Origin of the sequence: Enterobacter sp. V87_3 (assembly GCF_029967835.1) — a bacterium.
In the GTDB taxonomy this organism is placed as follows: Bacteria; Pseudomonadota; Gammaproteobacteria; order Enterobacterales; family Enterobacteriaceae; genus Enterobacter; species Enterobacter cancerogenus.
In genome coordinates this window covers 56,074-113,744 of sequence record NZ_JASCAM010000014.1, presented here as the reverse complement: position 1 = coordinate 113,744, position 57,671 = coordinate 56,074, and the positions used below count along the sequence as shown (strand labels likewise).

At 57.7% G+C, this 57,671-nt stretch carries 48 protein-coding genes (1 of these 48 running past the window's edge); 21 read left to right on the top strand and 27 right to left on the bottom strand.

What is annotated here, in order from left to right; genetic code table 11:
• Positions 1-131: 131 nt before the first annotated feature.
• Positions 132-1,583 carry an N-acetylglucosamine-binding protein GbpA gene (gbpA, locus tag QLG21_RS06640; RefSeq protein ID WP_282484100.1) on the top strand — a complete coding sequence of 484 codons (1,452 nt, stop codon included), beginning with the start codon at positions 132-134 and terminating at the stop codon, positions 1,581-1,583.
• Between the two features lie 99 nt (positions 1,584-1,682).
• Here gbpA and QLG21_RS06635 read toward each other — a convergent pair whose 3' ends face one another.
• Together QLG21_RS06635 and mgtA are read right to left on the bottom strand one after the other, a co-directional pair.
• Complete coding sequence (locus tag QLG21_RS06635) at positions 1,683-4,067, bottom strand: family 20 glycosylhydrolase (protein WP_282484099.1); 2,385 nt, start codon at positions 4,065-4,067, stop codon at positions 1,683-1,685.
• A 200-nt stretch (positions 4,068-4,267) separates the two neighbouring features.
• Complete coding sequence (mgtA, locus tag QLG21_RS06630; protein ID WP_282484098.1) at positions 4,268-6,976, bottom strand: magnesium-translocating P-type ATPase; 2,709 nt, start codon at positions 6,974-6,976, stop codon at positions 4,268-4,270.
• Positions 6,977-7,365: 389 nt separating this feature from the next.
• Here mgtA and treR point away from each other — a divergent pair, with 389 nt between their 5' ends.
• The 4 genes from treR to QLG21_RS06610 all read left to right on the top strand — a co-directional run bounded on the left by treR (position 7,366) and on the right by QLG21_RS06610 (position 12,441).
• Entirely contained in the window at positions 7,366-8,313 is a 948-nt protein-coding gene (gene treR / locus QLG21_RS06625; RefSeq protein ID WP_137849703.1) for a trehalose operon repressor TreR, read from the top strand.
• Between the two features lie 126 nt (positions 8,314-8,439).
• Entirely contained in the window at positions 8,440-9,858 is a 1,419-nt protein-coding gene (gene treB, locus QLG21_RS06620) for a PTS trehalose transporter subunit IIBC (RefSeq protein ID WP_282484146.1), read from the top strand.
• 52 nt (positions 9,859-9,910) lie between these two features.
• Positions 9,911-11,554, top strand: coding sequence for an alpha,alpha-phosphotrehalase (gene treC / locus QLG21_RS06615; RefSeq protein WP_282484097.1), 1,644 nt, complete (start codon positions 9,911-9,913; stop codon positions 11,552-11,554).
• 140 nt (positions 11,555-11,694) lie between these two features.
• Positions 11,695-12,441 (top strand): oligogalacturonate-specific porin KdgM family protein, encoded by a 747-nt coding sequence (locus QLG21_RS06610; protein ID WP_282484096.1) that lies wholly within the window; start codon positions 11,695-11,697, stop codon positions 12,439-12,441.
• Positions 12,442-12,449: 8 nt separating this feature from the next.
• Here QLG21_RS06610 and QLG21_RS06605 read toward each other — a convergent pair whose 3' ends face one another.
• Positions 12,450-13,109: a MurR/RpiR family transcriptional regulator gene (locus QLG21_RS06605; RefSeq protein WP_058609562.1), complete on the bottom strand. Its 660-nt coding sequence runs from the start codon at positions 13,107-13,109 to the stop codon at positions 12,450-12,452.
• Between the two features lie 179 nt (positions 13,110-13,288).
• Here QLG21_RS06605 and QLG21_RS06600 point away from each other — a divergent pair, with 179 nt between their 5' ends.
• The 5 genes from QLG21_RS06600 (at position 13,289) to nrdG (ending at position 20,978) form a co-directional block, all read left to right on the top strand.
• Entirely contained in the window at positions 13,289-14,686 is a 1,398-nt protein-coding gene (locus tag QLG21_RS06600; protein ID WP_282484095.1) for a fructose-specific PTS transporter subunit EIIC, read from the top strand.
• A gap of 10 nt (positions 14,687-14,696) precedes the next feature.
• Entirely contained in the window at positions 14,697-17,294 is a 2,598-nt protein-coding gene (locus tag QLG21_RS06595) for a glycoside hydrolase family 38 C-terminal domain-containing protein (protein ID WP_282484094.1), read from the top strand.
• Between the two features lies 1 nt (position 17,295).
• Positions 17,296-17,868, top strand: coding sequence for a PTS sugar transporter subunit IIA (locus QLG21_RS06590; RefSeq protein WP_006179075.1), 573 nt, complete (start codon positions 17,296-17,298; stop codon positions 17,866-17,868).
• Between the two features lie 367 nt (positions 17,869-18,235).
• The gene (gene nrdD / locus QLG21_RS06585; RefSeq protein WP_088208738.1) at positions 18,236-20,374 is read left to right on the top strand and encodes an anaerobic ribonucleoside-triphosphate reductase; all 2,139 of its coding nucleotides are present in this window, start codon (positions 18,236-18,238) and stop codon (positions 20,372-20,374) included.
• 139 nt (positions 20,375-20,513) lie between these two features.
• Entirely contained in the window at positions 20,514-20,978 is a 465-nt protein-coding gene (nrdG, locus tag QLG21_RS06580) for an anaerobic ribonucleoside-triphosphate reductase-activating protein (RefSeq protein ID WP_058609557.1), read from the top strand.
• Between the two features lie 3 nt (positions 20,979-20,981).
• On the opposite strand, the gene QLG21_RS06575 is transcribed toward nrdG, so the two are convergent.
• The 12 genes from QLG21_RS06575 to QLG21_RS06520 form a co-directional block, all read right to left on the bottom strand.
• Positions 20,982-21,266 (bottom strand): type II toxin-antitoxin system RelE/ParE family toxin, encoded by a 285-nt coding sequence (locus QLG21_RS06575; RefSeq protein ID WP_006179066.1) that lies wholly within the window; start codon positions 21,264-21,266, stop codon positions 20,982-20,984.
• Entirely contained in the window at positions 21,256-21,498 is a 243-nt protein-coding gene (locus tag QLG21_RS06570) for a type II toxin-antitoxin system RelB/DinJ family antitoxin (protein WP_006179065.1), read from the bottom strand. Before QLG21_RS06570 ends, QLG21_RS06575 begins: the two co-directional genes overlap by 11 nt.
• Before the next feature lie 77 nt (positions 21,499-21,575).
• Positions 21,576-23,486 carry a PRD domain-containing protein gene (locus tag QLG21_RS06565; RefSeq protein WP_282484093.1) on the bottom strand — a complete coding sequence of 637 codons (1,911 nt, stop codon included), beginning with the start codon at positions 23,484-23,486 and terminating at the stop codon, positions 21,576-21,578.
• A 19-nt stretch (positions 23,487-23,505) separates the two neighbouring features.
• Entirely contained in the window at positions 23,506-24,642 is a 1,137-nt protein-coding gene (locus QLG21_RS06560) for a lactonase family protein (protein ID WP_282484092.1), read from the bottom strand.
• Positions 24,643-24,756: 114 nt separating this feature from the next.
• Positions 24,757-25,497, bottom strand: a complete 741-nt coding sequence (locus QLG21_RS06555) for a KDGP aldolase family protein (protein ID WP_006179061.1) — start codon at positions 25,495-25,497, stop codon at positions 24,757-24,759.
• Complete coding sequence (locus QLG21_RS06550; protein ID WP_282484091.1) at positions 25,494-26,612, bottom strand: DgaE family pyridoxal phosphate-dependent ammonia lyase; 1,119 nt, start codon at positions 26,610-26,612, stop codon at positions 25,494-25,496. The genes QLG21_RS06555 and QLG21_RS06550 overlap by 4 nt, the downstream gene beginning before the upstream one ends.
• The gene (locus QLG21_RS06545) at positions 26,596-27,729 is read right to left on the bottom strand and encodes an amidohydrolase/deacetylase family metallohydrolase (RefSeq protein WP_042322571.1); all 1,134 of its coding nucleotides are present in this window, start codon (positions 27,727-27,729) and stop codon (positions 26,596-26,598) included. Before QLG21_RS06545 ends, QLG21_RS06550 begins: the two co-directional genes overlap by 17 nt.
• 42 nt (positions 27,730-27,771) lie before the next feature.
• Complete coding sequence (locus QLG21_RS06540) at positions 27,772-28,413, bottom strand: DUF4310 family protein (RefSeq protein ID WP_006179056.1); 642 nt, start codon at positions 28,411-28,413, stop codon at positions 27,772-27,774.
• 13 nt (positions 28,414-28,426) lie between these two features.
• Positions 28,427-29,203 carry a DUF4311 domain-containing protein gene (locus QLG21_RS06535; protein ID WP_006179055.1) on the bottom strand — a complete coding sequence of 259 codons (777 nt, stop codon included), beginning with the start codon at positions 29,201-29,203 and terminating at the stop codon, positions 28,427-28,429.
• Positions 29,204-29,225: 22 nt separating this feature from the next.
• Positions 29,226-29,525 carry a DUF4312 family protein gene (locus tag QLG21_RS06530; RefSeq protein WP_282484090.1) on the bottom strand — a complete coding sequence of 100 codons (300 nt, stop codon included), beginning with the start codon at positions 29,523-29,525 and terminating at the stop codon, positions 29,226-29,228.
• Between the two features lie 2 nt (positions 29,526-29,527).
• Positions 29,528-29,890: an SFCGS family glycine-rich protein gene (locus tag QLG21_RS06525; protein WP_006179053.1), complete on the bottom strand. Its 363-nt coding sequence runs from the start codon at positions 29,888-29,890 to the stop codon at positions 29,528-29,530.
• 11 nt (positions 29,891-29,901) lie between these two features.
• Positions 29,902-30,240, bottom strand: a complete 339-nt coding sequence (locus QLG21_RS06520; protein ID WP_088208733.1) for a glycine dehydrogenase — start codon at positions 30,238-30,240, stop codon at positions 29,902-29,904.
• 418 nt (positions 30,241-30,658) lie between these two features.
• Here QLG21_RS06520 and QLG21_RS06515 point away from each other — a divergent pair, with 418 nt between their 5' ends.
• Positions 30,659-30,814 (top strand): Hok/Gef family protein, encoded by a 156-nt coding sequence (locus tag QLG21_RS06515; protein ID WP_282484089.1) that lies wholly within the window; start codon positions 30,659-30,661, stop codon positions 30,812-30,814.
• Positions 30,815-30,884: 70 nt separating this feature from the next.
• Here the strand turns inward: QLG21_RS06515 and cybC are convergent, their stop codons facing one another.
• Both cybC and pmbA read right to left on the bottom strand, forming a co-directional pair.
• Complete coding sequence (gene cybC / locus QLG21_RS06510; RefSeq protein ID WP_006179050.1) at positions 30,885-31,271, bottom strand: cytochrome b562; 387 nt, start codon at positions 31,269-31,271, stop codon at positions 30,885-30,887.
• A gap of 37 nt (positions 31,272-31,308) precedes the next feature.
• The gene (pmbA, locus tag QLG21_RS06505; protein ID WP_006179049.1) at positions 31,309-32,661 is read right to left on the bottom strand and encodes a metalloprotease PmbA; all 1,353 of its coding nucleotides are present in this window, start codon (positions 32,659-32,661) and stop codon (positions 31,309-31,311) included.
• Between the two features lie 95 nt (positions 32,662-32,756).
• On the opposite strand from pmbA, the gene yjgA reads away from it, so the two are divergent.
• Positions 32,757-33,308 (top strand): ribosome biogenesis factor YjgA, encoded by a 552-nt coding sequence (yjgA, locus tag QLG21_RS06500; protein ID WP_006179048.1) that lies wholly within the window; start codon positions 32,757-32,759, stop codon positions 33,306-33,308.
• An 89-nt stretch (positions 33,309-33,397) separates the two neighbouring features.
• Here the strand turns inward: yjgA and mpl are convergent, their stop codons facing one another.
• The gene (gene mpl, locus QLG21_RS06495; protein ID WP_006179047.1) at positions 33,398-34,777 is read right to left on the bottom strand and encodes a UDP-N-acetylmuramate:L-alanyl-gamma-D-glutamyl-meso-diaminopimelate ligase; all 1,380 of its coding nucleotides are present in this window, start codon (positions 34,775-34,777) and stop codon (positions 33,398-33,400) included.
• Positions 34,778-34,975: 198 nt separating this feature from the next.
• On the opposite strand from mpl, the gene fbp reads away from it, so the two are divergent.
• Complete coding sequence (fbp, locus tag QLG21_RS06490) at positions 34,976-35,974, top strand: class 1 fructose-bisphosphatase (RefSeq protein WP_006179046.1); 999 nt, start codon at positions 34,976-34,978, stop codon at positions 35,972-35,974.
• Positions 35,975-36,124: 150 nt separating this feature from the next.
• A complete protein-coding gene (locus QLG21_RS06485; protein ID WP_153681985.1) occupies positions 36,125-36,418 on the top strand; it encodes a LysR family transcriptional regulator in 294 nt (97 codons plus the stop codon).
• Between the two features lie 34 nt (positions 36,419-36,452).
• Here QLG21_RS06485 and QLG21_RS06480 read toward each other — a convergent pair whose 3' ends face one another.
• From QLG21_RS06480 to ytfQ, 5 genes are all read right to left on the bottom strand, one after another.
• Positions 36,453-38,021: a methyl-accepting chemotaxis protein gene (locus tag QLG21_RS06480; protein WP_282484088.1), complete on the bottom strand. Its 1,569-nt coding sequence runs from the start codon at positions 38,019-38,021 to the stop codon at positions 36,453-36,455.
• Positions 38,022-38,117: 96 nt separating this feature from the next.
• Complete coding sequence (gene yjfF / locus QLG21_RS06475; RefSeq protein ID WP_042322562.1) at positions 38,118-39,116, bottom strand: galactofuranose ABC transporter, permease protein YjfF; 999 nt, start codon at positions 39,114-39,116, stop codon at positions 38,118-38,120.
• Positions 39,103-40,128 (bottom strand): galactofuranose ABC transporter, ATP-binding protein YtfT, encoded by a 1,026-nt coding sequence (gene ytfT, locus QLG21_RS06470; RefSeq protein WP_161975916.1) that lies wholly within the window; start codon positions 40,126-40,128, stop codon positions 39,103-39,105. Before ytfT ends, yjfF begins: the two co-directional genes overlap by 14 nt.
• Before the next feature lie 10 nt (positions 40,129-40,138).
• Positions 40,139-41,641, bottom strand: a complete 1,503-nt coding sequence (ytfR, locus tag QLG21_RS06465) for a galactofuranose ABC transporter, ATP-binding protein YtfR (RefSeq protein WP_006179041.1) — start codon at positions 41,639-41,641, stop codon at positions 40,139-40,141.
• A gap of 102 nt (positions 41,642-41,743) precedes the next feature.
• Positions 41,744-42,700, bottom strand: a complete 957-nt coding sequence (ytfQ, locus tag QLG21_RS06460; RefSeq protein WP_006179039.1) for a galactofuranose ABC transporter substrate-binding protein YtfQ — start codon at positions 42,698-42,700, stop codon at positions 41,744-41,746.
• A gap of 308 nt (positions 42,701-43,008) precedes the next feature.
• Here ytfQ and ppa point away from each other — a divergent pair, with 308 nt between their 5' ends.
• A complete protein-coding gene (gene ppa / locus QLG21_RS06455; RefSeq protein WP_042322557.1) occupies positions 43,009-43,539 on the top strand; it encodes an inorganic diphosphatase in 531 nt (176 codons plus the stop codon).
• A gap of 165 nt (positions 43,540-43,704) precedes the next feature.
• On the opposite strand, the gene QLG21_RS06450 is transcribed toward ppa, so the two are convergent.
• From QLG21_RS06450 to tamA, 3 genes are read right to left on the bottom strand one after another with little or no spacing between them, the layout of a single operon-like run.
• Positions 43,705-44,049, bottom strand: a complete 345-nt coding sequence (locus tag QLG21_RS06450) for a gamma-glutamylcyclotransferase (protein ID WP_006179035.1) — start codon at positions 44,047-44,049, stop codon at positions 43,705-43,707.
• A gap of 2 nt (positions 44,050-44,051) precedes the next feature.
• On the bottom strand, positions 44,052-47,828 hold the full coding sequence (gene tamB, locus QLG21_RS06445; RefSeq protein ID WP_137849719.1) for an autotransporter assembly complex protein TamB: 3,777 nt from the start codon (positions 47,826-47,828) through the stop codon (positions 44,052-44,054).
• On the bottom strand, positions 47,825-49,558 hold the full coding sequence (tamA, locus tag QLG21_RS06440) for an autotransporter assembly complex protein TamA (RefSeq protein ID WP_282484087.1): 1,734 nt from the start codon (positions 49,556-49,558) through the stop codon (positions 47,825-47,827). Before tamA ends, tamB begins: the two co-directional genes overlap by 4 nt.
• Before the next feature lie 226 nt (positions 49,559-49,784).
• Here tamA and msrA point away from each other — a divergent pair, with 226 nt between their 5' ends.
• Positions 49,785-50,426: a peptide-methionine (S)-S-oxide reductase MsrA gene (msrA, locus tag QLG21_RS06435; protein WP_042322554.1), complete on the top strand. Its 642-nt coding sequence runs from the start codon at positions 49,785-49,787 to the stop codon at positions 50,424-50,426.
• Here the strand turns inward: msrA and QLG21_RS06430 are convergent, their stop codons facing one another.
• The gene (locus QLG21_RS06430) at positions 50,427-51,485 is read right to left on the bottom strand and encodes a LacI family DNA-binding transcriptional regulator (RefSeq protein WP_282484086.1); all 1,059 of its coding nucleotides are present in this window, start codon (positions 51,483-51,485) and stop codon (positions 50,427-50,429) included. It abuts the gene before it with no gap.
• Positions 51,486-51,677: 192 nt separating this feature from the next.
• Here QLG21_RS06430 and QLG21_RS06425 point away from each other — a divergent pair, with 192 nt between their 5' ends.
• The 5 genes from QLG21_RS06425 to QLG21_RS06405 all read left to right on the top strand — a co-directional run.
• Entirely contained in the window at positions 51,678-52,829 is a 1,152-nt protein-coding gene (locus tag QLG21_RS06425) for a Gfo/Idh/MocA family oxidoreductase (protein ID WP_282484085.1), read from the top strand.
• 16 nt (positions 52,830-52,845) lie between these two features.
• Positions 52,846-54,024 carry a Gfo/Idh/MocA family oxidoreductase gene (locus QLG21_RS06420; RefSeq protein WP_137849722.1) on the top strand — a complete coding sequence of 393 codons (1,179 nt, stop codon included), beginning with the start codon at positions 52,846-52,848 and terminating at the stop codon, positions 54,022-54,024.
• Positions 54,025-54,026: 2 nt separating this feature from the next.
• Positions 54,027-55,094 (top strand): Gfo/Idh/MocA family oxidoreductase, encoded by a 1,068-nt coding sequence (locus tag QLG21_RS06415; protein WP_282484084.1) that lies wholly within the window; start codon positions 54,027-54,029, stop codon positions 55,092-55,094.
• An 11-nt stretch (positions 55,095-55,105) separates the two neighbouring features.
• Entirely contained in the window at positions 55,106-56,128 is a 1,023-nt protein-coding gene (locus QLG21_RS06410; RefSeq protein WP_102891530.1) for a Gfo/Idh/MocA family oxidoreductase, read from the top strand.
• Positions 56,129-56,206: 78 nt separating this feature from the next.
• Positions 56,207-57,671: the 5' portion of an MFS transporter gene (locus QLG21_RS06405; RefSeq protein WP_088208725.1), read on the top strand. 83 nt of this gene lie beyond the right edge of the window; the window shows 1,465 of its 1,548 coding nt (coding positions 1-1,465); the start codon lies at positions 56,207-56,209; its stop codon lies off the right edge, out of view.

Sequence of the window (57,671 nt, the reverse complement as noted above, 5' to 3'; positions counted from 1 at the left end):
CAATGAATTCAAGGCAGCTACGGCTGCCTTTTTTATTTCGACCATTTTTACTCTCTGTATAAAATGACATATAACCTTGTCCATTATTAGACTTTATTCGCCAAGTAATACTTTCTTTTAATGGACGAGTAATGAAACTTTCAAAAATCGCATTTGCAATCGCAACATTGACCGTTGCCTCTTCTGCATTTGCTCATGGATATATTGAGTCTCCAGCCAGCCGTGCTTATATGTGTAAGCTCGGTCAAAATATTGATTGCGGTACCGTTCAGTACGAACCGCAGAGCGTGGAAAAATCCTCCGGTTTCCCTACTGGCGCGATGCCGCCTGATGGTCAACTCGCCAGCGCCGGTATTTCTCAGTATTCCCAGCTCGATAAACAGAGCCTGAATGCGTGGACGAAAAGCCCTATGACGGCCGGTCCACACCAGTTCGTCTGGTATCATACTGCGCCACATAAAACGACTAACTGGCGTTATTATATTACCAAACAAAACTGGAACCCGAATAAACCGCTGACCCGCGATCAATTCGAATTAACGCCATTCTGTACCGTTAACGGTAATGGTCAGGCACCTGCCCAGCGTCAGACAATGAATTGTAATGTGCCTGAGCGTACCGGTTACCAGGTTATTTATGGCGTTTGGGAAATTGCCGATACCTCTAACAGCTTCTACCAGGCTATCGACGTTGATTTCGGTAACGGCGGCAACGTGACGCCAGACGAAACGCCACTTGTCGTGTCCGAGTGGACTAAGACGCTGAACGGCCAGATCGCAGGTAATAACCTGAACGCAGGCGACAAAGTGATCGCACGCTTCTTCGACGCAAACGGCGAAGTGGCCTCTATGCGCACTGAACTGACCATCGCCTCTGCTGAACAGGGTGATGCGAACCAGTGGTCTTACGACCTGGCGCAGCAGATCAACAACGCACACGGCGACGTTCGCGTTGGTGTTAAAGATGAAAGCGGTGAAATTAACCCGGTTCACGGCGCAAACAGCGTGTTCGTGAAAGATGGCAGCCAGCTGAAGTCCGTTGCTATCTCCTATGAAGAGCAGCAGGCTGACGTGAGCGAAACCATCGCCGTATCTAACCTGCAGTACAGCAAAATTGAAAACGGCAACGCAACCGTCACCTTCCACGTGAATACCCACGGTGACGTGAACCTGGAAGCGCACGTCATGAACCACATGGGTGCGGAAAAAGGTTATGTGAAGCAGGACATGAATAACGCCAACCAGGACGTGACCATGAACCTGACCGACGTGACCGCGGGCCACCACATGCTGAAGTACTACGCGACCAACAAAGACGGCACGATGTTCGCTCAGGACGTGCTGAACCTGATGCTGGAAGAAGATTCTGCAAGCGGTAACACCGGCAGCTACGACTTCACCTTCCCGCAGAACATCGGGTCGTACAAAGCAGGTACCGTGGTATTGCAGCCAAAAAATGGCAAGACTTACCAGTGTAAGCCTTTCCCTTACAGCGGCTACTGCGTGCAGTACAGCCCAACGGCAAACCAGTATGAGCCAGGCGTTGGCGCTCACTGGAAAGAAGCGTGGGTTCTGAAGAACTAATCTGAAGCATTCCGTTGCTTTTGCGCCCGGCGGCACTGCGTTTGCCGGGCCTACACGTTACGTAGGCCCGATAAGCGAAGCGCTACCGGGCTTCTCTTTTTACTGATTCCGCGTGGCGCGCAGCAGCGTCTCCAGCGGATACACCGCCGCAATCACCACCTCATCCTGAATCTTCGCCGCGTTATCCAGCTCGTTCTGAATCGAGGCAATCTCTTTATCGTCCAGCGTCCCCTGGCGCGCCACCAGATCGGTCAGCCGCAGACCTATCGACGCCAGTTTATCCACTTCCTGAATCACCGGCTTGATGGCCTTCAGCTGGTAACTGTTCTCGCTTAAGGCCAGCGCATCGCTGGTATTGTTCTGCCAGCGGTTGAAGACGTGACGCAGCGCATCGGCGCTTTCCGTGTCCTCGGCGTCGCTGACCAGCCTGTCGACCCATTTATTCATCTGACGCACGGTCAGGCTTTCTGCATTCAGGGCATCCGCCAGGCGGTTAAGCGGCTCAAACTGATGATAATTTCCGGCCTGGAACTTAAGGTGCTGGCGGGTGTAATACTGCGCCGGTTCAATTGCCTGGGCGAGGATCTGCAGCGGTAAGGTATCGGCGCTGTTTGCCAGACGGGTAAACTGCACCTGCTGCTGGGTGTGCTGCTGGAGGCCCACCGACACCGTCGTCCAGCTGTCCATCGCCTGCAGGCGGGTGTACATGTTATCGACGTCGTTGACATCCTGCGCCGACCACAGCCGCTCCGCCACGGCAAAGGCGCGCGGCCACAGGCGAATGTCCAGCACCGGGGCGACCACGTTTTCCGCCCACAGCGCGGCTTCACCGCCGAGCAGATTGGCCTGGTTGCCGGGCGACGGAACGACCGGGGTGACGCCTTTCGGTATCTCATCCAGCCGTTTGCCGACGATCGGATACCGGGCGTTACCCACCAGGAAATAGCCGCCGAGGGTGTCGTTATTAACAGAAACCACCGGTCGCGTTTCCCCCATCCAGGTATCCACGGTGAAGGTCACCTGATTGTCGTCGCGCCACTGGATTTCCTGCACCGCACGGCGAGATTTGCCGGCAAAATCAATGAACCCGCGCCAGCCCGCATTGCCTTTCACCAGCGTAAAACTCCCCTCTACCGGCTTGCCTTTCAGGCGCGGCATGGAGAAGGACCAGCTCTGCGCGCTGTCGTCATCGGCAATAACATCCACCCCGTTCAGCCCCTGGGGGAGGATTTCGTTGCGATAGTGGTAGGCGGTGGACTGCGGCTGGTCGAGGTAAAAGCCCGTCGAAAGGATCCCTTTATAGCCCTTCTGCGCCACCTGCCCAAGCGCGTCCTGCCCCTGCCAGGACTGGATCAGAATGCTTTTCGGCAGATCGGGATGGAAGATCTCGTCCCAGCCAACCATCTGGCGGTGATGTTTTTCGAGGATCGTCTCCAGCCGACGGTTGAAGTGCGCCTGCAGCGCGTGGCTGTCCGCCAGCTTGTTATCGCGCATGAATGTCTGAATGGCGGCGTTTTCTTTCCACTGGGTGTCGTCCACCTCATCACCGCCAATGTGGAGATACGGATCGGGGAAGATCGCTGCCAGTTCGCTGACCATCGCGTCGGCAAAGGTATAGGTCGCCTCTTTTGTCGGATCGAGAACCGGCTTCAGCACGCCCCAGTGGCGCTCCATCTGATACGGGCCCGGGGCGCTCATCAGCTCAGGATAAGCCACGGCAATTGCCGAAGCGTGGCCCGGCATGTCGATTTCCGGCACCACGCGGATGCCGCGTTCGGTGGCGTAACGCACGATCTCGCGCATCTGCTCAGGGGTATAAAACAGCCCGTCGCTGGCAAGCTGGGTCAGTTTAGGGTAGCGCGTCGAGGTAAAGCGCCAGCCCTGATCGTCGGTCAAATGCCAGTGCAGCACGTTGAGCTTTGCCGCCGCCATACCGTCAATTTGACGTTTGATATCCGGCAGGGGAATGAAATGCCGCGCCGAATCCAGCAGCAGGCCGCGCCACGGGAAGCGGGGGGAATCCTCTATCGTCACCCAGGGCAGCGAGGTGTTTTCCGCGCCGTTTTGAACAAGCTGGAGCAGCGTTTCCATCCCGCGCAGTGCGCCAAAACGCGTGTTGGCCGAGATCGTCACGCCGCTGGCATCCACGACGAGCCTGTAGCTCTCATCGCTGTCGGGCAGCGGCTGCGGTTTGACCTTTTTGGCTATCGCAATGCGGATGGTGGGTTTTTCAGGTTTCCCGGCCTGCGGCTGGAGCGTCCAGCCGGTTTGCAGGGCAATACGCTGACGCAGACGGTTGACCGCCTCACCGAGATCGTCGCCGCTGACGCTGACGGAGAGGTTATCGGTGAGTACCAGCGCTCCCTGCGTGGTGGGGCGTTCGACCTTTGCAGGCCAGGGCATCAACGGGAGATCGCCTGCCGGAGCGGCAAATGCGGAAGCGCCGAGCATAAGCCCGGCGGTTAAGAGACTGTACCGTAACATGAATGTTCCTTATCTGACGGGCCAAATAAAGGCAAAACATTTTGTTAACATGCGTACAAATTGTCGTCAAGCGCAAGGGCCGACGCAGATCACAGGTTGTTGAATTTAGGAGGAAAGCTATCTGCCGGGTGGCGGCTTCGCCTTACCGGGCCTACGTCTGGATCGTAGGCCCGGTAAGCGCAGCGGAACCGGGCGTGGTTTTACTGCCACCCATACCGGCGCGCATAGAACCCTTTCACCATCTGCGTCAGCACCATGTAACCCGCGAGGATCGCCACCAGCCATGGGAAGTAGCTCAGCGGCAGCGCCTGCAGCTGCAGGTAGCTCGCCAGCGGCGAGAACGGCAGCGCGATACCGAGCGCCATCACGATGCCGGTCATGACGATCAGCGGCCATGCGGCACGGCTCTGGATGAACGGAATGCGGCGCGTGCGGATCATATGCACCACCAGCGTTTGCGACAGCAGCCCCACCACGAACCAGCCGGACTGGAACAGCGTCTGGTGTTCAGGCGTGTTGGCGTGGAACACAAACCACATCAGGCAGAAGGTCAGGATGTCGAAGATCGAGCTGATCGGGCCGAAGAACAGCATAAAGCGGCCAAGATCGGACGGGTTCCAGCGCTGCGGCTTCTGGATCTGCTCATCATCAACGTTATCAAACGGGATCGCCACCTGAGAGACATCGTACATCAGGTTCTGGATCAGCAGGTGCAGCGGCAGCATTGGCAGGAACGGCAGGAACGCGCTCGCCACCAGCACGCTGAAGACGTTACCAAAGTTGGAGCTGGCGGTCATCTTGATGTACTTAAGCATGTTGGCAAAGGTCCGACGCCCTTCGATCACCCCCTCCTCCAGCACCATCAGGCTCTTTTCCAGCAGGATGATATCCGCCGCTTCACGGGCAATATCTACCGCGCCGTCGACGGAAATACCAATGTCCGCCGCGCGCAGTGCCGGGGCATCGTTAATGCCGTCGCCCATAAAGCCGACCACGTGGCCTTCGCGACGTAGCAGGGTGACAATGCGCTCTTTGTGCATCGGCGTCAGGCGGGCAAACAGCGTGGTGCGCTGGGCAAGGGCCGCCAGTTCATCGTCGGACAGGGGCTCAATGTCGCTGCCCACCACCACATCGCCCGCGTCCAGCCCCACTTCGTGGCACACTTTCGCCGCCACCAGCTCGCTGTCGCCGGTCAGGATTTTCACGGTAATACCGCTGGCCTTCAGCGCCTTCAGCGCCGGCGCGGTGGTCTCTTTCGGCGGATCGAGGAATGCGATGTAACCTTCGAGGATCAAATCGGATTCATCGATACGCTGATAGTCCCCTTCCCGCGCGGGCAGGAACTTGCTGGCGACCGCCACCACGCGCAGTCCCTGTCGGTTCAGGTTGTCGGTGACGCGTTTGATGCGGCGCAGCATGGTGTCGTCCAGCGGCACAATCTCGCCGTTATGGCGCACCTGGGTTGAAACGTTGAGGATCTCCTGCAGCGCCCCTTTGCAAATCAGCTGATGCACATCCTCTTGCTCGCTCACCACAACCGACATGCGGCGGCGCTCGAAGTCGAACGGGATCTCATCCACCTTCTGCCAGCGGCCAGAGAGCGTACGGGCAGACTCTTCATCGACGCCTTCCAGCACGGCGACGTCGAGCAGGTTTTTCAGCCCGGTCTGGTAATGGCTGTTGAGCCAGGCGCTGTGCAGCACGCGATCGCTGGTTTTACCGGCGATATCGGTGTGGTTCTCCAGCACAATTTTGTCCTGGGTCAGCGTGCCGGTTTTATCGGTGCAGAGAATGTCCATCGCGCCGAAGTTTTGAATGGCGTCGAGGTGCTTAACGATAACTTTTTGCTTAGAGAGTTTGACTGCCCCGCGTGCCAGGGTGGAGGTCACAATCATCGGCAGCATTTCCGGCGTCAGGCCGACGGCCACGGAGAGCGCGAACAGCGCCGCTTCCCACCAGTCGCCCTTGGTGTAGCCGTTGATCAGCAGCACAATTGGCGTCATCACCATCATAAAGCGGATCAGCAGCATGCTGACGCGGCCAATGCCCTTCTGGAACGCATTCGGCTCGCTCTCCTGCTCGGTGACGCGCCCGGCCAGCTGCCCGAACCAGGTGTTGCCCCCGGTCGCGGTGACAATCGCCTGCGCCGTGCCGCTCACCACCGTGGTGCCCATAAAGCACAGGGTATCGCACTCCAGCGGATTCACCTGCTGCGGCTCGCGAGTGCGCGCCACTTTCTCAACCGGCAGGGATTCACCGGTTAGCGAGGCCTGCGCCACAAACAGATCGCGAGCCTGAATGATGCGTAAATCCGCGGGGATCATATCCCCGGCGGCGAGTTTCACCAGATCGCCCGGCACCAGCTGGTCGATAGGCAGCTCAACCCAGGCGTTTTCCCCCAGATCGTTAATCACGCGGGAGACGGTCGCCGTGTTGCTGACCATCGCTTTCAGGGCGTCCGCCGCTTTGGTGGAGCGGGCTTCCTGAATGAAATTGAGCAGCGTGGAGATGCCCACCATCAGCGCAATCACCCCGGCGGCAAACAGATCTTCGGTCGCGTAGGAGATAATGCCCAGCACGGTCAGCAGCAGGTTGAACGGGTTACGGTAGCAGTGCCACAGGTGCACCCACCACGGAGACGGCTTTTGCGCCGGAATCTGGTTGTCGCCGTGCACGGCGCGGATTTTTTCCACTTCAAGCGCGTTCAGCCCTTCCGGATGTCCGCCAAAGGCGCGCCAGACTTCGTTTTCATCCATTGCCGCCACGTTCAGGCAGCGTTCGGTCAGGGATGCCGGGATCGCCGCACCGGCCAGATGTTTGGCGTTCGGCAGCGGGTCGCGCTCGGTCAGGCGACGTGGCAGATGACGGCTCAGCTGGGCAAGCAGCTGGCGAGTAATATTTTTAAGCATAGTAAGCTCCCCGCATCCGCCGGGCGGATGCAGTCTTTCCTGCAGGCGCGACAAAGCCGGGCCTGAGGGGCACTTAAGATTTCAAGCAGGAGCGTCTAAAACGCGCTGCCTCACGTAACCGGTGAGCAGCGCGGAGGCTGGCTTACCGGAAAGAAATTGCTCTCCCGTTCAGGAGAGGGGCGGGATCGGGATCCATATAGCCTCCGGTAAGTAAAAAGTGGGATGTCGCCGCGCAGTATAAGGATTTATCCATACCGTTTGTGACGATTCGGGCGGTATTATAACCCCAGGCAAATAAACCTAACGTAAACCAGACTTTGCCCATAGCCAATTCGCGCTATAGCATTAGGCTCAATTGACCATTTTGTCGTTGTTACAGGGAAAACAGCATGCAGAACCGCCTTACGATTAAAGACATTGCGCGTTTAAGCGGCGTGGGGAAATCTACCGTCTCGCGCGTGCTCAACAACGAAAGCGGTGTCAGCGAACGCACCCGTGAACGCGTCGAGGCGGTGATGAATCAGCACGGTTTTTCCCCTTCCCGCTCCGCGCGCGCCATGCGTGGTCAGAGCGACAAAGTCGTCGCCATTATCGTCTCGCGTCTGGATTCTCTCTCAGAAAACCTCGCCGTACAGACCATGCTTCCCGCCTTTTATGAACAGGGTTACGATCCCATCATGATGGAGAGCAAGTTCTCGCCGCAGATGGTGGAAGAACACCTGGGCATGCTCCAGCGCCGCAACATTGATGGCGTGGTGCTGTTTGGCTTTTCCGGTATTCAGGACGAGATACTCAAGCCGTGGCAGCGGTCGCTGGTGCTGCTGGCGCGCGATGCCAGCGGGTTCGCCTCCGTTTGTTACGATGACGAGGGGGCGATTATCACCCTGATGCAGCGCCTGTTCGAGCAGGGCCATCGCTATATAAGCTACCTAGGCGTCCCGCATACCGACGTGACCACCGGCAAACGTCGCCACGAGGCTTACCTGACGTTCTGTAAAAAACATAACCTCCCCGCCGTCGCGTCCCTGCCGGGCCTGGGCATGAAGCAAGGGTATGAGCAGGCCGCAAGCGTCCTGACGCCCCAAACCACCGCGCTGGTCTGCGCCACGGATACTCTGGCGCTTGGCGTAAGTAAGTATTTACATGAACAGCGTATTACCGATTTGCAGGTCGCAAGCGTGGGCAGCACGCCGCTGATGAAGTTCCTGCACCCGGAGATCATCACCGTCGACCCCGGCTACGCGGAGTCTGGCCGACAGGCAGCCGCGCAGTTGATAGAGCAGATTAATGGCCGCGCGGAGCCGCGCCAGATCGTTATTCCCTCACATCTGGCTTAACCCTCCAACATCAGATTATTGTGATCCTCCCCCAATTTCGGGAACGTTCCCGTTTCCGCCGTCACGCTTAAAGAGTAGGCTTGCGCTCAGGTCATAACCCCTATCAATAGATCATGAGGTTTCATGATGAGTAAAGTCAGACAAGCAGATATCGACCAGCTGATCGTCCTGGTCGGCGGACGCGAGAACATTGCGACCGTCAGCCACTGTATTACCCGCCTGCGCTTCGTGCTGAACGATCCGGCCAAAGCCAACCCTAAAGCCATTGAAGAGCTGTCGATGGTCAAAGGCTGCTTCACCAACGCCGGTCAGTTCCAGGTCGTTATTGGTACCGAAGTGGGCGATTACTATCAGGCTCTGCTGGCGACAACCGGGCATTCCTCCGCCGATAAAGAGCAGGCGAAGAAAGCCGCGCGCCAGAATATGAAGTGGCACGAACAGCTTATCTCCCATTTCGCAGAGATTTTCTTCCCGCTGCTGCCGGCGCTGATCAGCGGGGGCTTAATCTTAGGGTTCCGCAACGTCATCGGGGACGTGCCGATGAGCGACGGCAAAACGCTGGCGCAGATGTACCCGGCCCTGCAAAGCATCTATGATTTCCTGTGGCTGATTGGCGAAGCGATCTTCTTCTATCTGCCGGTGGGGATCTGCTGGTCCGCGGTGCGCAAGATGGGCGGTACGCCGATTCTCGGCATCGTACTGGGCGTCACGCTGGTCTCTCCACAGTTAATGAACGCTTACTTACTTGGTCAGCAGGTGCCGGAGGTATGGAACTTCGGCCTGTTTACCATCGCGAAAGTCGGTTATCAGGCACAGGTGATTCCCGCCCTGCTCGCAGGCCTGACGCTGGGCTTTATCGAGACGCGCATCAAGCGCATGGTGCCGGATTATCTCTATCTGGTGGTGGTGCCGGTCAGCTCGTTGATTATTGCGGTGTTCCTCGCGCATGCCTTTATCGGTCCTTTTGGCCGCCTGATTGGCGACGGTGTGGCCTTCGCGGTGCGTCACCTGATGACCGGCAGCTTCGCGCCGATTGGTGCCGCGCTGTTTGGCTTCCTGTATGCCCCGCTGGTGATCACCGGCGTGCATCAGACCACGCTGGCGATTGATATGCAGATGATCCAGAGCCTTGGCGGCACGCCGGTCTGGCCAATCATTGCGCTCTCTAACATCGCACAGGCTTCTGCGGTCACCGGCATTATCATCGTCAGCCGCAAGCATAAAGAACGTGAAATCTCCGTTCCGGCGGCGATCTCCGCCTACCTCGGCGTGACCGAACCGGCAATGTACGGCATCAACCTGAAGTACCGCTTCCCGATGCTCTGCGCAATGATCGGCTCCGGCCTGGCGGGCCTGCTGTGTGGCCTGAACGGCGTGATAGCGAACGGGATCGGCGTCGGCGGCCTGCCGGGCATCCTCTCCATTCAGCCCGCGTTCTGGCAGGTGTTTGCCCTGGCAATGGCCATCGCAATTATCGTCCCGATGGCGCTCACTACCGTGATATACCAGCGTAAATTCCGTCAGGGCACGCTCCAGATCGTCTAACGTTATCTTTCGGGGCGCAGTTGCGCCCCCTTCGCATTTGCAGGAACGCATTATGAATACCCTTCCTCACTGGTGGCAGAACGGCGTCATCTATCAGATCTACCCGAAGAGCTTCCAGGACACGACCGGGCGCGGCACCGGCGATTTACGCGGCGTAACGCAGCGTCTTGATTACCTCAACACGCTCGGGATCGACGCCATCTGGCTGACGCCGTTTTACATCTCTCCGCAGGTGGATAACGGTTACGATGTGGCGAATTACACCGCCATCGATCCGGCCTACGGTACGCTGGACGATTTTGATGAGTTGGTCGCCGAGGCGCACCAGCGCGGCATTCGCATTGTTCTGGATATGGTGCTGAACCACACCTCAACGCAGCACGCCTGGTTCCGCGAATCGCTGAATAAAGCCAGCCCGTATCGTCAGTTCTACATCTGGCGCGACGGCACGCCGGACCAGTTGCCTAACAACTGGCGTTCGAAATTCGGCGGCAACGCCTGGCGCTGGCATGCCGAGAGCGAGCAGTATTATCTGCACCTTTTCGCCCCGGAGCAGGCGGACCTCAACTGGGAGAATCCTGACGTGCGCGCCGAGCTAAAAAGCGTGTGCGAATTCTGGGCCGATCGCGGCGTGGACGGCCTGCGTCTCGACGTGATCAACCTGATTTCAAAAGACCAGAATTTCCCGAACGACGACGTGGGCGATGGCCGCCGCTTCTATACCGACGGGCCGCGCATTCACGAGTATCTGCAGGAGCTGAGCCGCGACGTCTTTACGCCGCGAAACCTGATGACCGTGGGCGAAATGTCATCCACCTCGCTGGAGAACTGCCAGCAGTACGCATCGCTCGATGGCCGGGAGCTGTCGATGACCTTTAATTTCCATCACCTCAAGGTCGATTATCCCGGCGGCGAAAAGTGGACGAAGGCAAAACCAAACTTCGTGGCGCTGAAAACCCTGTTCAGCCACTGGCAGCAAGGGATGCATAACAAAGCCTGGAACGCGCTGTTCTGGTGTAACCACGATCAGCCGCGCATTGTGTCGCGCTTTGGTGACGAGGGGGTATACCGCGTCGTCGCCGCGAAGATGCTTGGCATGGTGTTGCACGGCATGCAGGGCACGCCTTATATCTATCAGGGCGAAGAGATTGGCATGACCAACCCGCACTTCACGCGCATCACCGACTATCGCGACGTGGAAAGTCTGAACATGTTCGCCGAACTGCGGGCAACCGGTCGCGATCCGGATGAACTGCTGGCGATCCTGGCGAGTAAATCCCGCGATAATGGCCGCACGCCAATGCAGTGGGATGCCTCGCACAACGCGGGCTTTACCGCAGGCGAACCCTGGATTAGCGTCTGCGATAACTACGAAACCGTGAACGCCCGCGCGGCGCTGGATGACCCGGATTCGGTGTTTTATACCTATCAAGCGCTGATTCGTCTGCGTAAAACCCTGCCAGTGCTGACGTGGGGGGATTATGAGGATCTTCTGCCTGACCACCCTTATCTGTGGTGCTACCGCCGCCAGTGGCAGGGGCAAACTCTGATCGTGGCCGCAAACCTCAGCCCTGCGCCTCAGGAGTGGCGTCCCGACGCCCTGCACGGCGAGTGGAACGTGGTAATGAGCAACTATGCCGGTCCAGACGCGGCAGTGCTCCGGCCGTTTGAAGCCGTCTGGTGGTTACAGGCGTAAACCTCAGGAGATACGGCGCGGGTCGTATCTCCGCTATTTCCGCGTTTAGCGATACGCTAAATGTATGACAATAACTTTTACATATTGCAACGGCAAAAATAAAAATAGCCCTGCCAATTAAATAACCCCGGCAGGATATGATGAACAAGACAATTATTAAAGCAAGCTGTATTAGCGCATTATTGATCAGCACTCAGGGATGGTGCGGAAATACCGCCGTCGATCTGCGTTTTGGTCATAATACGCGATCTGACGTAAACGACTCCCGTATTAAGGTTATGCATCAGGCGGATAACGGTTTTTACTTTTCCGTTGAGGCTGCACAAAATCATAACGATACCTTTTTTGGCGATACCGACCGATATAACGCCGATGATAAAGGCTTAACCGAAGCCGCGCAGGAAATTGAGACGCGCTGGCGCTTCGATCTCGGCAATGGTTTCGCCGTTGCGCCCGGTATGGTGACCGTTTTCACCGCCAGCAACACGCACTACCGTCCCTTTCTTCAGGGATGGAAAGCCTTCGACAATGGCCTCAATCTCTCCACACGCTATCGCTACAACACCGTAAACGACGCGCACAGCGATAAACAGCTGGACGGCAGCGGCTATACCCGCCGTGAATCCCATCAGTTCGATATCTGGTTTGCCTATAACATCGGTAAATTCGGTATGTCCTATAACCCGCGTTTCCGCTGGCAGGATAATGTCGATCAGGGGACCGGGGATGATACCTACTGGGAGCATACCGTGGCGTTCAACTATAAGCTCGACGACGGCTGGACGCCGTATGTCGAACTGGTCTCGCTGGATAAAACCTACATCGATGACGACGGCAATCATAAAAATGATTACGCCGTTCGCCTGGGCATTGTTAAACAGCTTTAACAGCGACCTTATGCCGCATCGTGCTGCAAAAGCCTGCAGCCGATGCGGTCCACGGCGCTTAGCAGCTCAAGCTGCCCTTCCCGCTGATAGAGCGAAACCGCGCTGATATCAATTGTTAACGGCCAGCACAGCGTCGCTAAAGCAGCCAGCGACGATCCCTGACGGGTGATCGCCACAATCTTCAGCCCTTTTCGCAGCGCGTTACGCGCCATTTCGATAAGCGATTGGGTCTCGCCTGATTTACTGATCAGCACCAGCGTCCCTTTCGACACGCGCGTGAGCTGGTGCATGTCGTTGAGGATCAGATGCGGCAGGCTCGCCAGCGACAAAAAGCGCGACAGGTAGTTGAGGCTGGTAAGCGAGGCACCCCGCGCGTACAGGTAGATATGGCTGGCGTGCACCAGCAGCCCGGAGACCTCCGTCACAATCCCCTCTTCATTTGCCACCCCGCAGGGGGCGGCGGGTGAGGCCAGCGATTGATCGCCCAGAAAACGATACCGAAGCTCGGTATAGCTCTTATACCCCATCTTTTTACAGACGCGGTTAACCGATGTCGTGGTGGTAAATGTATCCCGGGCAATCTCTTTTGCGGAAATATTAGAAATAGAATGCGCATGGAACTGGATGTATTCAAATATTAAACGTTCACTTCCCTGAAAAGAATTCATATATCACGCCCTGTTAAAACCAGACGCTATATTAACAGCTCGCGGAAATAGTCTCTGGAAGGCGCTTCACATATTGCATCAAGGCGTATCGTGATACGCAATTAGTATTAGCAAACATTAAGGCTTGTTTTTGTTTCTCTTTATACTGCCGTTATTTTCACAGTCAGGAATTTATTACAATGATGAAACAAAAAATTATCGCTGTAACGGCCTGTCCGACAGGAATAGCGCACACGTTTATGGCCGCCAATAAAATTATGGCCTGGGCAAAACAGCACAACATTGAGGTCAAGGTCGAAACGCAGGGAAGCGACGGCGTCAAAAACAGGCTCACCAAACAGGATATTGCCAGCGCCAGCGCGATTATCCTGGCGACCGACGTGCCCATTCAAGATGTGGAACGTTTTGACGGCGTTCCGCACCTTAAAACGCGCACCCAGGAGCTTATCAAGGACACCGACCGCTACCTGCGCCAGGCTTTAGCGATGGGAAAACGCGCCGAAGCCGGGGAACACGAGCAGGAGATTACGCGCTCCGCCTACCAGATTTTTATCGGCCACATCATGGCGGCCATCAGCTACATGTTACCCGTGGTTGTAATGGGCGGCCTGATGATGGCGACGGCCAAAATCACCGGGCAATTCATCAACATTGAGCATTCACCGTTTAGCCTGCTGGATAAGCTCGGCTTTATGACCATAAAGTTCATGTATCCGGTGTTCGCCATGTATCTGGCGTTTTCGATTGCCGGCAAGCCCGCCCTGATCCCCGGGCTTATTGGCGGCATTATGTCCGATGAGGTGTATAAGCGCTTTTTCGACATTGAGACCTTTATGCCGTCGGGCTTTTTTGGCGCCATTGGCATCGGCTTTTTCGTGGGTTTTCTGGTGCGGTGGCTTAACGATACTATCCACGTCCGCCAGCAGCTCACCACCATCAAAACCATGCTGCTCGTGCCGCTGATCACCGGCATCACGCTGGTGATGGTGATGGAATATCTGATCAATCCGGTTTTCGGTTCACTCAACCAGCTGATGGTGGTGTTTTTTACCTCGGCAGGCGATACCGGACGCGGCTTCTATTCAGCGATGATCGCCGCTGGCACCGCGTTCGATCTGGGTGGGCCTGTCAATAAAGCGGCGGGTTCGGTGGCGCTCGGCCTGAACGGCGTGAGCGAAACCTTTGATTTAACCGCCCGCGAATTATCCATCGTGATCCCTTCCATCGGCGTCGGCCTTGCGGCGTTCCTGAACGGCCGCTTTGGCCTGCCGGACGTGTTTTCCCGCGAAGAGAAAACCGTTGGCAGTACCTCGCTGCTGCTGGGCCTGATTGGCATTTCAGAGGGCGCAATCCCCTTCATCCTGAAAAACCCGCGCCTGATCCCCGTGTTTATGATCGGCGCCGTCTCTGGCGCGCTGCTGGCGATTGCCCTGGAGGTGAAACAGACGCTTCCCCTGCCCGCCATCTGGGGATGGCCGCTGGCCACGAACGTGGCAGGCTATCTTGCCAGCGTGTGCGTGGGCGCGCTGATCTGCGCGTTAGGCGTGCTCTACGTCAGCCCTAAAAACGCGGATTAAGGGAAATATCATGAGTCAAATTCACGTTATTGCCCATACGCACTGGGATCAGGAGTGGTATTTCACGCGTCAGGACAGCACGGTGCTGGCATCCTGGAACTTTGCAGACGTTATCGACACGCTGGAGCAGGACCCGGCCTACCGTTGCTACCATCTTGATGGGCAGATGGCGGTGGTGGACGACTTCCTGGCCGTGAATCCGGAATACACGCCGCGCCTGAAGAAGCTGGTCAGCGAGAAACGGCTGTTTGTCGGGCCGTGGTATACCCAAACCGACAGCTGGAACGTTCACGGTGAGTCGATCGTGCGTAACCTGAAATATGGCATTGCCGCCGCGCGGGCGCTCGGGCACGCGATGCAGGTGGGTTATCTGCCGGACACCTTCGGACACAACGCGCAAATGCCAACGATCCTGCGCGGCTGCAATATCGATAATATCGTCTTCTGGCGCGGGATCGACCACGATCGCATGGCCAAAAACAGCCAGTTTCTGTGGCGCGCCCCCTCTGGCGAAACGGTTATCGCCTGCGCGATGGCGCTGGGTTACGGCGCGGCCAAAAATATGCACGCCGATCCCCACCATCTTGAAAACAAAATCTTCCCGATTGTCGATCTGCTGCGCGAACGTGCGGGCATCGACAACCTGCTGCTGCCCTGCGGCGGCGATCAGGTTAGCATCGACCCGACGCTGCCGCGCACGCTACAAACGGCGAGCGAGCGCTCCCCCGCCCGTGACCGCTATTTCCTCAGCTCGCTTGAGGAGTACGTGGAGAGCCTGCGCCCGCAGCGCGAGCGGCTTGAGGTATGGGAAGGCGAGCTGAAATCACCGCGCTACACCCGGATCCACAAAACCATCGGCTCCGTGCGCTACGACATCAAAAAGAAAAACGACGAGATTGAACAGTTCATCCTGCGCCAGCTGGAGCCTGCGATTGCGATTGCGCGCCATCAGGGAATTCCGGTCAATCTGGGGCTGGTCGATACCCTGTGGAAAAAACTGCTGCGCTGCCATGCCCATGACTCCATGGGCGGATGTAACAGCGACGCGACGAACCGGGATATTCTTCATCGCCTGGAGCAGACCTGGCAGCTTTGCCACAGCCTGTGGAATCTGGTCGTTAAGGGGCTGGCGATGGCAAGCTGCGACGACGGCGATCTGCTTATCTTCAACGCCCTGCCAAGCCGCACCAGCCGCGTGGTCAAAACCACGTTGTACAGCCGCGCCGACAATATCGCGCTGACGCATCAGGGTAAGCCGCTCGCCTTTGAGGTGCTGTCCAGAGAAACCCTGCCCGGAGGAAGCGTTATCTCTCTCGGTTCGCAGGGGGAATGTGAAACGCCCCTGCCGCCTTATTACCGCTGGCACATTGCGCTGCTGGCCCAGGCGCTGCCTGCCGTTGGCTACCGGGCCATTACCGTTCAAGCCAACCCAGCAGCGTTTGTGCCGACGCGCCAGGAAACGGCCAGCGAGATTGAAAATGAAGTCTGTCGGCTGGCAATCGACGCCGGTACGCTTACGCTTCACGATAAGCGCAACGGCAGGTGCATCACCGGGTTGTTTAGCTTCGAAGACTGTGCGGATGCCGGAGACAGTTACGACTTTTCGCCCCTGCCGGAGGATGAACCCACCCGCTGCTGGCACTTCACCCTGATCGACTGCAAAAAGCATACTCTCATTGAGCGGATGGAGCTTGAGGCCCTGTTATACCTGCCGCGAGATCTCTCTTCCCGCACGGATAACAGCTTCATACCGCTCACGATCCACGTCGTGTGCGAGCTGCGTCAGGGCGACCCCAATCTGTATGTAGATATCTCTCTTGAAAACAGCGTCTGCGACCATCGGTTGCGCCTGCTCATTAACAGCGACATTCGTACCCGAACGTCCATTGCGTCGCAGCCGTTCGCCATCGTTCACCGCCCAACGGGGTGTGACGACCTGAACTGGCAGGCGCACTATCGCGAGCGGCCGGTGGATATCGAAACCAGCGAGGGGATCATCGCCATCGCCGAGCCGGGTAAAGCGCTGGTGGTAAACAGCCGCGGCATGAAAGAGTTTCAGGTTGTCGGGACGAAACAGGCTGCTATTGCGCTGACGCTGTTTAAGTCCACTGGCGTACTGGGGCGTAGCAACCTTGAGTGGCGACCAGGGCGCGCATCGGGCATTAACAACACGGTGGTCGAAACACCGGATGCGCAGTTGCTCAAGCCGCTGCACTTTTCCTTTAGCGTTGCGCTGGCGGACAATGCCGACCATCTCACGCTGCGTCAGCTGGAAAATCAGGCCTGCGGTCAGCCCTTTACCTACCAGCGGCAATCCCTGCACACGCTGGATAATCGCCTCGAGCGCTTTCAGCTGCGCCATCCCGAGCGGCATCTTCCGGCGGAATGTTCATTGCTGTCGTTGCCGGAGCCACTCATTCTCTCTGCGCTGCCCCATGCGCGCACTCTGTCCGGAACCATCGTACGGGTATTTAACGCCGGAACGCAGCCGGTGCCGGTTCCCGAGAACCTGGCCGGGCTTTTACAGATCAACTATCTCGAAGAACCCGTTCCGCCGGTAACCCTGATTGCCCCTTCCTGTACCTGCGACTTTTTGCTTGAGGTTTAATATGAATTTGCGTGCGTTGACGTACCCGGACCTGATTTTTATCAATCCCCCTTTATCTACGCCTGACGCGCTGATCGAGCGGATGTCCGCCTCCCTGGCGGCGCGCAACCTGATCGGCGATAAAGAGGCGTTTATTCGCTGCGTGCTGCAACGCGAGAGTGAAGGCCCCACCGCGCTTGGCGAGGAGCTTGCCGTACCCCACGGTAAGTCGCCCGTGGTCCAGCGGGCGGCGTTTTGCCTGGCGCTGTTTGACGACCCTATTCTCTGGCCCGGTCTGGAGGGCGATGAAGACGTCAGAATGGTTTTCCTGCTGGCTATACCGGAAGCCGAAGCGGGCAGCACGCATATGCAGCTGCTGACCACGCTGACCTCCTCCCTCACGGATGAACGCGTGCGCAACCGCCTGCTGGCAGCGCGTACGTGCGAAGAGGCGTTATCCGCCCTTAATGCCGAAGCGCATACGGCGACTAACGATAAACCTGCCCGCTCCCTTTTACTTCCCACGATCCTTGGAGCGATCGCGGCGGCAGCCTTCCTGCATGCCGGATTACGCTGGCTTCTCGGTCTGGGCTAACGCGCTGGCGCTCAGGGTCACCCACGCTGAGCGCCTGTTTTTGTTGTAAAAATAACCGGATTTTTCCTTTATTTTTTACAAAGGCTGTAGCGCCCGCCGTTTGTACTCTCGTCTTTTTACTTTGTTCTGAATCAAAAAAATCGCAAACATGTTTGATGCAAATCACTATATATAGCCATTAAAATGCAGCCCGACCCAACATCTTGTATTTATCGTCTACTATTCCAACAACAAGACGGCATCGACGCTGGCCGGAATTGTGGATAACAAGTGTCGGGAACGAGGGAAGTGACTGGCCCGGTTGATAATCCATCCGGTGAATACTTCCCCGCCTTTGTGGATAACCTGTTTTTAAAATGGAGTGATCATGACACCGCATGTGATGAAGCGTGATGGCTGTAAAGTGCCGTTTAAATCAGAGCGCATCAAAGAAGCCATTCTTCGTGCAGCTAAAGCAGCGGGAGTCGATGACGCAGATTACTGCGCCACCGTCGCAGAAATCGTTAGCAGCCAGATGAATGAACGCAGCCAGGTGGACATCAACGAGATCCAGACCGCGGTTGAAAACCAGCTGATGTCCGGGCCGTACAAGCAGCTGGCGCGTGCCTACATCGAGTACCGTCACGATCGTGACGTCCAGCGTGAGAAACGCGGTCGCCTGAACCAGGAAATTCGTGGCCTGGTGGAGCAGACAAACTCCTCGCTGCTCAATGAAAATGCCAATAAAGACAGTAAGGTGATCCCCACCCAGCGCGACCTGCTGGCCGGTATCGTCGCCAAACACTACGCCCGCCAGCACCTGCTGCCGCGTGACGTGGTCTCCGCGCACGAGCGCGGCGAGATCCACTACCACGATCTCGACTATTCACCGTTCTTCCCGATGTTCAACTGCATGCTGATCGACCTGAAAGGCATGCTGACCCAGGGCTTTAAGATGGGGAACGCCGAGATTGAGCCGCCAAAATCGATCTCCACCGCGACGGCGGTCACGGCGCAGATCATCGCCCAGGTGGCGAGCCATATTTACGGTGGCACTACCATCAACCGCATTGATGAAGTGCTGGCACCGTTCGTGACCGAGAGCTTCAATAAGCACCGTAAAACGGCGGAAGAGTGGCAGATCCCGGACGCTGACGGCTACGCCCACTCCCGCACCGAGAAAGAGTGCTACGACGCGTTCCAGTCTCTGGAATATGAAGTCAACACGCTGCATACCGCCAACGGCCAGACGCCGTTCGTTACCTTCGGTTTTGGCCTCGGCACCAGCTGGGAGTCGCGTCTGATCCAGCAGTCGATTCTGCGTAACCGCATCTCTGGTCTGGGCAAAAACCGCAAAACCGCGGTGTTCCCGAAGCTGGTGTTCGCCATCCGCGACGGCCTGAACCACAAGTTTGGCGATCCCAACTACGATATCAAACAGCTGGCGCTGGAGTGCGCGAGCAAGCGCATGTACCCGGACATCCTCAACTATGACCAGGTGGTTAAGGTTACCGGCTCGTTCAAAACGCCAATGGGCTGCCGCAGCTTCCTCGGCGTGTATGAAGACGAAAACGGCGAGCAGATCCACGACGGGCGCAACAACCTGGGCGTGATCAGCCTTAACCTGCCGCGCATCGCACTGGAGGCTAAAGGTAACGAAGCGGCGTTCTGGACGCTGCTGGACGAACGTCTGCAACTGGCCCGCAAGGCGCTGATGACCCGCATCGCGCGTCTTGAAGGGGTGAAAGCCCGCGTGGCGCCCATCCTTTATATGGAAGGGGCCTGCGGCGTGCGTCTGAAGGCGGACGATGACGTATCCGAGATCTTCAAAAACGGTCGCGCATCGATTTCTCTCGGTTACATCGGTATTCACGAAACCATTAACGCGCTGTTTGGTGACAAACACGTTTACGACAGCGAAGCGCTGCGTGAGAAAGGCGTTGCGATTGTTCAGCGTCTGCGCGATGCCGTTGACCAGTGGAAAGACGAAACCGGCTACGGCTTTAGCCTGTACAGTACGCCAAGCGAAAACCTGTGCGACCGCTTCTGCCGTCTGGACGCCGCCGAGTTCGGCATCGTGGAAGGTGTAACCGACAAAGGCTACTACACCAATAGCTTCCACCTGGACGTTGAGAAAAAGGTGAACCCGTACGACAAGATCGACTTTGAAGCGGCCTACCCGCCTATCGCCAGCGGCGGCTTCATCTGCTACGGCGAGTACCCGAACATCCAGCACAACCTGAAGGCGCTGGAAGACGTATGGGATTACAGCTATCAGCACGTTCCGTATTACGGCACTAACACGCCAATCGACGAGTGCTACGAGTGCGGCTTCACCGGTGAGTTTGAGTGCACCAGCAAAGGCTTCACCTGCCCGAAATGCGGTAACCATGATGCGGCCCGCGTCTCCGTTACCCGCCGCGTGTGCGGCTATCTCGGCAGCCCGGACGCGCGTCCGTTCAACGCCGGTAAGCAGGAAGAAGTGAAGCGCCGCGTGAAGCATTTGGGGAATGGGCAGATCGGTTAATTTCTTCGCCGGGTTCCCCCCTCACCCTACCCCTCTCCCACAGGGAGAGGGAATAGATTGAGCACATTGTTATGCCTGCCGCCGGTTTTCTCCCTCTCCCTGTGGGAGAGGGCCGGGGTGAGGGCATCAGGTTAAACCTATGAATTATCATCAGTATTATCCCGTCGATATCGTCAACGGCCCCGGCACACGCTGCACGCTTTTTGTGGCAGGCTGCGTTCACGAATGTCCTGGCTGCTACAACAAAAGCACCTGGCGTCTGAATTCCGGTCTGCCGTTCACCGATGAGATGGCGGATCGGATCATCGCCGATCTGAACGACACGCGCATTTCCCGTCAGGGTATTTCACTCTCTGGTGGCGATCCGCTCCATCCGCAGAACGTCCCGGAGATCCTGAAGCTGGTGAAACGTATTCGCCGCGAGTGCGCCGGAAAAGATATCTGGGTCTGGACCGGCTATAAGCTGGATGAGCTGGATGCTCAACAGAGGGAAGTGGTGGACCTGATCAACGTGCTGGTCGACGGCAAGTTTGTGCAGGACCTGAAAGATCCGGCACTGATCTGGCGCGGCAGCAGCAATCAGGTTGTGCACCATTTGCGCTGAGCGCTAAAGCCGTTTGCTCGCGGCCTGATACGCAGCGGATTTCTCTCGCTTACCAATGGAAATGACAAAAACAATAACCACCGCGTCCCGCACCTGATAAACCAGGCGGTAGCCAGAGGATTTAAGCTTTATCTTGTAGCAGTCAGGCAGGTCATGCAGGCGGGCAGATTCATTCCGGGGATTCACCAGTACGCTGGCTAACTTCTTCTTAAACTGGGCTTTTACGGTATCGCCCAGTTTACGCCACTCCTTTAATGCCCTCGGGTCGAATTCCAGTTCATAAGTCATCCAGACTAACCTTAATTCCCTTTTGTGGATTAGCCAGTCGCTCCCGGACTGTCTGAATAAGCGCCTCTTCACCGTCGCTTATGGTGACAGTTTTCACCGGCATCCGTCCGGTCTCTGCAACGTACTGAAACAGTAGCCGTACCGCTTCAGTGGGGGTGATATTGAGTTTTTCCAGCACGGCATACGCCTCGTTTTTAAGTTTGTCATCCAGACGGACGTTCAGCGTGGCCATTATGCCTCCGGTAATGAGCAATGTGTAATGCAGTTTAGCATTACATTCGCATTACATCGAATTCTGGATAGCGCCTCTCAAAACCGGCTCAAACTCTCCATCGCTACCGCCTTAAACGCGTCAAAACTCCCGCAACTGCAGAGTCGCGTCATGGCGCGCTCGCGCAGGAAGGTGACGAAAATGTCGTAGATCGCCATTGCCTCTTCATACTCGCGCTTGCTGATGGCGAGCAGGAAGATGACGTGCGCGGTTTCATCGCCCCACGGTATGCCCTGCGGGGCCAGCACCGTATAGACCACCGTTTTCTGCGCCAGCAGTCCCAGGGAGTGCGGCAGCGCGATACCGTCACCGAGCATGGTGCTGACGATGGCTTCACGCTCAACAACCGAATCCAGAAATTCCGCACCAACGAAGCCTTCGCTTTCAAGCTGTTCACACAGCTCCCGGAACAGCGTTTGCTGGTCAATCGGCGTATCAAGAATGCGAAAATGGGCCGCGTCGAAGTATTTATCCAGCATCCACGGACGGGTGCGGTCCACCAGCACCAGCTTGCCGATTTGCTCCAGCTGGTAGTCCGTCGGGAACGGCGCGATCATCACCACCGGTTTGGACTTTTCACTCACGCGGGCGGTGGAGATCACAAAGTCTTCGCTGATAGCGTCAGCCAGCTCGTACTCGCGCAACGTGAGCGTGCGCGTGACCTCAATCTGCGGGTATTTGCGCTGCAGCACCGCCTCAATCATTCGTACCATCGCGTTACCGGCGTCGCACACCAGCAGCACGCGCGGCTGGCGCTGGTAGCCAATATTGTAGTGACGCTCCAGCCCGACGCCGATATGCAGCACCAGGAAGCCTATTTCGTTTTCGCTGATCACATACGGGGTGTATTTGCCCCAGCTCGACACCGCCGCCAGCGTCATGTCCCAGGCCATCGGGTAGTGCTGCTTGATGTTATCCAGCAACGGGTTAGGGATCATTATCTGATAGCGCACGCGGGTGATCATGGTTTTGATGTGCGTGAGCAGGTCTGCATGCAGCTGCTCGTCGCTCAGCAGATTGTAGTTATAGTGGGTGTTGATATAGCGCAGGATATAGTTGACCAGGGCTTCGTCATCATCGGCGTTGATCGCGCTCGGCGCGATCTCCTGGATCTGCCGCGCCGCAATGTGGACGCATAGCCAGTTCTCCTCGGAAGGGGAAAGCGGCTTGCCCGCGAGCTGCTGGATGGTCACCGCAATATCTTTTGCCGCCTCGCGCACGTTCTCCTCGACATCCTCCGCGTGGAACTCCGGCAGCGGATAACCTTCGCTGATGCGACGCACCGAGACCGCACAGTACAGGCGCAGAAACAGCTCGCCTTCATCGGTCAGGCGGATATGGTGGCGGGTCAGCGCGTCGTGCAGCACCGTGACCATCTGCTCCGGCACGCCAGCGTTGAGCGCCACGTCGGTGACCAGCGGGTTCAGGCTGTCCTGCTGCGCCAGCTCCCACAGCAGGTCGGTCAGGCACGCGCGCGTCGACATCTCGCTGCCAAACAGCTTCATGCCGTGGCGCGGACGGGTTTCCAGCGTCAGGTTATAGCGCTGGAAAAGCTCACGCACCTCCACCATGTCGCTTTGCAGCGTGGCGCGGCTGATAAACCACTCGTCGGCCAAATCTTCCAGCTTGATTGAAAACGCTGACGTCAGAAAACGCACCACCAGATAGTGCACGCGCTCCGGCCCGGTTCGCGGTATGCGCAGCGCGCGCGGGTGAGAGGCCTGCAGCTGCTGATAACGCGCGGCGTCGTCAATTTTCAGCTGATAGCCATTGCCACGGCTCAGAATAAACTGCGCCCCGTGGCTCGCCAGCAGCGCGTTCAGGGCGGTGATGTCAGCACGGACGGTTCGCGTGGAGACCGACAGCCGCTGCGCCAGCTCGTCCTGCGGCAGCGTCTCGTTTTGCAACAGATCGAAAAGTTGCGCTAAACGTTGGTTCGGAAATCGCACGTCGTTGTCCTCTTACTGCTTAGGGTGAAATGACCATCTGGGATGGGCTGCCGACCGGCGTATAGTCTGGCTCTGCGCTCAGCTTGCCGTCCTGCGCCACGCGAAAGCGGGTAATGTTGTCGCTGCGCTGGTTCATTACGTACAGCCAGCGCCCTTGTTTATCGAGCGTCAGGGTGCGCGGGTAATCGCCCCGCGTCCAGACGTCGTCCCGGTGCGTCAGCGTGCCGTCCGCTGTTACGGTAAAGTGCCCGATGCTGTTATGCAAACGATTAGCCACATACAGCTGCTTACCGTCCGCGCTCAGCGCCAGCCCGGCAGCAAAGCTGGTGCCTTTATACCCCGCAGGCAGGGCGGAGACCGTTTTGCCCTCTTTCAATCGGCCTGCGTTGTCCAGCGTATAATGGGTCAGCGTCGAGGCTTCTTCGTTAATCAGCCACAGGGCATCGCCTTTTGGCGTGAAGACGAAGTGTCGTGGCCCGGCACCTTTTGAAGAGGCGCTGATGAACGGCGGATCGTTCGGGGTAAGTTCTCCGGATCGTTCGTCAAAGCGATACTGATAGATCCGATCCAGCCCCAGATCGGTAGAAAACACGTACTTCCCGCTCGGATCGGCGGCGATCATGTGCGCATGTGGGCCGTTATGATCGCTCATCGCGAAGCTGCCTTCCGCTGCCGCCTCGGGTTTGGCCGCTCCCGGTTCCCCGCTATCCTGATGGGTATCCGTGGCCTCACCCAGGCTGCCGTCCACCTTAACCGGTAAAACAGCGATTGAGCCGCTCACGTAATTCGCCACCAGCAGATGCTGACCGTTCGGCGTCAGGGAGAGATAGACCGGCCCCGCACCGCCGGAGGCTACCTGATTTAACTCGCTCAGCTCGCCGTTCTCACCGATGCGCAGCGCCTGCACTACGCCCTGCTCCACCTCGCTTGCCAGATACAGCGTTTTACCGTCGTGTGAGACGGTAAGCTGCGCGGCGTTCGGCAGCTTGCTCACCAGCGTTTTGTTCGCGAGCGCACCGGTTTGCGGGTCGAGGGTAAAGCGGTACAGCCCTTCACCGTTTGGGTTGTAGGTTCCCACCCAGGCGTACTGCGTCTGGGCGATGGCGGTGGTAGCGAGTAACGAGAGTGAAGCGACGAGCAGGTTGCGGGTGTGCATGGTGGCTCCTTTGGTGTGTGCGGTGTGTTTCCCCTCACCCCGGCCCTCTCCCAAAGGGAGAGGGGGTAAAAGTTCCCTCTCCCTTTGGGAGAGGGTTAGGGTGAGGGAGAGAGACTACTTAACCAGCTTCTTCGTCATCTCCAGCAGCGTGCGCACATCTTCCGGGCGCGTATCGCCGCTGGCTTTATCGATAATAGAACTGTAAATATGCGGTATGATCTTGCTCACGCCCGCATCCAGAGCAATCTGCAGGATCTCTTCAAAGTTTTCCAGATCGATACCGCCGGTCGGCTCGAGCCAGAAGTCGTGACGGGCGCAGGCTTGCGCCACCGCGGTGTACTCATCGCGGCACTTCAGCCCACCCATCGGGAAGTATTTGATGGAGCTGCCGCCGAAATCTTTCAGCAGGGCAATGGCGGTTTCAACCGGGACGATCCCATCCGGTGCCGCGCTGCTCAGCGGGCCGGTGGAGATCTTGACCATGCCGACGGTGCCGGTTGGCGAGACCAGGCCGTTCACCACGGACTCGCTCTGCCCCAGCAGCGCACGGCTGGTGGCGACGCCGGTAAAGACCTGATTAACGTGCTGCGGCTGCACCTGACGGGAGATTTCGCTCACCATTGCAGACTGGTTCGGATCGCCCGCGCCCAGCCCCACGGAAAGCGCGTTATCGATAAGCGCGGCGTACTCGCGCATGTCGGCGACCGCGCTGTCTACGTCCGGATAATTTTTGGAGAGCACGCCCACCAGCACGTGGCCTTCCGCCGCCTCGTAGATGGCGCTGGCGTTGGCTTTGGAGCCTGCCAGCACGTTGAGGCACACGCGGTCACGGTAAAAATTGGGGGTCAGTTTCATGCGTTTTTCTCCTGTCCTAATACTTCGCTAATGCGGCGGTACACAATATTCAGCTGGTCAGCATTCACGCTGCGCACGTCCGCCTCGATAATCCCTTCGTTGGCCTTGTAACCACGGAAGTAGATGGCGTATTCACCCTGCTTGAGCTTATTCACCAGGTCACCGGTGCCAACACCGGTGGCGGCTTCGTCAAACTTAATCTCGGTGCGGGCGATATCGCGACCGGCGCTGTCCCAGACCACGCGCGCCGTGACGCCGTTCAGGGTGTTAAGCGCATCGATAAACGGCGTCATCTTCGCCACCATCTCCGCCCCGCTCTCTTTGGTCGCCGTCAGGTAGTGTTCGATGGCGCAGGTCAGGCCGAGGATCCCCTCCTTGCCCACCTTCATGGCGCGGCCAATGCCCGCCGTCTGGCGTTTCACCCACTCGACGTACTGGGTTTTGCCGATCACCAGGCCGCTGGTCGGGCCTTCAATGGCTTTCGCGCCGCTGTAGATCACCAGGTCCGCGCCGGAGCGGTAGTAAGCGTGCAGATCTTCTTCCGCTGCGGCATCAACGATCAGCGGCAGATCGTGCTTACGGGCGACAACCGCCGCCTGCTCGACGCTGAGCATGCTTTTTTGCACGCAGTGGTGTGATTTGATGTAGAGGATCGCTGCAGTGCGCTGGGTGATCGCCGCCGCCAGCTGATCGGCAGAGCATTCGTTCGCGTAGCCAGCCTCCACCAGCTTGCCGCCGCCCAGCGCCACCATGGTGCCGACCGGCGCGCCAAAGTTGACGTTGTGCCCTTTCGGCAGGACGATTTCGTTGTTCTCAATCGGGGTGACGTGCAGGTTTTCCAGCAGCCAGTCGCTGTCTTTGACCAGGACCGCCGCCACGGATTGCGCAATACCCGCCGAGGCGCAGGAAACCACCGTCGCGCCTTCCACGTCCAGCAGCTTCGCGATGTACTCCCCGGTTTTGTTGACCAGATCTTTCATCTCGAAGTAGTGGTTCATGCCGTCCATTGCCGCCTGCACCACTTCCGGGCGCGGCGTGGAGACACCCAGCGCCGTCATGCGGCCAGAGGTGTTGATAACCTGCTTTAAATTGTACTTCTCATAAATCGAAGGCATGTTCCGTGCTCCCTTGTTCGGTCATGTAGCCCTTGCCCGCGCGGATGGCGGCAAGCGGCACCAGAATGTGTTCAGCCTGCAGGCTGTCGTTTTCAGCATCCACCAGCAGCGTTGGCTGGCGTTTGAGGGTGAAGAGCGTCAGATCGGCGTCGAGACCCGGCTCAATCCGCCCTTTGTGCGTCAGGCGCAGGCCGTCGGCCGCATTGGCGGTCACGCAGGCGATCACCTGCGGCAGCGACATGCCGATGGCGAGGAATTTCGACATCACACTCGCCAGTGAGCCTACCGGGCCGTTGATGCGGTTGCGGCAGTAGATATCCGAGCTGATGGTGTGCGGCAGAATGCCCATCGCGATGGCGCGTTTCGCCACTTCAAAGCTAAAGCTCGCCGTGCCGTGGCCGACGTCGAGTCGCACGCCGCGCTTCAGGGCGGCGGTGATGGACGCGCGCAGCTCGCCGGAGGGCGTCAGAATGCGGTTCGGCTTGCCGTTGTAGCAGTGAGTAATGATATCGCCGCTGCTCAGCAGCTCGGCAATTTCATCGAGGTTCGGCGGGTTGTTGCCGATGTGCACCATCAGCGGCAGATCGCCGTTCTCTTTCTGAATGGCTTTCGCGCGCACCAGTGGCGTAATGCCGTTTTCACCCACCACGCTGCTGCTCATGCGCGCTTTCAGACCAACGATAAAATCAGGGTAGCGCGCTACCGCCTGCTTCACCGCCCCGGCGTCGATATTCGCCATATTGGCGAGTTCATTTTGGGCGATCAGCCCAACGCGGGAGATGTTCAGCAGGGCAAAGACCTCGGTTGAGGCCTTGCGGGTAATCTCGTAGAAATCGTCAACGTCGTCGGCCCCGGTACTGCCCGCGTCTACCACGGAGGTGACGCCGGTGGCAATGCCAACGCTGTCCGGCTCGTCGTGGTAAATCGGGGAGTTCGGGTAGCAGTGAACGTGAGAATCGATCCAGCCGGCGCTGACAAACACATCGCCGTTCAGCTCGACCGTTTTACGTGCGGGAGCGTCAATTTCGCCCAGCGCCGCTATTTTCCCGTCCTGAATGGCGATATCGGTCAGGGTATCGTCGGTAAGGCGCGCACGGCGCAGGAGTAAATCAAACATGGGGATCTCCTGATAAGGCGGGCGCATCAGCGCCCGCAGGTATTAAAGGGCGACCGGGAACAGCCAGCCCAACAGCATCGCACCGAGGATGGCGCCGCCGGTAATCGGCTTCTGCCAGATGTAAAACAGCAGTGCGCCCAGCAGTGAACCCACGCCAATCGGAATGGAGGCGGTCATGGCGCTGAGGATGATCAAGGGTCCGAGGAAGCGGCCAGAGGCGTTACCCGCGCCCATCATCACGTCTGCGCCGTAGGTGGAGTTGCTCTGGTTGATGGTGAACTTACGCGCCAGAATGATGACGTAGCCAATCGCCAGGCCAATCACCAGACCGGTTATCAGCGCGGCAATAAAGTTGGTCACCGGGAACATAATCCCCGCGCCCAGCAGCAGCGCCGGTACACCAAGGCCTACGCCGGTCTGGATCGCCCCGCCGATATCCAGAATACCGACCAGCGACCCTTCAATAATGCGCGCGAACAGGAAGCTGGCGCCAAACGCAGCGACCGCGCCGTACACGCCGGTGTCCATTCCCGCTTTCAGCATCGCCACGAAGGCCACTTCGTTAAACGCGCCGATACCGTACAGGTAGTACATGTGTGTCCCGGCGAACACGCCGGAGGAGAGCAGGCCAACGAAGATCGGGAACGACCAGTCGGCATACCAAAAACCTTTATTCTGTTCCATATCGAGGCTCCTGTTATTTACCGCTGAGCGAGTTGTGGATCATGTCGAGCCAGTTCGGCACGGTCAGATGGAAGGATTCGATCATCTTCATGTCGAAGCCGCGGAAGAAGCCGCTCAGTACGAACAGCAGAACGATAGCCGCCATCATCACTTTAGTGACGTGGTTCCAGCCGCTCTCTTCAACGCCTTTACCAATCAGGATACCCAGCACCAGACCCGGTACGGCGTTACCCATGATCAGCTGCGCCGCGCCGCCAAACACGGTAGCCCAGAAGCCGGATTTTTTACCCGCATCGATGGCCGCCAGCCAGAAGATCACCGGCATCACGGTATTCACCAGCAGGTTGGCCGCAGGGACCAGCACCTTCACGGCGGTGACCTGAAGCGCGGCGGGAACGGAAGAGGCGGTAAGGTTAAGGAAGGTCACGACGAGCATGCCGATCACGCCGCAGGCAATCGCCATTTTGCGGGGGTCGTGCAGCGTTTCGCCGACGTTACGGTTTTTGATCATCAGCGCCGCGGCACCCCAGTTAGGGATGATGCGGTGGTCAACGTCCTGTGTGAAGGCACCTGCTGCCACCGAAGAGGCCCAGGCGTTAAAGAAGAAACCTAATCCAAAGGAGAAGTGAGAAGCCGGATCCCCTTCACAGGAGTTCAGTTCCCCCAACGTACGAAACGCGCCCATACCCTGAGTGGTAGGCGCATGAAACATGCGTGCAGCCCCGGCGCCAACACCGACGCCAACCAGGCCGCCAATGATGAGCGATTTTATTAAAATAATTAAGAACATCAGTCTGCCCTTTTATCAATAATCAGCGTTGCGTGACGAAATCCACCTGGTCAAGATTGATGGCGGTCACGTTGACGGTCACATCCAGCTCCACGCTGTAGGTGCGTCTTTCCCGGCGCAGAAAGAAGAACAGAAAGGCTTCTTTACGCACCGCTTCTTGCGCCTGAACGACCTGCACATCCTGTGGCTCAATACGCAGTAAGATATGCGATGAGGCTTTCATCACCGCAGCCTGAACCTGGTTGAGCGCATCGGCAAAGGCGCGCGCCTTAGCGTCGCCTTTGCCCTTCACTCTCACCGTTGTCGTGAACTGTTCTTTCATGCTTACGCGCCGTGCTTCTTCTGCCACGCCTGGACCAGACGCTCACCCAGCTCTTCTTTATCCATAAAGCCAAAGCCCAGCACGTTGCAGCCTTCGTTGATGGCGGTCACGCCCTCGTCCACGGAACGCATGCCGTATTTCGCTTTGTAGCCATATTTGGTTTGTGCGGTGATAGCCCCCGCGCCGCCGCTGCCGCAGAAGGAGATGCCGAAGGTCGCGTTTTCCGCCTTCATCACGTCACCCAGCTTCATGTCCGCTGCCATGCCCGGCACGACAACCGCGCGGCCACCCGCTTTTTCCACACCCGCAGCCACTTTCTGTCCTTTGCCCAGGCGGTCGCCAATCACAACGGTAATTTGTTCCATGGTATTTCTCCTTAAAGGTTGTCTTTCGCGACTTCAAAGTGAACGGAGAGCAGCCAGGCTTCTTCATCAGGAAGATTGCCAAACTGCGCTACCACTTCACGGGCAAGCCGCATTGAATCGGGTGAAATTTCGTCGAACAGCTCCGCTTCAACCTCCGGCAGCGGCTCGCCGGTCACGGACCGGTGCGCCATCGCGCGGACGTGGGAGGTCAGCATCTGCTCCTGTACTGCATTCGGGATGATGTCGTGCCGGGCCAGCAGGGCGTAGACCTGCTGCAGCATGGTGTTGGCGAGCTGCTCTGTTTGCACCGCCTGTTCCCCAACGTCGTTCATTACCGCTCCGTTAATCACTGGTCTTACCCCGTTAATGGCTCTGGAACCAAACTAACGCCGGGGAGGAATTGTTTGTAGCGAGTTGTTTTCCACTTCGAAGTGGAAAGGCGAGCAGCGGCAGTGATCTGTGCCACATAAATGCGGTGAATCTGGATAAACCGCTGCATTTACGTGATGAATATCACGCTATAACGTGGCAAATAAGGGGTAGCTGAAGCGGAAAAGATTACGAGCGTGCTCGTAGAAATGTGACGTAGATAAGGTTTTCTTATGAGGATGCGCTAGAGTGGCTGCGGGTGCTTGAGACTGACCGTCTCATGCATGGGACGGAAAGTGGAAAGCCCCGCCTGATAAAAAATCAGGGCGGGGGCTGGAAACAACACGTCGCAACCGTGGAGTTCGCTACCTCGCCCGCTTTAAGAGCAAGGAGGCATCCATGAAACGCCTGAAACCGAGTATCGGTGTTTTGATGATTATTGCACTGACAATCATCATCTTAACGCTGGTGACGCGGAAAACACTGTGCGAGATCAGTTTTCGGAACGGTTCTTTTACAGTGACAGCGCGACTGGATTGTCGCTCCGGCATGTAGGGAGCAAGGATGCGGGGGCGCGTCATGCGCCTCCGCATACGGGGAAAGGACGTACAGCTCAGGCACCCAATTAACGGTATTTCTTGTGGTACGTGTTGCGTGTCGCCACAAACCCATCGGCTGCCGCTTTGGCTTCCTTCACTTTGCCTTCGTTCGCCAGCTTCAGCGCGCCGTCAATCTGGCCCACCAGCACGTCAAATCCGTGGCGGAAGTCCTTCATTTCGGGGCTGTCAGGGGCTTTATTTTCCAGCTTCGGCGGTGTGGCTTTTTGGGCATCCAGCGCCGCTTCACGCATGTTAGTCAGTGCGTCTTTCATCTCAGACGCATTGTCCGTTTTCTGCACAACCTTCAGGTTTTGGCTGAGGATGTCCATGTTGTCTTCAAGATCGGCGGCAAACGCAGAAGAACCAAGAACCAGCGTTGACGCGGCGACGATTGCTAACAGGTGTTTACGCATTGCTCACTTCCTTTTTTATTATTTACTCAGGCGACATCTATTGGCCCGCAATCTTCATCTCGGGCAGAAGCACTGAACCACACTGAATATTGCTACGTGTTTCAATATCGTTACCGACCGTAACGATGTTGCGCCACATCTCCTTCAGGTTGCCGGCGATGGTAATTTCGCTCACCGGATACTGAATTTCGCCGTTTTCGACCCAGAAGCCAGCCGCACCGCGCGAATAGTCGCCGGTAATGCCGCTGACGCCCTGGCCCATCAGCTCGGTGACCACCAGACCGGTGCCCATCTCTTTCAGCATCTGCTCAAAGTTCAGGCCCTGTCCGGCGATGCGCCAGTTATGGATGCCGCCCGCGTGCCCGGTGCTTTTCAGCCCCAGCTTGCGCGCGGAGTAGTTGGTGAGCAGCCACTGGGTCAGAACACCGTCTTTAATAATGTCGCGACGCTCGGTGCGCACGCCTTCGCTGTCGAACGGCGTAGAGGCCAGCCCTTTCAGCAGGTGCGGATGCTCTTCAATGGTCAGCCACTCCGGCAGGATCTGTTTGCCCAGCGAGTCGAGCAGGAAAGTGGATTTACGGTAAACCGAGCCGCCGGCAATCGCGCCCACCAGATGACCAAACAGGCCGGTCGCCACTTCATTGGCAAAAATGACCGGGGCTTTCATGGTGGAGAGCTTACGAGGAGACAGACGCGACAACGTGCGCTGGGCGCACTCGGCCCCTACCCACTCAGGCGACTGCAAATCGCCCAGTGCGCGGCCAATGGTGTAGGCGTAATCCCGCTCCATATCGCCGTTTTCTTCGGCTATCACGCAGCTGGAGAGCGAGTGACGGGTCGAGCAGTAGCCCTGCAACATGCCGTGGCTGTTGCCAAAAACTTTAATACCGTAGTGGCTGTTAAAGCTGCCGCCTTCGGTATTGGTAATGCGCTTATCGGCCTGCAGGGAGGCCTGCTCGGCGCGCGCGGCCATCTCGATCGCCTCATCAGGGGTAACGTCGGCCGGGTGGAAAAGATCGAGGTCCGGGGCGTCGAACGCCAGCAGCTCTTTATCTGCCACGCCCGCGTAAGGATCCGGCGAGGTGTAGCGCGCGATATCCAGCGCCGCCTGCACCGTACGGGCGATGGCATCCGGGCTGAGATCGGTGGATGACGCGCTGCCTTTGCGATTCTGGTGATAGACCGTGATCCCCAGTGCGCCGTCGCTGTTGAATTCTACATTCTCCACTTCGCCATAGCGGGTGCTCACGCTGATGCCGGTGGTTTTGCTGACCGCCACTTCGGCGCCATCTGATTTACCTGAAGCGAGCGTCAACGCGGTGGAGACGGCTTCTTCCAGAATCTTACGCTGCGCTTCAACTTGTGAGGTTACTTTCATCGCAAATGCCATACTGTAAGAGAGAGTTAACTGAAGTCTAACAGAGAACCGTTTTTCAGTGCGCGTCTTAACTGGTAACATTAGCCTCTTTTTTTAAGGAGCCTGACATGACTAAGCAGCCCGAAGACTGGCTCGACGACGTTCCCGGTGATGACATCGAAGACGAAGATGATGAGATCATCTGGGTCAGTAAAAGTGAAATTAAACGTGACGCCGAAGAGTTAAAACAGCTTGGCGCGGAACTGGTAGAACTGGGTAAAAACGCGCTGGATAAGATCCCGCTCGACCAGGATCTGCGTGACGCCATTGAACTGGCACAGAAAATCAAAAAAGAGGGCCGTCGCCGCCAGCTTCAGCTGATTGGTAAAATGCTGCGTCAGCGCGATGTCGATCCTATTCGTCAGGCGCTGGATAAGCTCAAGAACCGTCATAACCAGCAGGTTGCGTTGTTCCATAAGCTGGAGCAAATCCGCGACCGTCTGATTGAACAGGGCGATGACGCGGTAGCCGAAGTGCTGAACCTGTGGCCGGATGCCGACCGCCAGCAGCTGCGTTCGTTGATCCGCAACGCGAAGAAAGAGAAAGAAGGGAATAAGCCGCCGAAGTCCGCGCGCCTGATTTTCCAGTATCTGCGCGAGCTGGCCGAGAACGAAGAGTAATCTGTTCCCCTCACCCCGGCCCTCTCCCCATAGGGGAGAGGAAGAAGAGGAACGTAGGCCCGGTAAGCGCAAGCGCCACCGGGCTTTTTTTACGCGTCGATGGCCGCTTCCGCTTTCTTAGCCAAACCATCCAGCAGCTTCTGATGAATCCCACCGAAACCGCCGTTGCTCATCACCAGAATGTGATCGCCCGGCTGTGCCGCTTTCACCACCATATCCGCCAGCACATCTACGTCCGCACTCCAGTGCGCAGGCTGAATGCAGGCGTCGGCCACTTCCGCGACCTGCCACGGAATATGCTGCGGCTGCAACAGGAAGACCTCATCGGCGCGGCCTAACGACGGCGCGAGATCGTCTTTGCAGATCCCCATCTTCATGGTGTTAGAGCGCGGTTCCAGCACCGCCAGAATGCGCGCGGTACCGCCGACCTTGCCGCGCAGGGCTGCCAGCGTCGCCAGAATAGCGGTTGGGTGATGCGCGAAGTCATCGTATACCGTCACGCCATGCGCTTCACCGCGCAGCTCCAGACGACGGCGGGCGTTGATAAACGTGCCCAGCGCCTTCGCCGCATCCGCAGGCACAACGCCGACGTGACGCGCCGCGGCAATCGCCATCAGGCCGTTGTGCATGTTGTGCTCGCCGACCAGGCCCCACTTCACTTCACCCACTTTTTCGCCGTCGAGCAGCACATCCCACTCGGAGGCATCAGCGTTACGTTTTTTCGCCTGCCAGTGGCCCTGCTCGCCCACCAGCTCCTGCTCGCTCCAGCAGCCCATCGCCATCGTCTGTTTCAGGTTAATGTCGTTCTCCGGCAGGATGATACGGCCCTGCCCCGGCACGATGCGCACCAGGTGGTGGAACTGCTTCTGAATGGCTTTCAGGTCGTCGAAAATATCGGCGTGGTCGAATTCAAGGTTGTTGAGGATCAGCGTGCGCGGGCAGTAGTGCACGAACTTGGAGCGTTTATCAAAGAACGCGCAGTCATACTCATCGGCTTCGATGACAAAGAACGGGCTGTCGCCCAGGCGCGCAGAGACGTCGAAGTTCCCCGGCACACCGCCAATCACGAAGCCCGGCTTGTAGCCGCAGGCTTCGAGGATCCAGGTCGCCATCCCGGCGGTGGTGGTTTTACCGTGCGTCCCGGCCACGGCGACGACCCAGCGGTCGCGCAGCACAAAATCATGCAGCCACTGCGGGCCAGACATGAACGGTATATTGCGTTCCAGCACCGCTTCAACACACGGATTACCCCGGGTCATGGCATTGCCAATGATGACGAGATCCGGCTGCGGCTCTAACTGACTGGCATCATATCCCTGAATAAGGGAGATCCCCTCTTTCTCCAGAAGCGTGCTCATCGGCGGATACACATTGGCGTCCGAACCCGTCACTTCGTGGCCCTGCGCGCGCGCCAGCAATGCCAGGCCGCCCATGAAAGTGCCACAAATCCCCAAAATATGAATGCGCATACGTCACTATCCTTCTTCAATGTGGCGCACATTTTACTCACATGTCAGCGGGTGTGAAACGCATTTCAGGTAAATCCGTATTTTGCTGGCGCGATTCACCTCTGCGCTACTATTTGAATATTTGTTAAGATTGTTGGGCTTTAGTCGTTTTAGTGAACATACGATCGCTCTACTCACATAAGATGCAGGGAAAGTGTTATGAAAACGTTAGGTGAATTTATTGTCGAAAAGCAGCACGAGTTCTCTCATGCTACGGGTGAACTGACTGCTTTGCTGTCGGCAATAAAGCTGGGCGCTAAGATCATCCACCGCGATATCAACAAGGCCGGTCTGGTCGATATCCTGGGTGCCAGCGGTGCCGAGAACGTTCAGGGCGAGGTTCAGCAGAAACTTGACCTGTTCGCAAATGAAAAACTGAAAGCTGCACTGCGCGCGCGCGACATCGTTGCGGGTATCGCCTCTGAAGAAGAAGATGAAATCGTCGTTTTCGAAGGATGCGAGCACGCAAAATACGTTGTTCTGATGGACCCGCTCGATGGCTCCTCTAACATCGACGTTAACGTCTCTGTGGGTACCATTTTCTCCATTTACCGCCGCGTCACGCCTGTTGGCACGCCGGTAACGGAAGAAGACTTCCTGCAACCGGGCAGCCAGCAGGTGGCCGCGGGTTATGTAGTGTATGGCTCCTCAACCATGCTGGTGTACACCACCGGCTGTGGCGTTCATGCGTTCACCTACGATCCGTCACTGGGCGTGTTCTGCCTGTGTCAGGAGCGCATGCGCTTCCCGGAGAAAGGCAGCACCTACTCCATCAACGAAGGCAACTACATCAAGTTCCCGAACGGCGTGAAGAAGTACATCAAGTTCTGCCAGGAAGAAGATAAAGCCACCCAGCGCCCGTATACCTCTCGTTATATCGGCTCTCTGGTCGCGGACTTCCACCGCAACCTGCTGAAGGGCGGGATCTATCTCTACCCAAGCACCGCCAGCCACCCCGACGGCAAGCTGCGCCTGCTGTACGAATGCAACCCGATGGCGTTCCTGGCCGAGCAGGCGGGCGGCAAGGCGAGCGACGGTAAGCAACGCATTCTGGACATCGTGCCGGAAAGCCTGCACCAGCGCCGCTCGTTCTTCGTCGGCAACAACCATATGGTTGAAGACGTTGAGCGGATGATCCGCGAATACCCGGACGCATAACGCACGCAATAGGGGGAGCTGCTCTGGCTCCCCTTTTTATTTATATCGTTAACCGTATAAATGAATATAAAAATGGCGCTTTAATCCGCATCCTCGCTCCTGCATTATTTTCATAACAGTTTATGAAATATTCCCTGGAGCATACCGGTGATGAAAAACTATTCCCGAGCCTGTACCGGCATCGATTTAAATCTTATTCCTGTCTTTATTGAGGTGGTACGCTGTAAAAGCCTGGCGAAGGCGTCTGTGCGTCTGGAGATGTCGCGCCCGGCAGTGAGCCTGGCGTTAAAGCGTTTCACGCAGCTCTTTAGTGAGCCGCTCTTTATTCGTAAAGGGCTGTATCTTGAACCCACCGAAAAAGCGCTGGCGCTAACCGCCACGCTGGAAATATTAATGGGCGGCATTCACGATAATATTGGCGCGGTTAATTCAGCGACAGTATAAACCCTGGCGCAAGCGCCAGGGTGGAGGCCTGTTTTCAGGCCGTTTGTGCCGTCAGCTTAAAGGACGCCATCGCAGCCAATAACTCGCGCGACTGCTCTTCCAGCGAGCGCGTCGCAGCAGAGGATTGCTGGACCAGCGCCGCATTTTGCTGCGCGGTTTCGTCCATCTGATTGACCGCAATATTGACCTGCTCAATACCACGACTCTGTTCATGAGACGCTGTCGCGATTTCACGCATCAGTTTGGTCATACGCAGCACTTCGGTGGCGATCTCATCCATCGTTTCCCCCGCCTGCTGCGCCAGCTCGCTCCCTTCATTCACGTGGGTTTGCGAATCGCTGATAAGCGCGCGGATCTCTTTAGCGGCATCGGCGCTTCGACTGGCCAGATTTCGCACTTCGCCCGCAACCACCGCAAACCCCCGCCCCTGCTCGCCCGCACGCGCCGCCTCAACGGAGGCGTTTAGCGCCAGAATGTTGGTCTGGAACGCGATGCCGTCGATCACGCTCAGGATGTCAGCAATACGCGCCGAGCTGCCGGAGATATCACGCATCTTCTCAATGACATAGCAGACCATTTCGCTGCCGTGATCGGCGGTGTCGGAAACAGTTTTCGCCAGCTGGTGCGCCTGTTCCGCATTGTCTGCGTTGAGTTTCACCGTCGCGGTAATCTCCTCCATGCTGGCCGCCGTCTGCTCCAGCGAGGTGGCGGTCGATTCCGTGCGCTGGGCGAGGTTGATGTTGCCCGCCGTAAGCTCGCGGCTGCCGGTATCGATCTGCGAACTGGCATCGCGTACGCGCAGCACCGAGCCCATCAACGACTGGCGCATCTCCTCGATGGCCGCATTTAAGCGGTTAAACTCCTGGCTTGCCGGGGCGTTGAGCGTATGCGTCAGGTCGCCCGCCGCCACATGCTCCAGCTGAGCAATAGAGGCCGACAACGGCTTAAGCAGCATATGGCGCAGAACCAGCCAGGCCAGCACGATAATGCCCGCCGTCAGCAGCGCCGCCACCACGATCAGGATCATCACCCGGGTTTTACTCGCCTGCACGGCGTTCACTTCAGCTTTGCCCCGCGCGTCGCTCCACGCCTGAAACGCCTGCATATCGTTATCAAACCGCTTCGCCACCGGCACCAGGGCGTTCTCCAGCAGATCGTAGTAGCCATCCGCGCTCTGGTCGTTCAGGGCTTTCAGCATCGGGTTGATCCCCTGCTGGTTATAGGCCGCAAGGCTCGCCGCGACCTTGTCCAGCAGCTGTTGCCCCTGCGTATCCGCCACGCCGTCGTCAATAACGGCTTTCAGCGTTTTCTGGGCCTGGATGACTTCTTGTTGAATGTTCTTCACCGCGTTTGCCGCGTCGTCGAGCATGCCGATTTCCATCATACGGACGGCCTGGCCCGCTTCATTGCGCGCACGCAGGATCAGCGTGTAACCCGAATTAAGCTGCACCATCTGCTCACCCTGAAGGTGGTTGATGCGCTGGAGTGAAGAAGAGCTCTGCGTGAGGGCATAAATGCCAATGCCGCTGACAATCAGCAGCAGAAGGGTCATAACGGCCAGTAAAGAAAGCAAGCCGGTACGAATCGATAGCGTTTTAAGCATGATATTATTTCCGGTAGCGAGATATTTCTGGGCATAAAATAAGGATATCGGCCGCTACCGGAAAATGTTTAGTCTTTAAGCAAATTCAGTGTGTTATCACTTTGTTGTCGACACGTTTACGCGTGTTACCGGCGAGCTTTGGCGGTTCTCCCAGAGTACCGTCAGGCCGCGCTGCAGGGCGATAAAGATAAACAGCAGAATGCCGATGGCAATCTTCGTCCACCATGAGCTTAGCGTGCCGTCAAAGTTGATATAGGTTTGAATCAGCCCCTGGATCGCCACGCCAAACAGCGTGCCGAGCACCGTGCCCACGCCGCCGCTGAGCAGCGTGCCGCCAATCACCACCGATGCGATCGCATCCAGTTCTACCCCCACGCCCGCCAGCGCGTAGCCTGCCTGGGTATAAATCGAGAACACGATCCCGGCCAGCGTCGCCAGCCCGGTAGAGAGCATGTAAATGCGGATCGTCGTGCTGCGCGTGGAGATCCCCATCAGGTTCGCCGAGGTGGCGCTACCGCCAATGGCATACACCTGATTACCAAAGCGGGTACGGTGCGCAAGGAAGATCCCAATCACCACCACGCCCAGCATCAGCAGCCCCATCGCGCTCAGCCGCCCGCCGCCGGGAATTTTCCACGCCAGGCTGGAGAGCGTGTCGTAGACAGGATGGTTAATCGGAATCGACTCCTCCGACACCAGATAGCTTACGCCGCGCAGGAAGAACATCCCGGCGAGGGTAATGATGAACGCCGGGATTTTGAGCGCGTCGATCAGCAGCCCCATAAACGCGCCGAACGCGCAGCCCATCACCAGCACCAGCGGGAAAGCCAGCAGCGGTGAGATCCCCCAGAAGCCAATCGCTTTGGCGAGGAACACGCCGGTAAAGGCGATCACCGAGCCAACGGAGAGATCGATCCCGCCGGAGAGGATCACAAAGGTCATTCCGACGGCAATAATGCCTAAAAAGGCGTTATCGGTCAGGATGTTGCAGATCACCCGCGTGGAGGCGAAGCCGGGGAATTGCGTCAGGCAGTAGAGATAGCCCAGCACAAACACGCCCAGCGTAATCATCAACGGTAAATTACGTTTTATCATGACCCCGGATCCCCTTAATGATGCTGACGAAGCGCGGCGACTGAACGATCAGCACGCAAAGCACGACCACCGCTTTCACCACCTGGTTTAGCTCAGGCTGGAAACCGGAGAGCAGGATCCCGGTATTCATCCCCTGAATAATCAGCGCGCCCGTCACCGAGAGCAGCAGGTTAAAACGCCCGCCCATCAGCGAACCGCCGCCGATAACGACCGCGAGGATCGCATCCAGCTCCAGCCATAGCCCGGCGTTGTTGGCATCGGCTCCGCGAATATCCGCTGCGACGATCACCCCGGCAATGGCGGCACACACGCCGCTTAGCACGTAGGTCAGCATCACCATCAGCCGCGTATTCACCCCGGCGTTTTTCGCCGCGCGAATGTTGATTCCCACTGCTTCAATGAACATGCCGAGCGCCGTTTTGCGGGTAAAGAGCCAGAACACGATCAGCGTCACCAGGGCAATAATCACCGGCATCGGGAAGTAGAGAAAATTGCCGCTGCCGATCCACGCCAGGCTCGGCGAGTCAAAGGTGACAATCTGCCCGGAGGTAATCAGCTGCGCCACGCCGCGTCCGGCAACCATTAAAATCAGGGTGGCAACAAACGGCTGTATTTTCAGCACGGCGACCAGAATGCCGTTCCACAGCCCGGCCAGTACCCCAGCACCCAGCGCGGCAAGCAGCACCATCGGCAGGCCGTGGCCGGCAACGGTCATCGACGCGGCCGTCGCGCCGGCAATGGCCATCACGGCGCCCACGGAGAGGTCGATCCCGCCGGTGGCAATCACCAGCGTCATGCCAATCGCCAGCAGCGCCACCGGGGCGGCGCGGTTTAAAATATCAATCGGGCTGCCAAACAGGCGGCCATCCTGCACGATTATCTGGAAGAAATGCGGCGCAACCAGGCTGTCCACCAGCAGAACCAGCAGCAGCGCGATGATTTGCGGCGTGCCGGTTGGCCAGGTGAAGCGGCGCTTTGTCTCGCCGGTGTGCGAAAGTGAACGGGACATCACGATTAACTCCTTATGCCGCAATGGCGTTCATGATTGCCGGAACGGAGAGCTTATCCAGCGGGATCTCGGCGACCTGCTTGCGATCGCGCATGATAATGACTCGATCGGCATAGCCCACCAGCTCCTCCAGCTCAGACGAAATCACCAGCAGCGCCAGCCCGTCGGCGCAGAGCGTTTCAATCAGCCGGATAATTTCGGCGTGCGCGCCCACGTCGATACCGCGCGTCGGCTCGTCGAGGATCAGGAACTGCGGTTTGGTTAACAGCCAGCGTGACAGCAGCACCTTCTGCTGGTTACCGCCCGAGAGAAACTCAATCGGCTGCTCCGCGCTCGGGGTGCGGATGCCGAGCTGGCGGATAAAGCGTTCAGCAATGGCGTTTTGCTCTCTACGCGGGATCGGCCTGAGCCAGCCGCGCTGCGCCTGCAGCGCGAGAATGATGTTTTCGCGCACCGAGGCGGCGGCAATAATGCCGTCCGTTTTGCGGTCTTCCGGGCAGAAACCGACGCCCAGACACGACGCCTGATGCGGCGATCGCAGGGTTTGCGGTTTGCCTTTGATCAGCGCGCTGCCGCTGTCGGCAGGCTTGATCCCGAAGATCACCTCGGCGGTTTCAGTGCGGCCCGATCCTAACAGCCCCGCCAGACCGACGATCTCGCCGGGGCGTACCTGCAGATCGAACGGCGCAATCACCCCTTTTTTGCCGAAACCGCTAAACGCAGCGACCGGTTTATCGCTGAGAAGCGTACGGCCCGCACGCTGCAGCGCGTTGGTCTCCAGTTCACGACCCAGCATCATTTTGACCAGCTCAATCTGCGGCAGCTCGCGGGTTTCGCGGCAACCGACAAAGCTGCCGTTACGCAGAACGGTAATGCGATCGCTGACGTCATACACCTGATCGAGGAAGTGGGTAACGAAGATCAGGCTCACCCCCCGATCGCGCAGCTGGCGCATCAGGGTGAACAGCATTTCCACTTCCTGGGTGTCGAGACTGGCGGTCGGCTCATCGAGGATCAGCACTTTTGCCGACAGATCGATGGCGCGGCAAATAGCCACGATCTGCTGCATCGCCACGGAAAAACGGTTCAGCGGTTCGCGAACGTCGAGCGAGAAGCCATAAGACGCCATCAGCGCTGTGGCCCGCGCTTCCATCTCTTTACGGCGCAGCAGGCCGAAGCGCCTGGGTTCCCGGCCAATAAACAGGTTGTCCGCCACCGACATATTCGGCAACAGGTTCACTTCCTGATACACCGTGCCAATCCCCAGCTGTTGGGCATGGGCGGTATTTTTCGGCGAAATGACGTTGCCCTCCAGCCAGAGGGTGCCGCGATCGGCGTGATAGACGCCGGTCAGCGCCTTAATCAGGGTGGATTTTCCCGCGCCGTTTTCGCCGAGCAACGCCATGATTTCGCCGCGACGCAGGCTGAAATCGACGTTATCCAGCGCTTTTACGCCGGGAAAGAATTTGCTTAAGCCCTCTGTGCGGAGGATTTCCTGATGGTGTTCGGTGGTCATGGTTCCCCCTGCATCAAGCCGGATGGCGCTACGCTTATCCGGCCTACAAAAAAGCGTAGCGTAGGCCGGGTTAGCGCAGCGCCACCCGGCAATTTTACTGGCTTAGTAACCCATATTTTTCTTCTTCTCTAACTCTTCTTTCGCCGTGTCCGGCAGGTAGAGCGTCGATTTGGTAATGGTCAGCTGTTCAGGCTTAGTGCCGTCTTTCTTGAATTTCTCCAGCGCGTCGAATGCCGGGCCGGCCATGTTAGGGGTCAGCTCAACGCTGGCGTTCGCTTCGCCATCCATCATTGCTTTATAGATATCCGGCACGCCGTCGATAGAGCCAGTGAGAATATCTTTGCCCGGCTTGAGGCCCGCTTCTTTAATCGCCTGGATCGCACCGATCACCATGTCATCGTTATGGGCGTAAACCATGCAGATGTTTTTGCCGTTGTTTTCCGCCTTGATAAAGCTCTCCATGACCTCTTTACCTTTGCTGCGGGTAAAGTCGCCGGACTGGGAACGGATAATCTTAATGTTTGGCGCCTTAGCGATGGCCTCGGCAAAGCCTTTCTTACGGTCGATGGCCACGCTTGCGCCGACGGTGCCCTGCAGCTCAACGACGTTGCACGGTTTGCCGTCAACCTGCTTCACCAGCCAGTCGCCGATCAATTTGCCTTCCAGCACGTTGTCAGCCGTCACGGTGGTCATATAGAGAGATTTGTCTTTTACATCGATGGAACGATCGAGCAGGAAGACCGGAATTTCAGCGTCTTTCGCTTCCTTCAGTACCGGCTCCCAGCCTGTCGCGACCACCGGGGCAATGAAAATGGCATCTACGCCCTGAGCGATGAAGGAGCGTACCGCTTTGATTTGGTTCTCTTGTTTTTGCTGGCCGTCGGCAATTTTCAGCGTGATACCGCGTTTTTCGGCCTCGCTTTTCGCCACGCTGGTCTCCGCGGCGCGCCAGCCGGATTCAGAGCCGACCTGCGAAAATCCTACGGTTAAGGGTGCAGCCATCGCCATAGACGACATGGCTGCCGAAACTGCTGTGACAAGAAGTAAGCGCTTCCACATATGAACGTCCTCGTAGGGTGTTTATTGTTGGTTAAAAGATGTTCTGCGAAAAAACTATAGCCAATGCGAGATGTAACGGATTGCGTTACATCACACTTCAGAAAAGTGAATAAAACGTTAATCACAACTTTGTAATCGCTTTCATTTCGGCATTTAAAATGCGGCTGAGTTTATGGATTTTCCTGTCATGGAAAGGGTCTGAAAAGTGGGCTTGCGGGGCAGAGAAGGCGAAAACAGGCGGAGACATTCAGCGCCAGTTGGCTATAATACCTGCCACTTGTTTACCATCCATTTTAAAGGACACAGACATGAGCTTACTCAACGTCCCTGCGGGTAAAGAACTGCCAGAAGACATCTACGTTGTTATCGAAATCCCGGCCAACGCAGATCCTATCAAATACGAAATCGACAAAGACACCGGTGCCCTGTTCGTAGACCGTTTCATGTCTACCGCGATGTTCTATCCGTGCAACTACGGTTACATCAACCACACCCTGTCTCTGGACGGCGACCCGGTTGACGTTCTGGTCCCAACGCCATACCCACTGCAGCCAGGCGCAGTCATTCGCTGCCGTCCAGTTGGCGTGCTGAAAATGACCGACGAAGCGGGCGAAGATGCCAAACTGGTTGCGGTCCCGCACACCAAGCTGAGCAAAGAGTACGATCACATTAAAGATGTGAACGACCTGCCAGAGCTGCTGAAAGCGCAGATCACTCACTTCTTCGAGCACTACAAAGACCTCGAAAAAGGCAAATGGGTTAAAGTTGACGGTTGGGACAACGCTGAAGCGGCTAAAGCAGAAATCGTTGCGTCCTTCGAGCGTGCGGCTAAGAAGTAATTCTTACTGCCGATTGCTGAAAGCCCCGCGAGCCGGGGCTTTTTTATGGCTGGAGAGTGTCGCCCGGCGGCGCTACGCTTGCACGGTCCTGAAATGAACATGCAGGCCGGGTCATCCGGCAAAAGGCGCAAAAAACAACGCCACCTTGCGGTGGCGTTGTTTTTCTCAGTACTGGTCTCTGTCTAACCAGTTACCGCTTTCAATCAGCGTTAACCCTTCGACCGAACGTTGGTACACGTACATCCATGCACTCCCGTACGGCGTCTGGATCAACTGGCGAGCGTATTCACCGCCCCTGGTGCGCAAGGCATCAAGTTCGGCTAACGTGGCATTATCAATACGATAAACCTCACCCTGTACCGTTCCGTTTCCCGGAACCGCGCCTGGATAGTGGCCCAGACTGTACAACTGGTAGTTCTCGATATTGTAATTTCCCAGCAGCAGGGCGTTGGTCATCCAGTGACTGTTGCCTTGCTTGGTGCGTAAACTGCCGTAAACAAATATTCGCATTGCTAAAACTCAAACTGATAGAGCAGATCAAGTGCCTGGTCTACGCCAGACACTGCTTCCAGATATAGCTTAGGCATCAGGCGATAGCGTAGCGTGAGTGTTGCCAGTGAGTCAAAGATCCCCACACCGTATTTTACCTGCAGACCCGGCAGTACGTAGCCGCTGACCACTACCTGCGAAGAGTCACCCACGCCCTGAGTATCCAGTGCCAGATTGCTTACGCCGAACGTCTCGCCGATTTTACCCACAACCTGACCACTTTGTGCAACCCCCAGACCGACTAACATTGACGTCATCGCCGCGCTGTCACTCTGACCGCTATCCAGACCTTGCCCGCGCAGCAGGTAAGACAACGCTTCCTGTTGCGACATCGCCGGGTCGGAGAAGATTTCCGCCTTCGGTTCGTCGGCAGAGCCGGTGACACGCACGCCCGCAATGACGTCGTTTTCGGTGGCCTCAGGGTTACGAATCGCTTCGATGTTCAGCAGCGGTTGATCCGGCGGGCCGGAGAACAGCAGTTCGCCTTTACGCACAATCAGATCCTGACCGTAGGCGTGGAAACGCCCTTCAGGAATATTGATTTGTCCGTTGAGGCCAAGTCCCTGCTGATCCTGCGCCACTTTCAGATCGCCCGTCAGCCTTGCCTTCAGCCCAAACGCATCCAAACGCACGTTATTCCCCACGTGCACAATAAGATTACTATTGATCGGGATGCCAGCGCTCTTCTGTTCGACAGGTTTCAGATTTTCATTGAGCATAACTTCGTCACTTGAGACGCCCACCGCGCTTTCCGGCACCTCGTGAACCACGATACGCGCCCACGGCACGTCCACGCGTCCATCAAGCGTAAAGAGGCTTGGCGTCGCCTCAAAGACGACATCCGGCGACACGTCCAGGCGCACCATCGGTGGCACCGTAATGCGTACCCGGCTGCCCTTCGCCGCGACGCGGGCGCGCCAGTTATCCAGCTGGCTCCAGTCCGCATCACCGCTCAGGTTGATTTCCCCCTGCTGCGTGCGCACAACCCCGGCCAGGGTCGAACTCCTGCCGTTAAAGTTCATTGAAAGCTGGCTCGGCTGCATATCAAACGGCATGAAGTTCCCGTCAATATCAATGCCGTTCAGCTGCATCTGGCCGAACAGCTGCGGCCCCTGGGCGTCTCCCGCCAGACGCAGGTTAGCGTTCAGGGTTCCCGCCGCTTTCTCTCCGCGAGAGAAAATCGGGTTGACCATCGCCAGATTGAAGTTGCGGATATTGACGTTGCCGCCGAGATTACGCCGCCCCTGCGGATCGGTGATTTGCACCTGCCCGTCAAACTGGCCGTTGTTGGTCAGGCGGATGAGCCATCCCAGCTCTGCGCGGTTGTTACGCAGCTCCGCGTTGACGTTCAGGGTGTCGAACGCGACCGGTAGCGATGCGTCATTAACCTCCTGCGTTACCTTCACGTTGCGCCCGGAGAGCTTCACGCTGCCCTCCGGCAAGCCCTCTTTGGTGGTGTCCCACGCCACGTCGGCCTTGCCGGTGAATACGCCGCTGGCCTGCGTGGTGTCAGGCATGAAGGGTTTAAGCATCGCCAGGTCGAAGCGGTTGAGATTGACCTGCGCGCGCCCTTCTGCACCGGCATCAATGGTTTGCGGTACGCACAGTTCGGCATTCGGGTTGGTCCAGCAGTGTGGCCCAATGCTGATCTTCTGCTCGGCGTTGCGGTAGTCCAGCGCGATTGAGCGCGACAGCGCCAGCGGCCCGACCGGCGTACTGAAACGGGTGTTATCCAGCGTCCCTTTCCAGCGCGCCGCTTTGCGATCGAAGCTGCCCGCCAGATGAAGCTGCCCTGAAACCGGCTCGCCCTGCACCCGTAGCTGCAGATCGTGCTGCTTCTCGTTGCCTTTGGCGTCGAGCGTGACCAGGTTGATGTTCACGCCGGGCTGGGAGATGCGCTCCACGCGCAGGTTCAGGTTACCGCCAATCTGGTCCGTGGATTTCACATCCCCGTCCACGCGAACGCGCGCAACGGACAGCTCCTGCCAGCGCAGGTTATTGGCGGTGATATCCGCCAGCAGCTGCGGTGCATCCACCGTCCCGCGCACCTTCACCAGACCTTTTGCCGTGCCGCCAAGGCCCGGCAGGGCGTTATCGAGATTTGGCGCATCGATGGTGGCGTCCAGTTCGAGGTCTTTCACCCCCAGCTCGCCTTTGATATCCGCGGTGTTACGCCCCAGCGCCACGTGCAGGCCGGGAATCGTCCATTGCAGGTAGCTGTTGCCCTTCACCGCGCCTTCTACGTTGACCTTGTTCTGCTTCACGTTACCGGTGAGCTTGATTTCCGGCACGTCCATCTGCCACGTACCGCCGTACAGGCTGCCCCGGGTTTTGATCAGGCCATCAAGTTTCGACGGCCAGTCCGGCACCTCTTTGGCGGTGTTGATCCCCTTGAGCTTAAGCTCGCCCCGCCAGCTGATGGCCTGCTGCCAGTCCAACAGCGCGGTCAGCTCGGTGGTACCTTCCAGTGCCGCCACGGTGAGCTTGTCGAGGTTAACCTGCTGCTCGTTCCCCTTCGCATCCAGCGTAATCGTCGCGGGCGGCACGCCCTGGCCTTTCACCGCCGTGCGGAACGACAGCGTATAGTCGGTCATTTTGCCGCTCAGCTTCAGCTTCAGATCGTCGGCCTGGAACTGTTTTTCGCCGGTAAACGGCCAGTAAAGCTGCTGGCTGACAATCTCCAGGTTGATCGGTAATCCGGCCTGCGCCAGTTGCGTTTGCCCGCGCAGCACCATGTCCACCGGCCCGGAGAGGTTAACGCCAAACTCCAGCTTCTCGCGTAGCGCACCGCCAACCTTCAGCTTCACCTTCTCGCCTTTCAGCGGGTCGATGTTGAGCGCGCTGTTCAGGGTGATATCCACCGGCCAGTTATCGCGCAGCAGCGCATTGCCCGTGGCGTTGACCGAACCCTGGTTGGTGTCGATATCCAGCGCATCGAGCTTCATGTTGCCGTCGATACTGCTGACCTTGAGCAGCATGTTAAAGACGGTTAAATCGGTGTCGCCGGTCAGGCGCAACTGCTCGCCTTTAAACTCTTCGATATTAAGGTTCAGCGGCAGATGAACGTCGGTCATCTCCGGCAGGACCGGTTTCGAGAACAGATCCTTCAGCGTTTCGCCCAGCGGTTTTTCATCCGGCTGCGGGTTCTGGATCTTCGGTTCAACCACCTCTTCCTGCGCCACCTCGGCCACCTTCGGCAGGGCAATCAGCAGCCCCTGCAGGGAGGTGGGCGTCAGGGTGAGGTTTTTCTCCTGCCAGCGCAGGCCGGAGGTGAAATCCATTACCGACACGGTGGTGTCGTCAATTTTGACATTGACGTTGTCCAGCGCCACCCGGTAGAGCGCAATCGGGTACGGCGTGGAGAGGTTAAGCGGACCGCTGTCCTCTTCCTGCACCGGCTCGGACTTCGGCATTTTTTTCGAATCTATCGCCACGTTCACATCTTTTAGCGACAGATCGTTTACGCAGAGCTTGCTGTCCCGCAGGCAGCCCAGCTTCACCGCCAGATGGAATTCACCGGCGTTAACCGCCACGCCCGGCTGCTCATAACGAATGTTTTTCAGACGCAGATCGCGCCAGCCGCCGGTGACCTGGCCTATCTCCAGCCCCGGCACCCAGCGGTTAGCCGCGTTAAACAGCAGGTGTAAACCCGTGGTCGTTCCGACCAGAAACGCCACCGTACCAAGCAACAGCACGATAAATATCAGCACCCCGAGGCTTATCTTCTTCCATAAACTCATAATTCAGGCCCCAGACCGATGTAAAACTGTAAACCGTGTTCGTCTTTGTCACCCACCGGCACGGCAAAGTCGAGCTTGATAGGCCCGACGGGCGACTGCCAGCGCACGCCTACGCCCGCGCCGGTTTTGAAATCGCTTCTGCGGATGTCGTTAACTGCTTCACCGCCGTCAACGAACATCGCGCCCCACCACTTGCCGCTGACGTTGTATTGATACTCCAGCGATCCGGTTGCCAGCTTGGATGCCCCGGTGAGCTGGCCTTTGTCGTTTTCCGGCGAGATTGATTTGTACTTATAGCCACGAATGCTGCGGTCGCCCCCGGCGAAGAAGCGCAGATCCGGCGGAACGCGCTCAAAATCATCGGTTTCGATCCAGCCAAGGTTGCCGCGCATCACGAAGCGGTGTTTATCCAGCAGCGTTCGGATCCAGACGTTTTGCGCCTGCACGACCGTGAAGTCCACGTCGGACCCCCACATCGTGTTGGAGTAATCGATGGAGTAGCGCTGGGAATCACCCCAGGTTGGCATCAGGCCACCGCGCGAGCGGGTTCGGCTGATCATCACGCCCGGATAAAGCAGCATGGTGGTATTGGTGACGTTGGCCTGAGTAAAGTGGTCGAGACTCCAGCGCAGGTTGATGGCGCGCTGCCAGCCGCTGGAGAGATCCCAGAAGCGTGAGACCGCAAGCGTGGTGGAGTCCTGCTCGGTATCGTTCAAATCGGTGCGCTTGAAGCCGCCCTGCAGCAAATAGTATTGCTCAAGCGGGTTCTTCAGCAGCGGCATCTTGTAGCTGAAATCGAGCTGCTGCTCGGGCGCGGAGATACTGGCGCTGGTGGTCAGGCTGTGGCCGTAGGAGTTCATCCACGGCTTTTTCCACGTCGCCTTCACCCGCGGCCCCACATCCGTGGAATAACCTACCCCGGTTTCGATGGTGTTTTCCGTACGCGGCGAAACCACGCCGTGCAGCGGCAGAACTTTCGTTTTGCGCGATTTATCAAATTCCGGCGCAACGACCACCGAGTTAAACCAGCCGGTAGCCGACAGACGACGGTTCAGCTCGGCCAGATCGCTCGACTGGTAATAATCGCCCGTTTTGAACGGCACCAGGTTTTGCAGGTACTCTTCGCGAATTTGCGAACCTTCAAAGGTCACCGCCCCAAAGCGGTAGCGCTCGCCGCTGTCATAATCGATATCCCAGAAGGCCTGGTGTCTGTCGAGCGCCACGCCCAGCTGGCTTTTATTGAACTGGCTGTCAAAGTAACCTTTGCGCAGCGACACGCTGGTTAATGACCTTTTGAAACGATCGTAGTCGCCGTGGTTAAGCACGGTGCCAACGCGCGGGCGCGTGCTCAGCAGATCGAGATAATCCCGGTCGGTACGCGCGTCGCCGCGCAGCACCACGTTGGTGCCGCCTATTTTTACCGGATCTCCGGGCGAGACGCGGGCAATGAGTACCTGCCGCCCTTTAGCCGGAGGCGGACGCAGGTCGAAATCGATGGTCGGTTCGTAATACCCCAGCGCCTTTAGCCCGTCGCGGATCGCATCATCCACGCGCGCGCGAAATCGCCGGTCCGGCGTCACTTCGTCACTCTGGATCGTTGACAGTTGCGCACGAACGTTTTTTTCCAGCGCCCCGGATAACCCTTCAACCTGCAAACGGACATTCGCCGCGCTGGCAACCCCGCTTGTCAGCAACAGGCTGACGAAACATAACTGGCGGATCTTTGTCACGTTTTCTCCTGAATATCCCTGTATCCACCCCTGGAAGCAAAATGAAGTGCCGTTCCACGGCTTCTCACGGCTTTACAGCCCAAAACCCAATTCGTGGGTTGAAAAAGGGTTTAACACCCAAATATTTCTTATGATTAAATCTAGACTCATTCAGCGCGTTTATTGTGTTCAATTAAACGCGCCGTGACAACCTTAACCGAAACATCGCTACCCCGGAGGCCCCACCGTGAGTTTATTCGACAAAAAGCATCTGGTTTCGCAAGCCGATGCATTACCGGGACGCAATACCCCCATGCCAGTGGCGACGTTACACGCCGTAAATCACCATTCAATGACAAACGTTCCTGATGGAATGGAGATCGCCCTGTTCGCGATGGGCTGCTTCTGGGGCGTGGAACGTCTGTTCTGGCAGCTTCCCGGCGTTTACAGTACCGCCGCAGGCTATACCGGGGGCTACACGCCAAACCCAACCTACCGCGAAGTGTGCTCCGGTGATACCGGCCACGCGGAAGCGGTGCGCGTGGTATATGACCCGGCCATCATCAGCTATGAACAGCTTCTGCAGGTGTTCTGGGAAAATCACGATCCGGCGCAGGGTATGCAGCAGGGTAACGACCACGGTACGCAGTATCGCTCCGCCATTTATCCGCTGACCCCCGAGCAGGATGCCGCCGCGCGCGCCAGCCTGGAACGCTTCCAGCAGGCCATGCATGACGCGGGCGATAAACGCCAGGTGACCACCGAAATCGCTACGGCGAAGCCGTTTTACTATGCAGAGGACGACCACCAGCAATATTTGCATAAAAATCCGTACGGCTACTGCGGGATCGGGGGCATCGGCGTGTGCCTGCCGCCACAGCTGGCCTGATTACTGCTTCAGCGCCACGCGAGCTGCGTGGCGCGTGACGTTACTCACCGACCCGTAATCAACCGCTTTTCCCTGCAGCAGCAGGTTATAGACCGGCGCCTGTGGCCGGTTCAGGCGCGTCTGCAGCAGATGCACCGCTTCAATGCCAAGATCGCGACAGGGCACCGTTATCCCGGTGACTGGTTTATCCAGCCGGTGTTCAAGGTTCCACGCAAAATCGGTCGTAATAAGGGAGATATCTTCCGGTATCCGCAGCCCACGGCGCGCCAGCACCCTGAGTACGCCCTCCGTCATGCTGGTGCTGTTGGGGAAAATCACCTCCGGCCACTGCGCTCGGTCATGACCCGACAACCACTCGTCCAGCGCGCGCTCGGCCTCCTCTGCGGTAAACCACTCCGTCACCAGCAGGTCGCGCTTGGGCTCAAAGTTGACGTGAAAATGACGATACGCCTCTTTGATGCCGTCCAGCCGCGCGTAGAGCGTTTCCCGCCGCAGGCAGGTCAGGGTTAATACCCGACGATGCCCCTGCTCAAAAAGATACTGCATGGCGGTAAACCCGATGGCGCGATGGTCGGGCGAAACGGAATCGAGCAGGCGATCCCTGTCGACCGAATTAATTAACACACAGGGTTTATTCAGCGTCCCGGCCAGTTTAAAAATGGTGGAATCATCAGTTCCAATGATAATTACCGCGTTAATATTTTTATGGCTCGCCTTTTCGAGGAATAATTTTACGTCGGCATTCTGTTCTTCTAATCCGCAATAGCTCACCCAGACATTATGCGGTGCGCTGGCCTCTGCAATACCTTTGGTCACTTCCAGATAAAATATATCGCCGCGCCCCTGAAAGGTTCTTTCCGGAGCAAACACCGCAATGCCGTTAATCAGCAGACGCCCGCTGGCCATCGACTCCAGCACGCCCAGCTCCCGCGCGGTGCTGACAATGGCCTCCCGGGCCTTGTCGCTGGTATAGGATTTACCGCTTAACACCCTGGAAACGGTACTGACGGAATATCCCGTCAGGGCGGCGATCTCCTCCATTTTTAATTTTCCCGGCATTGCGTGACCTCGCTCACATTCGGTTTTTGCAAATATTTGCAGAAACAGCGCATTGATTTTAAAACCAAATTTCAATGTCGTTAGAGATTACTTAAGGAGGTTGCGAGTATTCTCACAAAAACACATTGTCGCTGCGTCATCCCTTTCTTATTTTCCGGTCATCACTCTTTTCGACTGAAATTAAGGTGTGACATGGAAAAGGTACGTTTTGGCATTATTGGAATCGGTAATATTGGTACGGTTCACGCGCGCTATTTACTGGCGGGCACCGTCAGCGACGCCTGTCTGACGGCGGTTTGCGACAATGCGCCGGAAAAGCATCCGGCGATTCGCCAGCTGACAGGCGATATTCCTCTGTTCAGCGACGCGCAGGAGATGCTCCAGAGTGGGCTTATTGACGCGGTTATCGTCGCCACTCCGCATTACGACCATCCGCGCCTGTCGATGCTGGCGATGCGCAGCGGCATTCATACCCTGTGCGAGAAACCGGCGGGGGTTTATACCGCACAGGTGCAGGAGATGAACGCCTGCGCCCGCGAGTGCGACGTGACCTTTGGCATCATGTATAACCAGCGCCCTAACCCGCTCTATCAGAAGGTTAAAGACCTGATCGACAGCGGCGAGCTGGGCGAAATCCGCCGCTCCAACTGGATAATCACCAATTGGTATCGCTCGCAGAGCTACTACAACTCCGGCGGCTGGCGCGCCACCTGGAAGGGTGAAGGCGGCGGCGTGCTGCTCAACCAGGACCCGCATCAGCTCGATCTCTGGCAGTGGCTGGTGGGCATGCCGGTGCGTCTGCGCGCGTTTTGCCAGTTCGGCAAACACCGCGATATCGAGGTTGAAGACGAAGTTACGGCCTACGCCGAATACGCCAACGGAGCCACCGGGGTGTTTATCACCACCGTCGCCGAAACGCCGGGCACCAACCGCCTGGAGATTGCAGGCGACCGCGGCAAAGTGGTCGTGGAAGAAGGCAAACTGCGCTTCTGGCGGCTGCGCGAATCCGAAACCGCATTTAACGCCCGCTGGCAGAACGGCTTCGGCGAGCCGGAGTGCTGGGAAGTCACGATCCCCGTGGCCCCGGAATACAGCGAACATCACGTCATTACCGCTAACTTCTGCGCGGCGATCCTGCGCGGCGAGCCGCTGATTGCCCCCGGTCTGGAAGGCATTCGCGGGCTGACGCTCTCCAACGCGATGCACCTTTCCACCTGGACCGACGACTGGGTGGAACTGCCGCTCAACGAAAAACAGTATCTGCGCCTGTTTCAGCAGCGCATCGCCACCTCTGCCGACAAAGAGGCCACCAGCATCACCCTGGATGCCTCTGGCACCTGGTAAAGACCGAGGAGAGAGCATGATCAATGTCGCCATCGTGGGAACAGGCAATATCTCCCATAACCATATTCAGGGCTATTTACAGTTTGGATCGCGCTGCCGGATTGTGGCGCTGGTCGATATCTACCCGGACAAGGCGCACGAGAAAAAAGTGCGCTACGGCCTGACGGACGCCCGGGTGTACGAAAGCCACCGGCAGATGCTGGAATCTGAACCCAATCTCGATATCGTTGACGTGTGTACCCCGCCCTACGTGCATGCCGGGATTAGCATTGACGCGCTTCATGCCGGTTGCAACGTGCTGTGTGAAAAACCGATGGCCGCCTCGCTGGAGGAGTGCGACGCGATGATCGCCGCCCAACAGTCGAGCGGCAAAATCCTCTCGGTAATTGCCCAGAACCGGTTTACCGACGCCTTCTGGCGGCTGAAGGCGGCGCTGGACTCGGGCCTTGCGGGGACTGTCTGCCACGCTCAGGTGGACTCCTTCTGGTGGCGCGGCCACTGCTACTACGACCTGTGGTGGCGCGGCACCTGGGAGAAAGAGGGCGGCGGCTGCACGCTTAATCACGCCGTACACCACATCGACGCCGTTCAGTGGATGCTCGGCTTCCCGTCCGAGGTGGTGGCGATGATGACCAACGTGGCGCACGACAACGCCGAGGTGGAGGATCTCAGCGCCGCCATTTTCAAATACCCCAGCGGCGCGCTCGCGCAGATCACCGCGTCGGTGGTCCATCACGGGGAAGATCAAAAAATCATTATTCAGGGCGATAAGGCGCGTATCTCCGCGCCGTGGCAGGCCTATGCCAGCGTCAGCGCCGACAACGGTTTCCCGCAGGAGGTACAGGATCGGCAGCGGGAAGCGCGGCTTAATGCCGTGTTTCAGGAGACGCCAACGCTTAAATGGACGCTGCACACCGGGCAGATCAACGACCTGCTTGATGCCATTGAGCAAGGCACGGCTCCGCTGGTCGACGGCGTGCAGGGCAAGCGTGCCCTGGAGCTGATTACGGCGATCTATAAATCGTCGATTACGCGCGCGGTGGTGTCGCTGCCAATCCTTCGCGACGATCCGTTTTACCGCACCGGCGGGACCAACGCGCTCGCCCCCCGCTTTTACGAGAAATCCGCCAGCGTCGCTAACTTCAGCGAAGTGGGCGCTATCCCTCTGGGCAAAGATCTGGATCGAGGAGTCTGACAATGAATAAAAATGACGGAATGAACTACGCGCCGGTCGGCAAGCCACAGCCGGTCTTGCAGGAAGGCGAGTTTGTCTTTGCCGCCGCCGCGCTCGATCACGGGCATATCTACGGCATGTGCAACGGGCTGATTGAGGCGGGTGCGACGCTGAAATGGGTTTACGATCCCGATCCAGTGAAGGTGGATGCGTTTGTGCAGCAGTATCCGCAGGTGCAAGTGGCCCGTTCGCTGGAGGTTATTCTCAGCGATGACGCGGTGCGCCTGGTGGCCGGGGCCGCCATTCCCTCCGGGCGCTGCGCGCTGGGGCTGAAAGCCATGGCCGCCGGTAAGGACTATTTTACCGACAAAGCGCCGCTGACCACCCTTGAACAGCTGGCCGACGCCAAAGCAATGGTGGAGAAGACCGGTAAAAAATACGCGGTTTACTACAGCGAACGCCTGCACGTAGAAAGCGCCGTGTTCGCCGGACAGTTGGTGCAGCAGGGGGCGATTGGCCGCGTGGTGCAGACGCTGGGCATGGGGCCACACCGTGAGGGACAGGGCCGCCCGGCGTGGTTCTACGATCGCCGCGACTTCGGCGGCATCCTCTGCGACATCGGCAGCCACCAGATCGAGCAGTTCCTGTTTTACACCGGCAACCACGAGGCGCACATCGTTGCCAGCCAGGTGCGCAACGTGAACCATCCGCAGTACCCGGCGTTTGAAGATTTCGGTGACGCGATGATCAAAGGTGAGAACGGCGCGAGCGGCTATTTCCGCTGCGACTGGTTCACCCCAGACGGGCTGTCGACCTGGGGTGACGGACGGCTGACGCTGCTGGGTACCGAGGGGTATATCGAGATCCGCAAGTACGTCGATTTGACCCGCGGCGAGCAGGACGTGGTGTATCTCGTCAACAAGGAGGGTGAGTTCCGCTACCCCGTTGCCGGGCAGGTCGGGTTCCCGTTCTTTGGCGAACTGATCCTCGACTGCCTGCACCGCACGGAAAACGCCATGACCCAGGCGCACGCCTTTAAGGCCGCCGAGCTGTGCGTGAAGGCGCAAATGCTCGCGAACGCGGCAGGATAAGGGAGACGCCGATGGACATCCTTAACAGCGCCATTATCGGCTGCGGGGCCATTCACAGCTGCCATGTGAACGCCCTGCGTCAGATCCCCAACGTCGCGCTGCGCGCGCTGGCCGATACCGACAGCGTGAAAGGGCTGAAGCTGGGAATGGCCTATCAGTGCCGCTTTTATCAGGATTACCGGGAGATGCTGCTTGATGACACCCTTGACGTGGTGCATATCTGCACGCCCCATTTCGAGCATAAAAACATGATCCTGGCGGCGCTTAACGCCGGTAAGCACGTATTTTGCGAAAAACCGGTGGTGATGAACAGCAGCGAACTGGCCGACATCATGGCGGCCGCCGCACAGGCGACCGGCAAGCTCGGCGTGTGCTACCAGAACCGGCTCAACCCGACCAGCCTGCGCATCCGTAAAGAGCTGGAGGACGGCGGGCTGGGGAGAATGCTGAGCATCCGGGCGGTGCTCACCTGGTCCCGGTCGGGGGCGTATTACACCGACAGTCCCTGGCGCGGTCGCCTGGCAACGGAGGGCGGCAGCCTGCTGATTAACCAGGCCATTCACACCCTCGACCTGATGCAGTGGTTCGCAGGTGGCGTCACCCGGCTAAAAGGGGTGGTCGACAGCGGCGAGCTGGCCGACGTGACCGAAGGAGAGGACAGCGCTATGGCCACGCTGCACTTTGCCAACGGCGCGCGCGGGCTGTTTTACGCCAGCAACTGCAATACCACGGACTCGCCCCTGCTGCTGGAGATCCACTGCGAGCACGGCACGCTGCAGCTTAATGACAACACCCTCTGGCGGATCGCGTCCGGGGAGCGCATCCGGCTGGCGAGCGACGCTGCCCCGGACGGCACGGCCAAAAGCTACTGGGGGCTGGGCCACCAGCAGGCGATCCGCCGCTTTTATCACGCCCTTCTGCACCCGGAGGTGACGGACTACACCGATATCCGCGCCGCCGGACACTCACTCAGGCTTGTGGAGGCAATTTATAGGTCATCTCAACTACGGCAATGGATAGATATCACCCACTAAATCGTAATTTGCATTCCAGAACTTAATAAAAATACGACCCGAAAACGGGTCATTCATTACCCTACACTGGACAATATTATGGTCAAACCAACTGAACGTAGAGTTGGTTATGGCGTGGCGCTTGGCTACGGCATAACCGATCTGTTTGGCGGAGGCGCTTTCGCCATTATCGGCACCTGGCTGTTATTTTTTTACACTACCTATTGCGGGTTGTCGGTCGTCGAGGCCGGCTCCATCTTTGCCATCGCCCGCGTCATTGATGCCCTCTTAAGCCCGATTATGGGCTACGTTACCGATAATTTCGGTGATACCTGGCTCGGGCGTAAATTCGGGCGGCGGCGCTTCTTTCTATTGCTGAGTTCGCCCCTGATGTTTCTCTATGCCCTGCTGTGGCTGACGGACATGGGCTACTGGTACTACCTTGGCACCTATCTGTCCATCGAGTTGCTGTCGGCGATGGTGCTGGTGCCGTGGGAAACGCTGGCGGCAGAGATGACCAACCGCTACGAGGAGCGTAGCCGCCTCTCCGGGGTGCGGATGATCTGCTCGCAGCTGGGGGGCTTTTTAGCGGTCTCCGTTCCCGGCGTTATCATGCAATTTACCGGCAAAGATAATCCGTTTACCTATACCCTCACCGGGCTGATATTTTCCTGCGTCTTCTGTATCGCGGTCTTTATTACCTGGTTTACCACCTGGGAAGCCAAAGACGTACAGCAGGAGTCCAGCTTTAAGGTCGATAATCAGCGCAGCAGCGGTCTCGTAAACCATTTAAAATATCTGGTGCTCGATCTCTTCTCGTCCTTCCGTATTCGGGCGTTCCGGCTGCATATCATGATTTATATCTTCTCGTTTACCGCCATGGACGTGTTTGGCTCAGTCTTTACCTACTACGTGGTGTATTGCCTGAGTCAGGATGCCGCCGCCGTGTCCGGCTGGCTGAGTATTGCCGCCTTTGCTTCAGTGCCGGGAACCTATGGCTTTATGCTGCTGTTAAACCGGCTCAACATGACCCCTTCCGCCGCGCTGCGGTTCTCCTACGGCTGTATTTTCTGCGTGCTGGCGTTTCTTTTTACGGTTTATCTCACCAAAACGCAGGTGCCGACCCTGGTGTTCTCGGCGGTCTTTATCCTGCTGGGTGCCGCGCGTTCCGGGCTTTATTACATCCCCTGGAACATCTACAGCTTTATTCCCGATATTGATGAAATGGTCACACAACAGCGCCGCGAAGGAATTTTTGCAGGCGTGATGGTGCTGACGCGCAAAAGTACCGTGGCGATTGCCATCATGATTATCGGCCTGGTGTTGCAGGAGTCTGGTTTCGTGAAAGGCAGCGGCGCGCAGCCGGAAAGCGCGCTGAACGCCATCATCGGGCTGATGATCTTCGCCACGGCGGCGCTGCTGGCGGTGAGTTTCTTCACCACCTACCGGTTCAAGCTCACCCGGGAAACCCACAAAACGCTGCTCAGGGAGATTGCCCGCCGCAAGCTTGGCGGTGATTACCGCGACTGCGACGACACTACCCGCGTCGTCATCAAGCAGCTTA

Coding starts and splice junctions, on each gene's coding strand:
- gbpA (WP_282484100.1), top strand. CDS start 132: ATGAAACTTTCAAAAATCGCATTTGCAATCGCAACATTGACCGTTGCC.
- QLG21_RS06635 (WP_282484099.1), bottom strand. CDS start 4,067: ATGTTACGGTACAGTCTCTTAACCGCCGGGCTTATGCTCGGCGCTTCC.
- mgtA (WP_282484098.1), bottom strand. CDS start 6,976: ATGCTTAAAAATATTACTCGCCAGCTGCTTGCCCAGCTGAGCCGTCAT.
- treR (WP_137849703.1), top strand. CDS start 7,366: ATGCAGAACCGCCTTACGATTAAAGACATTGCGCGTTTAAGCGGCGTG.
- treB (WP_282484146.1), top strand. CDS start 8,440: ATGAGTAAAGTCAGACAAGCAGATATCGACCAGCTGATCGTCCTGGTC.
- treC (WP_282484097.1), top strand. CDS start 9,911: ATGAATACCCTTCCTCACTGGTGGCAGAACGGCGTCATCTATCAGATC.
- QLG21_RS06610 (WP_282484096.1), top strand. CDS start 11,695: ATGAACAAGACAATTATTAAAGCAAGCTGTATTAGCGCATTATTGATC.
- QLG21_RS06605 (WP_058609562.1), bottom strand. CDS start 13,109: ATGAATTCTTTTCAGGGAAGTGAACGTTTAATATTTGAATACATCCAG.
- QLG21_RS06600 (WP_282484095.1), top strand. CDS start 13,289: ATGATGAAACAAAAAATTATCGCTGTAACGGCCTGTCCGACAGGAATA.
- QLG21_RS06595 (WP_282484094.1), top strand. CDS start 14,697: ATGAGTCAAATTCACGTTATTGCCCATACGCACTGGGATCAGGAGTGG.
- QLG21_RS06590 (WP_006179075.1), top strand. CDS start 17,296: ATGAATTTGCGTGCGTTGACGTACCCGGACCTGATTTTTATCAATCCC.
- nrdD (WP_088208738.1), top strand. CDS start 18,236: ATGACACCGCATGTGATGAAGCGTGATGGCTGTAAAGTGCCGTTTAAA.
- nrdG (WP_058609557.1), top strand. CDS start 20,514: ATGAATTATCATCAGTATTATCCCGTCGATATCGTCAACGGCCCCGGC.
- QLG21_RS06575 (WP_006179066.1), bottom strand. CDS start 21,266: ATGACTTATGAACTGGAATTCGACCCGAGGGCATTAAAGGAGTGGCGT.
- QLG21_RS06570 (WP_006179065.1), bottom strand. CDS start 21,498: ATGGCCACGCTGAACGTCCGTCTGGATGACAAACTTAAAAACGAGGCG.
- QLG21_RS06560 (WP_282484092.1), bottom strand. CDS start 24,642: ATGCACACCCGCAACCTGCTCGTCGCTTCACTCTCGTTACTCGCTACC.
- QLG21_RS06555 (WP_006179061.1), bottom strand. CDS start 25,497: ATGAAACTGACCCCCAATTTTTACCGTGACCGCGTGTGCCTCAACGTG.
- QLG21_RS06550 (WP_282484091.1), bottom strand. CDS start 26,612: ATGCCTTCGATTTATGAGAAGTACAATTTAAAGCAGGTTATCAACACC.
- QLG21_RS06545 (WP_042322571.1), bottom strand. CDS start 27,729: ATGTTTGATTTACTCCTGCGCCGTGCGCGCCTTACCGACGATACCCTG.
- QLG21_RS06540 (WP_006179056.1), bottom strand. CDS start 28,413: ATGGAACAGAATAAAGGTTTTTGGTATGCCGACTGGTCGTTCCCGATC.
- QLG21_RS06535 (WP_006179055.1), bottom strand. CDS start 29,203: ATGTTCTTAATTATTTTAATAAAATCGCTCATCATTGGCGGCCTGGTT.
- QLG21_RS06530 (WP_282484090.1), bottom strand. CDS start 29,525: ATGAAAGAACAGTTCACGACAACGGTGAGAGTGAAGGGCAAAGGCGAC.
- QLG21_RS06525 (WP_006179053.1), bottom strand. CDS start 29,890: ATGGAACAAATTACCGTTGTGATTGGCGACCGCCTGGGCAAAGGACAG.
- QLG21_RS06515 (WP_282484089.1), top strand. CDS start 30,659: ATGAAACGCCTGAAACCGAGTATCGGTGTTTTGATGATTATTGCACTG.
- cybC (WP_006179050.1), bottom strand. CDS start 31,271: ATGCGTAAACACCTGTTAGCAATCGTCGCCGCGTCAACGCTGGTTCTT.
- pmbA (WP_006179049.1), bottom strand. CDS start 32,661: ATGGCATTTGCGATGAAAGTAACCTCACAAGTTGAAGCGCAGCGTAAG.
- yjgA (WP_006179048.1), top strand. CDS start 32,757: ATGACTAAGCAGCCCGAAGACTGGCTCGACGACGTTCCCGGTGATGAC.
- mpl (WP_006179047.1), bottom strand. CDS start 34,777: ATGCGCATTCATATTTTGGGGATTTGTGGCACTTTCATGGGCGGCCTG.
- fbp (WP_006179046.1), top strand. CDS start 34,976: ATGAAAACGTTAGGTGAATTTATTGTCGAAAAGCAGCACGAGTTCTCT.
- QLG21_RS06485 (WP_153681985.1), top strand. CDS start 36,125: ATGAAAAACTATTCCCGAGCCTGTACCGGCATCGATTTAAATCTTATT.
- QLG21_RS06480 (WP_282484088.1), bottom strand. CDS start 38,021: ATGCTTAAAACGCTATCGATTCGTACCGGCTTGCTTTCTTTACTGGCC.
- yjfF (WP_042322562.1), bottom strand. CDS start 39,116: ATGATAAAACGTAATTTACCGTTGATGATTACGCTGGGCGTGTTTGTG.
- ytfR (WP_006179041.1), bottom strand. CDS start 41,641: ATGACCACCGAACACCATCAGGAAATCCTCCGCACAGAGGGCTTAAGC.
- ytfQ (WP_006179039.1), bottom strand. CDS start 42,700: ATGTGGAAGCGCTTACTTCTTGTCACAGCAGTTTCGGCAGCCATGTCG.
- ppa (WP_042322557.1), top strand. CDS start 43,009: ATGAGCTTACTCAACGTCCCTGCGGGTAAAGAACTGCCAGAAGACATC.
- QLG21_RS06450 (WP_006179035.1), bottom strand. CDS start 44,049: ATGCGAATATTTGTTTACGGCAGTTTACGCACCAAGCAAGGCAACAGT.
- tamB (WP_137849719.1), bottom strand. CDS start 47,828: ATGAGTTTATGGAAGAAGATAAGCCTCGGGGTGCTGATATTTATCGTG.
- QLG21_RS06430 (WP_282484086.1), bottom strand. CDS start 51,485: ATGCCGGGAAAATTAAAAATGGAGGAGATCGCCGCCCTGACGGGATAT.
- QLG21_RS06425 (WP_282484085.1), top strand. CDS start 51,678: ATGGAAAAGGTACGTTTTGGCATTATTGGAATCGGTAATATTGGTACG.
- QLG21_RS06420 (WP_137849722.1), top strand. CDS start 52,846: ATGATCAATGTCGCCATCGTGGGAACAGGCAATATCTCCCATAACCAT.
- QLG21_RS06415 (WP_282484084.1), top strand. CDS start 54,027: ATGAATAAAAATGACGGAATGAACTACGCGCCGGTCGGCAAGCCACAG.
- QLG21_RS06410 (WP_102891530.1), top strand. CDS start 55,106: ATGGACATCCTTAACAGCGCCATTATCGGCTGCGGGGCCATTCACAGC.